This is a genomic window from Cognatundibacterium curvum, from assembly GCF_014284235.1.
Classification (GTDB): domain Bacteria; phylum Pseudomonadota; class Gammaproteobacteria; order Burkholderiales; family Burkholderiaceae_D; genus Undibacterium; species Undibacterium curvum.
Window position 1 is genome coordinate 57,672 of the sequence record NZ_JACOGD010000001.1, and the last position, 57,671, is coordinate 115,342.

Here is a 57,671-nt window from a genome sequence, read left to right on the forward strand (position 1 = left end):
ATCGGATGCTTTTACTTGTTGATAAGCCTCGTAGATATCACCGCAAACGCCAACGACATGGAAGCCTGGAATTTCTTCAATAAAGCGCACCAGTCGTTTCTGGATGAGTAGAGAATCTTCAACAATAAATAAATTCATAATTCCTTGATACCGGACAAAGCTTTGTTTGCATGTGTCCATTATCTCGAATTCAAAACTTGATTTACATCAGGCAATGCTGATTTGAAATGTCGGATTTAACCCTGGCTGACTAGGAATATTCCTACAAGTGCCAACGCTGTTGCTTGCCGCGTGCAGCAGTAATGGCGGACGGCACATAGCGGCGCTGACAGCTCTGTGTCAGGCCTGGAGCAACAAATTGAAGGGAGGGAAGTGCGGGGCGCCCAGGTCTGGCCTGAGCGCTAAACAGGGAGGGGACTTAGTTTTGCGGAACCAGTAAATGGTGGGTGATGGCGTATTGCACCATGTCAGAAAGATTGCTCATGTTCATTTTTTGCATGATGCGCATCTTATGCGTACTGACCGTTTTGACGCTCAGATGTAATAGCTCGCCAATTTCAGTAATCGATTTGCCTTTCACCAGATAGCTGAATACCTCGAATTCGCGGTCAGACAAGCTGGTGTGCGGCATGGTTTCATTGGCTGGCATCGCATTCATGGCCAATTGCTCGGCCACTTCTATGCTGATATACGGGCGGCCGGAAGCGACTTTTCTGAGAGCGGTGACCAATTGGGTGCCAGCGCTTTCTTTGGTCAGATAGCCGCGCGCGCCAGCACGGATAGCGCGCACCGCATACTGCTCTTCTTCATGCATGGTCAGTATCAATATCGGCAGCTTGGGGAATTCTTCCTTAATCTGGCGTATCAGATCGACACCACTGCGGCCCGGCATCGATAAATCCATCAACAGCACATCAAATTCGGTGGTCCTGACTTTTTCTAAGGTATCAAATCCATCCACAGCTTCGGCCACGACCTGGATGTCGTCTATGCCTTCCAGTATGCGTTTGAGTCCTTCGCGCATAATAGTGTGGTCGTCAGCGATGAGTATGCGTGTCATGGGTTGCTTCAATTGTTAGAAAATATTACAGGAAGCGCGCATTGTACTGCAGAAGACTGGTATTGAACGCGCAAAGTATAGTTAGCTGCTGCCTTTGCTGAATTGCAGTGATCGCAGTTGCGCCTTTGTCAGCGCAGGACTGGCAGTGATACGCAATGCGTCGCAGTCATGCCAGGCGCTGAATTCCGTGAATACTTGTAACAGGTCTGCACGCAAGCGCTCGCTCCAGGCAAAGCCAGGCTCGGCATGGAAGGCCTTGATCTCCATGACGCGGTCCGCACGGTGAGCCTTGGCATCGATGCGCGCGATGAATTTACCATTCCTGAGTACAGGCAGACAGAAATAACCATACTGCCTCTTAGGCTCAGGGGTATAGCATTCGAGCCTGTAATCAAAGTCAAAAAATTCCTTCAGGCGCTGTCTGTCCCAAACGACAGGATCAAACGGTGACAAAATCCGGCAGCCGCGTATCTGTGCTTCTGAATTTTGCAACTCGAGTGCCAGAGCTGCATGGTCAGGGTGGATGGTATAAGTGTCTGGCTGACCCTTGATATACGCTTGCAGTAACAAACCTTGTTCTGCCAGCTGCTCCGGCGTGTTAGAGGCTGCCAGTGGGCGCTGCCGGAAATAATCTCTTACCCAGGCTGATTTGCAAATACCCAGTGCCCGGATTGCGGTCAGCACCATTTCGCGCTCAGCCTGATGCGGTGTGCAAGGATTGCTCTCATCGCGCCAGTCCGGATGTACGCGTTCGGTCAGGTCGTAAATGCGCTGAAATTTATCGCGCCGCGCCACCATTAACTGCCCGCTGGTAAATAAAACTTCGAGCGAACGCTTTTCAGGCTTCCATTCCCACCAGCCCGATTTGCGTGCCTGATCTGACTGAAAATCGCGTGAGCCGGATGCGCCCTGAGCACGTATGCTGCTCATTACGTGAGAAACATTATCTGCCTGCTCCCTGAGCCATTTTTGATTGAACTTCCAGCCCAGATGCTGGGGTGACAGCATTTGATGGCGATACCAGGCGAACTGTTCGATAGGGAGAAAGCAGGCTTCGTGCGACCAGTATTCAAACAGCTGGCGCTCAGCTAATAATTCATCCAGCCATTGCGGCTGATAGTGACCTAAACGGCTCCATAGCACCAGATAAGGACTGCGTGCGACCACATGTATGGTGTCGATTTGCAGTGCACCCATCTGGCGTATGCACTGCAGAACGTTTTGTTTACTGGCTTCCCGCGCAGGCCGCTTCAACAAACCCTGGGCATGCAAGTGCAATTTGCGCGCCTGGGTCAGAGAAAGCTGTATGCCTGCGTTCATTGAAATTTCCCGCTGCTGAGCAGGCGGGCCGCTGTTAGCGTCCGCCTTACTGCCGTATCAGAAGTGTTTCAGGCCGATTGCTGCCTTCACTTCGTCGGTGGTTTTTGCTGCCACTTCACGTGCACGCATGGTGCCTTCTTTGAGCATTTGCAGAACCTGACCACGGTCCTTGGCAAATTCTTCGCGGCGTTCACGGATAGGTGCGAGCATGTCTTGCAATATGCCTTCCAGACGCGCTTTGACCACGCTGTCACCCAGACCGCCACGGACGTAGTGGTCTTTCATGGCTTGCAGGCCTTCTTTGTCTTCGTCAAATGCGTCCAGATAGGTGAATGCGACATTGCCTTCCAGATGGCCGGGATCACTCACCTTCAAATGCAAAGGATCAGTATAGACATTGCGTACGGCTGCTTTGATTTCTGCCGGTGTCGCGCCGAGGTTGATCACATTGCCCAGGGATTTACTCATTTTTGCTTTGCCGTCTATGCCGGGCAGGCGACCGATTTCCGGCACCAGGGCCTGGCATTCAACCAGGATGTCCTTGTTGACCAGGCGATTGAAGCGGCGCACGATTTCATTGGTTTGCTCTATCATCGGGATCTGATCTTCGCCTACCGGCACCAGGCTGGCTTTGAAGGCGGTGATGTCGGCAGCCTGGCTGACCGGATAGGTCAGGAAACCCGCTGGGATATCACGCTCAAAGTTGCGTAATACGATTTCCTGCTTGATGGTCGGATTGCGTTCGAGACGCGCGACGGAAACCAGGTTCAGATAATAGAAAGTCAGCTCAGTCAGTTCAGGAATCTGGGATTGGATAAAAATCGTCGATTTGGCTGGGTCTATGCCAACTGCCAGATAATCGAGCGCGACTTCCAGTACATTGTTATGTACCTTGACCGGATTATCCATATTGTCTGTCAGCGCCTGCGCATCGGCCAGCATAATGTATTGCTGATACTGATTCTGGTATTTGACGCGGTTACGCAGACTGCCCACAAAGTGGCCCAGATGCAGGGGGCCGGTCGGGCGGTCGCCGGTCAGGATTAAATGGTTTTTGTTTTCTGTTGTACTGGCTTGCATAAAGAATCCGTAGGTTGAAACATGCGTAAAAAAAGCCGCATTCAGTAGGGCGGCATTTCATTGTGGCGTTCTGATTTCGCTCTATGATGCAGCCTCAGCAGATTGTGTGTCAAGTTTGGCCTGAATGTGGCGTTCGTTGATACATTTCAACAGTCTGGCGCAAGGATACGCGTGCTCAAATGGTAAAATCCGGCACATTTCTCGCAATCTGGGCTGGATTAAATTTTTTGGTAAATCGGAAAGAACTTATTTTGAACGCGACATCTCCTCAAAAACTGATTATCGCCTCGCGCGAAAGCCGTCTCGCTATGTGGCAGGCGGAGCATGTACGTGACCGTCTGAAGGCGCTTTATCCTGAATGTGATGTACAAATTCTTGGTATGACCACGCGCGGCGATCAGATACTGGATAAGGCTTTATCGCAAGTGGGTGGTAAGGGTTTGTTCGTCAAGGAACTCGAAGTCGCGATGGCCGAAGGCCGTGCTGATCTGGCAGTACACTCGCTCAAGGATGTGCCTATGGATTTGCCAGAGGGCTTTGCGCTGGCAGCAGTCTTGGAGCGGGAAGATCCGAGAGATGCCTTCGTATCCTCAGTCTATGCCTCGCTGGATGAGCTGCCGGACGGTGCCGTGGTCGGTACCAGCAGCCTGCGGCGTCAGGCCTTGATTGCAGCACGTTTCCCGCATTTAGTGGTGCGACCTTTGCGCGGTAATCTTGATACACGTCTGAAAAAGCTGGATAACGGCGAATACGCGGCGATCATTTTGGCCGCAGCAGGTTTGAAGCGCCTGGGCCTGGCTGAACGCATACGTGCATTTCTGGAGCCGGAACAAAGTCTGCCTGCGGCCGGACAAGGTGCGATGGCGATAGAAATTCCAGCAGACAGACCAGAGCTGCAAGCCTGGCTGGCGCCTTTGAATCATGCATTGACTGCAGAAGCGGTACATGCCGAGCGCAAGGTGTCAAAGGCGTTTGGCGGCAGTTGCCAGATTCCGCTGGCTGCGTATGCTCAGCCATCTGATGGTCAGGTACGTTTCCGCGCCATGATAGCCAGCGTGGATGGGCAGCACATAGCACGCGCAGATCTGACTGCACCTGCGGGTCAGACTGACAAACTCAGTCAGGAAGTCATCGCCATATTGAAGCAGCAGAATGCCGAAGAAATACTCGCATTGTGCCGTAGCCAGGATGCCTGAATTGATGGCAACTGGCAGGCCGGTCGTCATTACCCGCCCCCTGAAACAAGGTGTGCTGTTTCAGCAGCGGCTTAGTCAGGCGGGCTTGTCGGGCGTGCTGTTTCCTTTATTGGATATTGCTGAGCTGCCGGATACTACTGCATTGCGTGCTTCACCAGCCTGCCTGGATGATTATGCGATGGTTGCGTTTGTGAGTCCGAATGCGATCGATCACTATTTCGAGCACCTTCAGTCATGGCCGCAGCAAGTCGATATTGCTGTGATGGGGGCGGGTGGTGTTGCGGCATTGCAGGCATATGCAGATAAACTGCGGGGTGTGCGCATTATCAGCCCAACTAATCCGCTGAAGACAGATTCTGAAACTTTGCTGGAAGAGCTGGATTTGCGGCGACTGGCTGGCAAGCGGGTATTGATCGTACGCGGACAAAGCGGACGAGAGTTCCTGGCTGATGCCTTGCGCTCTCATGGTGTGCAGGTGGATCAACTACCCGCTTATTTGCGTAGTGAGCCTGCTTTTGATGCGCAACGACAACAGCAATTACATGAACTGATCAGGCAGCAGGCAATCTGGGTGATTACCAGTTCAGAGGCTTTACGGACTTTGGATCGCTGGATCAGACAGTCAGGTGAGGATATAATCGTGGCAAATATGCAAGGTCAGCATTTACTGGTGCCGCACCGCCGAATTGCTGAAACGGCGCAACAGCTTGGATTTCATTCAATTACTTTAACTGGCTCAGGCGACGAACAGTTGCTTGTCGCGTTACAATCGCAGATATGAACGAATCGCACAATAATCCAGGCGTTCCGCCTGTAGCTCAGGAGTCTGCAACTACGTCAGCCGTTGCAGATGGTCCGGCTTCCCGTCAAGAAGCGCCTAACTCTGGCTGGACTCAGCCGGCCTACCTGTTTTCGGGTGTGCTGGCACTGTTGCTGGCCGCCAACTGGTGGAGCTCGCAAAATCAGATCAGCAATCTGAAGGAAGAGGTCGCCAAACGTTTGCTGAACGCGGATGCATCCAGTACCGAAACCCGTTTGCTGGCAAAAAATTCCCAGGACATCACCAAGGAAATCCAGACTAAGGTAATTTTGCTGGAAGGTAAACAAACCGAGGCACAAAGCCAGCAACTGGCTTTGGAGCAGCTGTACCAGGATTTGTCTAAAAACCGCGATGAATGGGCGCTGGCGGAGATCGAACAGGTGCTCGCGACTGCGAGTCAGCAATTGCAATTAGCTGGCAATGTACAGGGTGCATTGATCGCATTGCAGAATGCTGATAGCCGCCTGGCAAAATCGGATAAGCCGCAATTCATTACCATCCGCCGCGCCATTGCCAAAGACATCGATAAGCTGAAGTCGCTGCCGGCGCTGGATCTGGCTGGTATTGCACTGCGACTCGACAGTGCGATTGCGCAAATCGACCACATTCCTTTGTGGTCTGACGAAAAATCAATTACGACGGCGACCCCACCCAAAGCCCCTTTGCGTGTATTACCAAAATCCAAGGCTGCAGATAAAGCGGGCAAGGAAAATAAGGATGAGGAACTGACCTGGACTATGCGCGCGCAGGATTCCTGGCAAAGTTTTTCTTCGGAGATGTGGGGTGAGGTGAAGCAATTGATACGGGTGCGTAATGTGGAGACGCCTGAAGCCTTGCTGCTGGCACCGAATCAGTCTTATTTCGCACGCGAAAATCTCAAACTCAGATTGCTGAACGCCAGACTGGCCTTGTTGTCGCGCAATGAAAGCGTATTCCGCAACGATATGATCCTTGCGCAGGATGGACTGTCTAAGTACTTCGATACCCGAGCCAAACAGACACAAACGGTACAGGCCTTGCTGCGCCAGATTCAGGGCAGTAATCTGTCGATAGAAATGCCTACTTTAGTGGAAAGCCTGAATGCTGTCCGTAACTACAAGGTGAAGCCATAAATGACGATTTTTATCCGGCTTCTTATTTTATTTGCACTGGCAGTCGGCCTTGCCATCGGAGCCCGCTTCAATCCGGGTAATGTCGTGCTGTTCTATCCGCCTTATCGGATAGATTTGTCACTGAATTTGTTCCTGGTTGGTTTGTTGTTGCTGTTTGTAGTTGGCTACCTGGTACTGGCTGCGATCAAAACGACGCGTGATATGCCAGCCAGGGTTGCCGCTTACCGCCAGGGCAAGCGTGAACGTGATGCCAATAAAGCCTTACGTGAATCCCTGAGAACTTTGTTTGAGGGCCGTTTTGGGTATGCAGAAAAGGCGGCGGCACGGGCAGCAGAGTTGCCTGAAAATGCAGGTGTGGCTGCCTTAATCGCTGCCAGAGCTGCACATCATATGGGGCAATTTGCGCGACGTGATAAATGGCTGTCCAGTGCAGAAGCTGATGCCAGCCATAAAGTTGCGCGCCTGGTCAGTGCGACCGAGCTGTACGTGGATCAGCATGAGTCAGATAAGGCATTGGAAGCAGTCAAAGAGCTGCATGCCAATGGCAGCCGCCATATTCAGGTGCTGCGCTGGGCCTTAAAAGCGAATCAGCAAGCAAGACGCTGGGCGGATGTGCTCAAATTAGTCCGTACTCTGGATAAACATCACGCGCTGCACCCGGCCTTGTCAAATCGCCTTAAAGAGTTGGCGTATGAGGATTTGCTGCGTGATCACGCGCATGATGCAGAATCTATCCGCCGCGTTTGGTATGAAATTCCAGCTGCCGACCGTAAATCGGTGACGGTTGCCTATCATGCGGCGCTGGCATTTAATGGACGTGGTTTGTTTGATGATGCGCGTGATATCGTCGAAAAAGCCTTGCAGACAGAGTGGGATGAGCGCTTGTTACGCGCTTACCGGGATGCCGCTGCCGCTGAGGGTTCCGCTGCTTTATTGTCACAAATTGAACATTGTGAAAAATGGCTGCTCGAACATCCTACCGATCCTGAACTGGCATTGAGCCTTGGCAGCTTGTGCTTCCGTCAGAAATTATGGGGCAAGGCGCAAAGGCATATGGAGCAGGCATTGTCTGACGCGATTTCGGCAAGTACCGTCAGAGAGGCCAATCTTAAACTGGCTCAGTTGCATGAAGCGCTGGGGCAGGATGAGGAAGCGGCTTATCACTATCGCCAATGTGCCATTGCGACCACCTTGTAAATTATCTGGTTTGATACCCTGGTGTTTTCTATATGCACTGCACAATTGGTGGCGGAAAGCCGATATAATTCTCACGAAATAATTTTCAAACTTCCTGATTTTTAATAGAAAGAGTGACATGAGCTTGAATAACGTTCCTGCAGGTCGTGATCTGCCAAATGATTTCAACGTAATTATTGAAATCCCTATGAATTCCGATCCGATCAAGTATGAAGTTGACAAAGATACCGGTGCTATTTTTGTTGATCGCTTCATGGGAACAGCAATGCATTACCCATGCAACTACGGCTATGTTCCTCAAACCATCGCTGGTGATGGCGATCCGGTCGACGTACTGGTGATCACACCATTCCCGCTGATTCCAGGTGTAGTTATCCGTTGCCGTGCAATTGGCGTACTGAAGATGACTGATGAAGCCGGTAACGATGCGAAGGTGTTGGCTGTTCCAGTTGATAAAATCCTGCCTATTTACGCAAACCTGCAAAAGCCTTCTGATTTGAATGAATTGCAATTGCGCCAGATCCAGCATTTCTTTGAACATTACAAAGATCTGGAAAAAGGCAAATGGGTCAAGGTTGAAGGTTGGGGCGATGTGGAAGAAGCACGCAAGGAAATCCTTGACGGCGTGGCAAATTTCCAAAAGGCCTGATACGTTTTTCCAATAAAAAATGCGACCTGAGGGTCGCATTTTTTATTGCTGCCAACCAGTCAGCGAGAAATTCAATGGCGCAAATTGTAGTAAACGGCACATATCAAAGCGAGACCAATCGCTGCGGCACTGATCCAGCTTATTCCGCTTTTTTCACCTGAGGTTCCCTTTTCAGCAAATTGTTCAGTCTTGCTTCTTGCACCTTTGCGCTTGAGCTTTTTATCGCGCTCCAGAAATTTTTGCAGTGCTTGCGACATTTCCTCCGCACTTTGGTAGCGGGCTGCCGTATCTTTGCTCATCGCTTTCATGACGATGCGGGATAAAGAATCCGGAATATTGGGGCTGATTTCAGATGGGGATTTCGGGGTTTTTTGTATGATCTGCTGCAGCAGCTTGTTGATGTCATTCGACTGGAATGGCTTTTGGCAGGTCAGCATTTCATACATGACTGCACCCAGCGAATACACATCAGTCAGTGCAGTGACAGGCTTACCCATCGCTTGTTCTGGCGACATGTAGTTGGGTGTACCGAGGATATTGTTATTAAACAGGGTAACGTCGCCGGTTTTGCCTTCTTCCAGAATACGGTTAGGCGCACGCGCAATGCCGAAATCCAGCACTTTTGGCTGTTGATTTGATGCAATGAAGATATTTCCGGGCTTGATGTCGCGATGTATCACACCGTTAGCATGGGCATAAGCCAGCGCATCTGCGATTTTTTGCATGACGGAGGCTGTCTCGATAATGTCGAATTGCCGTCCAGATGCCAGTTCGTCGCGCAAATCCTTGCCTGGCAGGAATTCCATTGCGATGAAAGTAGTGCCGCCTTCACTCGATGCATCAAATATGGTCACAATATTTGGATGTGATAAGCGTCCTGCGGCCCTTGCTTCATTAATAAACTGATGCTCACGCTGCTTTTTGTCTGCAAGCGTTGTGCTGGTGTTTAGTATTTTTATTGCAACATCCCGGTCTATAACTGGATCATGTCCCAGATAAACCGTGCCATTGGTGCCTGTGCCGAGTTTTTCTGTTAAGTAGAAGCGACCCACGCGTTTATTGAGTGGCGCGGCTGCCTGGGAACTTTCCTGGGGTGTTAAATTATTTTGCATTTGCGCAGAATGCCTTGAAGCATCAAAAAATTCAAGTTATTCCTCTTCCTGAGAGGGAAAATGGCGATATGCCTGATGCTGTAGCAGCACTTGCCGGTATTCCTGCATCTCGATTTCTTCTCTGTTCAGAAAATCCTGTATCGCATCACGAAAGCCCGGGTGGTGAATGTAATGCGCGGAATACGTCGTTTCTGGCTGAAATCCGCGTGCCAGCTTGTGTTCACCCTGGGCACCGCCTTCAAACCACTGTATGCCTTCGCGTATACACAAGTCCAGCCCCTGATAGTAAGCAGTTTCAAAGTGAAGACAGGGATGGTCTTCCACACAACCCCAGTAGCGACCATACAATCTGTGTTCAGATCGCAGAAAAAGTGCTGCTGCAACCGGCTGTCCTTCCAGGGAAGCAATGACCATATGCAAAGCGGCGGGGATCTCCGCGCCTAAACGTAAAAAGAAGTCCAGATTCAGATAGGGGCTGGAGTGATGATTGCGATAGGTCAGGTCATAACAGCGCTTAAAGAATAACCAGTGCGCTTCCTGTAATTCGTTCCCCTTCAGATGTTGAAACTGAAAGCCGCGTTCCTGAACTTTCTTACGCTCACTGCGTATGTTTTTTCTGCGCTTTTTATCGAGTGTGAGCAAGAAATCGTCAAAACTCTGGTAATCCTGATTTTTCCAATGAAACTGTATTCCCTGTCGGCACGAAAAGCCTGCTTGCGCCAGCGCTGCTTGCTGGCCTTCAGGCAGAAAAAGGACATGGCAGGACGAATAGTTGCCTGATTCGCATAAATGCCGTAACGCGGCCAGCAGCATGTGCAATGCTGGTTCATCTGTGGCAAGCAGGCGCGGTCCGGGAATCGGGGAGAATGGCACTGCGCTCAAGAGCTTGGGGTAGTAGGGGAGCTGGTGTTGCTGGTAGGCGCGCGCCCAGGCCCAGTCGAATACGTATTCACCATAAGAATGGCTTTTGCTATACATCAGGCAGGCCGCGACCAGCTCCTGCCCATCCCAGATCGTAAGATGCTGTTCCTGCCAGCCAGTCTCAGGTGTGGCGCTGCCGGATTGATGTAAGGCGTCCAGAAAGGCATATTGCAGGAAGGGATCGTCACATTTGGCTGCGAGTAACAGCCGGTTCCACACTTCTTTGCCGATATCAGAAAGTGAAGTGATGACGCGCATGCGATAATGTCGGTCTGTAGAAACACATTTCATATTGGCTTTACATCTGAATTAAACAAAAATGACGACCACAAAAATTGCAATAGTACAGATGAATAGTACTGTCGGGGATTTGGCTGGCAATGCCGCGCAAATAATGGCGTATGCTGCCCAGGCTGCCAGCCAGGGCGCGAATATTATGGTTACGCCAGAATTGTCTCTGGCCGGATATCCGCCCGAGGACTTATTGCTCAGACCAGGATTCTATCAACAGACAGCCCTTGTTTTGGAGAAACTCAAGCAAGACCTCATAGCTTATCCGGATTTGCATGTGCTGGTCGGACATCCACATGAAGAGCAGGGTGCTTATTACAATGCGGTTTCGGTGCTGTCAGACGGGCAAATCAAAGCGCGTTATTTCAAACACAATTTGCCAAACAATATGGTGTTTGACGAGTTGCGCTATTTCCAGGCCGGACAGGAGGCCTGCGTATTCGAACTCAATGGCACGATGTTTGGCATCAATATCTGTGAAGATACCTGGTTTAGTGCAGCGCCGGCCAAGGCAAAAGCTGCCGGTGCACAGGTCTTGCTGGTACCAAATGGTTCGCCTTACCACATGGGCAAGCAGGATCTGCGTTTGCAAGTTATGCGTGAACATGTGTCTTCGCAAGGTATGGCGCTGATCTATGCCAATTTAGTCGGCGGGCAGGATGAGTTGATTTTTGATGGTAACTCGTTTGCCTTAGACTCACAGGGTCAGCAAGTATTGAGCATGGAGCATTGCAAAGAAGAACTGGCAGTGTTGACGCTGGAGGACGGCGTATTGCGCGCAAATGCAATTCCAGCACCAATCTCACTGGAAGCGCAGATTTACGCTGCGCTGGTGCTGGGTGTACGTGATTATGTGAATAAAAACGGCTTCCCCGGGGTGTTGCTGGGCTTGTCGGGCGGGGTTGATTCCGCGCTGACTTTGGCGATTGCCTGTGATGCACTCGGCGCGGATAAGGTGCGCGCGATCATGATGCCTTCCCCTTACACAGCAGATATTTCCCTGACAGATTCGCGCGATATGGTGCAGCGTTTGGGTGTGCGCTATGATGAACTGTCTATCAGTCCTTGTTTTGATGCCTTCCGCGCTACTTTGCAACACGAGTTTCAGGGATTAAAAGAAGATACGACTGAAGAAAATATTCAGGCACGCATACGTGGCACGCTACTGATGGCCATGTCGAATAAGTACGGTTCGATTGTGTTGACGACAGGTAATAAGAGTGAAATGGCGGTTGGCTATTGCACCTTGTATGGTGATATGGCAGGGGGATTTGCAGTAATCAAGGATATCGCCAAGACGCTGGTGTATCGTCTTTGTGCTTACCGCAATCAGATTTCTGAGGTGATACCTGAGCGCATCATCACACGTCCACCTTCTGCAGAATTGCGCCCTGATCAAAAGGATCAGGATTCTTTACCACCCTATGAGATTTTGGATGGCATCATGCGTATGTACATGGAAGAGAATTGCTCGCGTGCTGACATTGTTGCTGCCGGTTATGCCTATGATGACGTGGAACGCATTACGCGCCTGATTAAACTGAACGAATATAAGCGCCGTCAGGCGCCAATTGGCATCCGCATCACTCACCGCGCATTTGGGCGCGATTGGCGGCATCCGATCACGTCGAAGTTCCGTGATTGAGTGCCTTTCATTTCGATTAACAAATTTTGTGTATCAACAGGAGTCATCATGAAACAAATTACCGCAATTATTAAGCCCTTTAAACTGGATGAAGTACGTGAGTCTTTGGCAGATGTGGGTGTTACCGGCCTGACGGTAACTGAAGTGAAGGGCTTTGGTCGTCAAAAAGGCCATACTGAGCTCTACCGTGGAGCCGAGTATGTCGTTGATTTTTTACCGAAAATCAAAGTGGAAGTGGTGGTAGATGACAAAATTGCTGAACATGTGGTGGACGCCATCATCAAAGCCGCCCATACTGGAAAAATTGGTGACGGGAAAATTTTTGTGCAAAATGTAGAACAGGTAATCCGGATACGTACTGGTGAGACAGGTCCGGATGCAGTGTAATCCTAAATAAGTGAAGGCATTTATGAGGGGCATTTTAGGCTTATTGTTTGCATTTCTATTGCTGACGTCTGCTACCGTGGTCTATGCCGATTCCGGTGTGACCGACAGCAAGATCCTCATCGGGCAATCGGCTGCATTTTCTGGTCCCGCTGCTCAGCTGGGAATACAAATGCATGCGGGTGCCAAGGCGTATTTCGACCATGTTAATGCCATTGGTGGTGTGTTTGGACGTAAGATCGAATTGATCAAGCGTGATGATCAATATGAGGCGGAATTGGCGGCTGCCAACACCAAGGCATTGATAGAGAAGGACGAAGTCTTTGCCTTGTTTGGTTATGTCGGTACGCCGACCAGTAATGCGGCACTCCCGATTTTTACTCAGGCCAAGGTTCCTTTTTTTGCGCCATTTTCCGGTGCGCAGTCTTTGCGTGAACCGTTCAATAAACTGATTTTTCACGTCAGAGCCAGTTATTTCGACGAAACCGAGCATCTTGTTGTTCAACTCATGAATACCGGGATTAAGCAAATTGCGGTGTTTTATCAGAATGATGCTTACGGAAAAAATGGTTTGAATGGGATGGAGCGTGCGCTGAAAAAATTCAATGCCACTGTGGTGGATACCGCAACGGTAGAACGTAATAGTCTGGACGTGACCAGGGCAGCGGATCGCCTGCTGGCGAAGCGTCCGGATGCAATCGTACAGGTCAGTGCTTATGCTTCCTGTGCTGCACTGATACGTGAAATGCGCAAGCGCGGCTATACCGGACAATTTTACAATTTGTCTTTCGTTGGCAGTCAGGCTTTGGCTGATACGCTGGGCAATGATGGGCCTGGCGTGATGATTTCGCAAGTGGTGCCTTTCCCATGGTCTCCCAGCCACGCACCTATCGTCGCGGAATACACGAAAATTATGGCTAAGGCAGGCGTGACTGAGTTGAATTTCTCCAGTCTGGAGGGTTTTATAGCGGCCAAAGTGTTCGTGGAAGGCTTACGTCGCGCTGGTCAGCATCTTACGCGGGAGAAACTGATCACGGCGTTAGAAACCATTAATTTGAAGTCTTATGATGCCGGCGGTTTCAATCTGCAGTTTTCAGCCACAAATCATAATGGCTCAAAATATGTGAATATGACCGTGATCGGCAAAGACCGTAAATTCAAGGATTGAGGTGCGCCTGCTTTCTGTCTGGTGCTGTCAGTACCGAAAAAAAACTCCGGCATGCCGGAGTTTTTTTATGTCGCTGAACAGGATTTCAGCAGCACTATTAAGGCGCCAGAGCCACCATCTGCAGCCGTGGCCTGGCTAAATGCCAGTACTTCCTCTTTCTGTATCAGCCAGTTGCGCACTTTTTGCTTCAGAACAGGCTCTTTGTTGACTGAGCCCAGCCCTTTGCCATGTATGATGCGCACGCAGCGTATGCCATTTTTGACGGATTTACGCAGGAATTCCCCCAGGCTGTCACGCGCCTGATCGCGCCTGAGTCCATGCAAATCCAGCTGCGCCTGAATGACCCAATGTCCCTTGCGCAGTTTGCTGGTGACATCTGCACCTATGCCCGGACGCGCATAGCTCAGATTTTCATCCGTTTCCAGCAAGGAAGCCGGATCGAACTCATCCGACAGCGATTCTTGCAACGCTGCCTGTTCATCAGCCAGATGCTGGAAAGGGATAGGGGCTGGTTTAGCAGGGGAGTGCAGGTGTTTGCTGTCCGTTTTGAGTGGCGCCACATCACCGATACTGTTGCGGAAAATATTCGCCTCAGCTTTGGCCTTTTTTTCCTGGGCCAGGCGTTCCGCTTCCGCACGTGCACGTGCTTCCTGCTCTTTTTTTAATTGCTGCCCCAGCGTACTCAGGTCAGCAAAGCTTTTCAGTGAAGACATAGAACTTCAGGCCGGTTCTGATTACTCTTCCAGATAACGCTGTGCATCCAGTGCCGCCATGCAACCGGTACCAGCGCTGGTAATTGCCTGACGGTAGACGTGATCCTGCACGTCACCGGCAGCAAATACACCGGCCACGCTGGTTGCGGTAGCCATACCTTCAGTCCCGGTGCGTGTCTTGATATAGCCGTTATGCATTTCTAACTGACCTTCGAAGATGCTGGTATTTGGCTTATGTCCGATCGCAATAAATACACCGTGCAGCGGGACTGAAGAAATGACGCCGTCAGCTGATTTGATGTTGATGCCGGTTACGCCGCTGTCATCACCTGTCACTTCATCCAGCGTATGGTTCCATTTGATTTCTACTTTGCCCTCAGCGACTTTAGCCATCAGACGGTCGATCAGAATCGCTTCAGCACGGAACTTGTCACGCCTATGGATGACGGTGACTTTGCTGGCGATATTAGACAGGTACAGCGCTTCTTCCACCGCTGTATTGCCGCCGCCGACTACGGCGACTTCTTTGCCACGATAGAAGAAACCATCGCAAGTCGCACAAGCGGAGACACCTTTGCCCATGAAGGCTTGTTCTGATGGCAGCCCCAGATACTGCGCCGACGCGCCGGTGGCGATAATCAGTGAGTCGCAAGTGTATTCCGCCTGGTCCCCGATCAAACGTATCGGTTTTTCATCCAGCTTGGTGGTGTGGATGTAATCAAAAATGATTTCTGTATTAAAGCGTTCTGCATGTTGCAGGAAGCGCTGCATCAGCTCAGGTCCCTGCACGCCCATCGGGTCGGCTGGCCAGTTTTCCACATCGGTGGTGGTCATCAGCTGACCGCCTTGTTCCACACCAGTGATCAACACTGGATTCAGATTGGCGCGTGCAGCGTAAATAGCTGCAGAATAGCCGGCTGGACCTGAGCCCAGAATTAATACTTTTGCGTGTTTAGTGGTAGTCATAGCAGACCTGCATAGAAAAATTGTTTTGATAAGCGCGGCGCAAGTGCTTGTGCCGCGCCGCTGTTTTCCTGCTTACAGATGGCGTTGATGCCGTGATTTGCAAGAGATTTTCTTGTTTTAAGGAAAGCTCAGCAAATGCATGGGGCGAATTATAGTTCATCCTTCCTAAAGTCGCTGTCGACACGGGTTTGGAGACTCAGGCTGATCATGCTATCTTGTCAGTCTTTGCTGTCTGGATGATGAATTTCCTGATTTATGACTACGAGTAACGAAGCCTACACGCGCAACAGTAAAGCGACACCGCCGCCTCCGCTGCCTGGTCGCATGGTTGTGCTGGTGATGGAAGCGCGCTGGATTATTTTCGCTGCCTTAAGCATATGCCTGATTTTGATACTGTTCAGCTACTCTAAGCTGGACCCAGGCTGGTCGCAGGCACGTGAGGTCGTTCATATACACAATCTGGGCGGGAAATTCGGTGCCTGGCTGGCGGATGTGCTGTTTTATGTATTTGGTTTCTCAGCCTGGTGGTGGTGCGTGGCCTCGTTCCGCCAGGTGTTTGCATCCTATCAGCGCCTGTCAGGGCGTCTCGCGGTACGTCCGGATAATAAAGAGGAGCAGGAAAACCTGACCCATATCGTCGGCCGTATGACGGGCTTTGGCTTGCTGCTGGCTGGTTCTATGGGTCTGGAATTTTTACGCATGTACAGCCTGAATGTACAACTGCCGCTGGCACCGGGTGGTGTGCTGGGCAATATCATCGGCAGTCTGGCATTTATGTCGCTGGGTTTTACCGGCGCGACCATGTTGCTGCTGTTATTCGTCGCGATAGGTATCAGTCTGTATTTTCAAGTGTCATGGCTGACGATAGCGGAAAAAGCCGGTGCGGCAATCGAGTGGATTTTTGTCTTCGCACTGGATAAATACGCTGCTGCCGAAGATCGCCGGGTCGGGCAAACTGCTGCCGTCAAACGTGAAGAGGCGGTGGTGCAGGAACGTGCCAAGATCGTTGAGGCGGCACCGGTGCGCATAGAGCCTCAGGTCGTGGCGGTACAGCGCTCTGAGCGGGTAGAGAAAGAAAAACAGGTTTCGCTGTTTAACGAGCTGCCAGATACCAATTTACCGCCCTTGTCCTTGCTGGACGATGCACCTCCAGTGCTGGAAACCGTCAGCGTACAAACCCTGGAATTCACCAGCCGCCTGATTGAGAAGAAGCTTTCTGACTTTGGCGTCGAAGCCAAAGTGGTCGCGGCCTATCCTGGCCCGGTAATTACCCGCTATGAAATTGAACCTGCGACTGGAGTCAAAGGCAGTCAGATTGTGAATCTGGCGCGTGATCTGGCGCGCTCGCTGTCACTGACTTCTATCCGTGTGGTCGAGACTATTCCGGGTAAAAATTTCATGGGTCTGGAGCTGCCCAACCCTAAACGTCAGATCGTACGTTTGACGGAAATCCTGAGTTCCAAGGTTTATAACGACAGTGCATCCAGCCTCACGGTTGCCTTGGGCAAGGACATTGCTGGTCATCCTGTCTGCGCTGATCTGGCAAAAATGCCGCATTTGCTGGTCGCAGGTACGACCGGCTCCGGTAAGTCGGTGGGGATTAATGCGACCATTTTGTCTCTGCTGTACAAGTCCGACCCTAACGATGTACGCATGATATTGATCGATCCTAAGATGCTGGAGATGTCGGTGTACGAAGGTATTCCGCATTTGCTGGCGCCGGTGGTGACCGATATGCGCCAGGCTGGACATGCGCTGAACTGGGCAGTCGCAGAGATGGAACGCCGCTACAAGCTGATGTCCAAGCTGGGCGTGCGTAACCTGGCCGGTTATAACGCCAAGATTGCCGAGGCCATCCGCAAAGAAGAGCTGATTCCTAATCCTTTCAGCCTGACGCCGGACGCGCCTGAGCCTTTGGATAAATTGCCGACCATCGTGATTATTATCGATGAGCTGGCCGATCTGATGATGGTGGTCGGTAAAAAGGTAGAAGAGCTGATCGCACGTATCGCGCAGAAAGCCCGTGCCGCTGGCATCCACTTAATCCTTGCCACGCAGCGTCCATCGGTCGATGTGATTACCGGTCTGATTAAGGCGAATATTCCTACCCGTATCGCGTTTCAGGTCAGCAGTAAAATCGACTCGCGCACCATTCTGGATCAGATGGGCGCGGAAACCCTGCTCGGTATGGGTGATATGCTGTATATGCCGCCGGGTACCGGTTTGCCGGTACGCGTACATGGCGCTTTCGTATCGGATGAAGAAGTCCATCGTGTGGTCGAACATTTGAAAGCACAGGGCGAACCGAATTACATTGAAGGCATCCTGGAAGGCGGTGTGCTGGAAGAGGGCGCAGAAGGTGCTGCTGCTGGCGAGGGTGCGGGCGGTGGCGAGGCGGATGCCTTGTATGATCAGGCGGTCGCTATCGTACTCAAAAACCGGCGCGCTTCGATTTCTCTGGTACAGCGCCACTTGCGGATTGGTTACAATCGCGCGGCACGCTTACTGGAACAAATGGAGCAAAGCGGCATCGTATCGACTATGCAGTCTAACGGTAACCGCGAGATTTTGGTCCCGGCCGGTAATGCCGCCGAATCCTGATTTTGATCCCATGTCTGATTGAAAGATTGAAAGTATCTGATGTTGAAAACCGAATTTTTATCGCGCCGGCGTTTGCTCGGTGTTGTGGCAGCGATGTGCTGTGCCTTGCCTGTCTGGGCACATGCGTCTGCCGTTGAGCAATTTAAGACCTTTGTCGCTAACAATAAAACTGCCAGAGGCGAGTTTGTACAGCAGCAGGTCAAAATGGTGGATGGCAATGCCAAAGTCGTTAAAACCTTCCAGGGCAATTTTGTCTTTTCCCGTCCTGGAAAATTTATCTGGAATTACACCAAGCCTTACGAGCAGCATTTGCAGGCCGATGGCGAGAAATTGTATATCTACGATAAGGATCTGAATCAGGTCACCATCAAGGCCTTAGGCAATGCCCTCGGTGCCAGCCCGGCTGCGATCCTGTTTGGCAGCGCAGCTGCGGCTGATCTGGACAAGAACTTCACGCTAAAAGAAGCGCCAGCGCAGAATGGTATGGAATGGCTGGAAGCCATCGCCAAAGCGAAAGACAGCCAGTTCGACCGCATAGGCATTGCGATGAAAGACGGCGTACCGCAGGTACTGGAATTGCGTGACAGTTTCGGTCAGGTCTCGCTGGTGACTTTCAAAAGTTTTGAAAAAAATCCGGCGCTCAAGCCGGATCAGTTTAAATTTACCATCCCGGCCGGGGCGGACGTATTCCGTCAGTGAGTCGTTTGTGAACATGCATAAATCCCGCCCAGTGCCGCTGGCAGAGCGCATGCGTCCGGCCACGCTGGCTGATGTGATTGGACAGCAGCATATTCTGGGTGAAGGCAAACCCCTGCGTCTGGCCTTTGCCTCCGGCGAACCGCATTCCATGATTTTATGGGGCCCGCCTGGCGTCGGCAAAACTACGCTGGCGCGCCTGATGGCGGATGCCTTTCATTGTGAATTTATCGCTTTATCGGCTGTACTGTCCGGTATTAAAGACATACGCGAAGCGGTGGAGCGTGCGCAGATATTGCAGGCGACTTCGCAGCGCCGCACGATATTATTTGTCGATGAAGTGCACCGGTTTAACAAGTCCCAGCAAGATGCTTTTCTGCCGCATGTAGAGAGTGGCTTATTCACCTTTATTGGCGCGACCACAGAAAATCCTTCCTTCGAAGTTAATAGCGCCTTACTGTCGCGCGCTGCGGTTTATGTGCTGAAGTCCTTGCAGGATGCGGATCTGGAGCAGATGGCCGTGCGCGCTTGCGAACGTGAGCTCGATGGTTTGCAACTGAGTGCGGAGGCTTTGGTCAGCCTGGTCGCCAGCGCGGATGGTGATGGCCGTAAGCTCCTGAATAATCTCGACATCGTCGCCCATGCGGCGGCGGCCAAGCAGGTGACTCAGGTCGATCAGGGCTTGTTATCGGAATGTCTGGGCGATGCACTCAGACGCTTTGATAAAGGTGGGGACGCCTTTTACGATCAGATTTCAGCATTGCATAAATCGGTCAGGGGATCTAATCCGGATGGCGCGTTGTACTGGCTGGTCAGGATGCTGGATGGCGGCGCCGATCCGCGTTATCTGGCGCGCCGCATCGTGCGCATGGCAGCCGAAGACATCGGTCTGGCCGACCCGCGTGCCTTGCGTATTACGCTGGATGCAGCAGAAACCTATGAGCGTTTAGGCTCGCCCGAGGGTGAGCTGGCGCTGGCTGAGGCGGTCGTATATCTGGCGTGCGCGGCTAAGTCGAATGCGGTCTACAAGGCGTATAACGCGGTGCGCGCTTTGGTGGCTAAAGATAAGAGCCGGGTTGTGCCTGAGCATCTGCGCAATGCGCCGACTAAACTCATGAAAGAACTCGGCTACGGCAAACTCTACCGCTATGCGCATGACGAACCAGATGCCTATGCGGCTGGCGAAACTTATTTGCCAGAAGGTTTGGAAGGCGAGTCCTGGTATCACCCGGTGCCGCGTGGACTGGAAATCAAGATAGCTGAGAAGCTGCGCTATTTGCAGCAACTCGATCAGGACGCTCTGAGCCGCAGCAAAAAATAAACTGCTCATCGCCACTTGCGCTGAACAAGCACCGGCGCAGGCGGTATGCAGCATGCAGCCGCCTTTAGTGCCCGGTTTCTAGGGATTTCCGCTTTCCCTTGCTACAATACCGGATTCGACCATTTTCTCCTCCTGGCAAGACACCATGATAGATATTCAACTTCTGCGTAAAGACATCGATACGGTGGCGGCACGGCTCGCTACCCGTAAATTCCAGCTCGACGTAGCGACTTTTAATGCGCTGGAAGCAGAGCGCAAACAAATTCAGTCACGCACTGAAGAATTGCAAGGCAAGCGCAATACCCTGTCCAAACAAATCGGTATGCTCAAGAGCAAAGGCGAAGATGCCTCTGCAGTAATGGCCGAGGTCGCTGCGATTCCTGAAGAAGTGAAAAAATCTGAAATTCGTCTGGCAGAAGTGCAGGCGCAGATGACGGCATTCCTGCAGGCGATTCCAAATCTGCCGCATGAATCCGTGGTGGTCGGTCAGGATGAAAGTGCCAACGTGGAAGTGCGTCGGGTTGGTACGCCACCAGCGTTTGACTTTGAAGTCAAAGACCATGTCGATATTGGTTCTGCACTGGGTCTGGATTTTGATACAGCAGTTAAACTGACAGGCTCACGCTTCTCGGTCATGAAAGGTGGTATCGCACGTCTGCATCGCGCACTGGCGCAATTCATGCTCGATACGCAAACTGTAGAGCACGGCTATACCGAGGTGTACACACCTTACATGGTGAACGCTGATTCCATGCGCGGTACCGGCCAGTTGCCTAAGTTTGAAGAAGACCTGTTTGCCGTGAAAAAAGGCGGCCAGGAAGGTGAGGGCGAAACCCTTTACCTGATCCCGACCTCTGAAGTGACTTTGACCAATACCGTGCGCGATGAAATTCTGGCTGCGGATGCCTTGCCAGTGAAGCTGACAGCACACACACCATGCTTCCGCTCAGAAGCAGGCAGCTATGGCCGTGACACACGCGGCATGATACGTCAGCATCAGTTTGATAAAGTCGAAATGGTGCAAATCGTTCATCCGGAAAAATCGATGGAAGCCCTCGATGAAATGGTCGGCCATGCAGAAGCTGTGTTGAAAAAACTCGGTCTGCCTTACCGTGTAGTCAGCCTGTGTACCGGTGATATGGGCTTTGGTGCGACCAAGACTTTTGATCTGGAAGTATGGCTGCCAGCTCAGAATACTTACCGTGAAATTTCCTCGGTGTCGAATATGGAAGCCTTCCAGGCACGCCGTATGCAGGCCCGCTTCCGCAATGCGCAAGGCAAGCCTGAAATGGTGCATACGCTGAATGGCTCTGGTCTGGCGGTAGGGCGTACACTGGTCGCCGTACTGGAAAACTTCCAGCAGGCGGATGGCTCGGTCATCATTCCTGAGGCACTGCGTCCTTACATGGGTGGCATAGAAAAATTGTCGCCAGCCGAAGCCTGAATTTTGCCAGTCGCGGTTTGAATGTGAAAACGCCTGATCGTAATCAGGCGTTTTTTTTTTATTACTGCTCAGGCTAACTGCGGTTTCTGCACAAACTCATTCAGAGCGTCGGTCTACAAACAGGCTGTTGCCGTGGATTTTCTTGGCTTGTTTTTTCGCATCCGAAGCCGCGAGTGAAATCTGATGGTGCGAATAAAATTGTCGGTCCTGCGCCTTGACCACACCCAGTGACAGGCTGACCAGCGGATAAAATACTTTTTTCCCCTGGCGGTCTTCGCTCAGATAGCCGCCGCGTTCGCGGTCTTCATTGCTGTAAAAATCCTGAATTTCCAGCGCAAAGCTGTCGAGGATGGCGCGGCAACGTGTTTCCCAGTCCGTGCTGCGAAACAGGATAATAAAGTCATCGCCACCGATATGACCGATGAAATCCTGCTTCAGATCACAGTGTTTTTTCAGTACCTCACTGGTCATTTGTATGATGTCGTCACCACGCCGGTAACCATACACATCGTTGAAGGGTTTGAAGTGATCAAGGTCGCAATAGCAGGCGCAGAATTTCTCCTGTTTTTCCAGTAATTGCTCAATATGCTCATTGATTGGGACGTTGCCCGGCAGCTGGGTCAGCGGATTGGCATAGCGTGCTGCATTAATCTGCATTTGCGTGATCTCGCGCATCAGATCCGGACCGGTGCAGATGCCTATGTACTTGCCATTTTCGGTCAGCATGATGCCATTGATCAGATGGTCAGGATTGGCCTGCACGATGATATGGCTGACTTCCTGCATGCTGGTGTGTTTGTCGACAATGATAGGATGCGCATCCATAAACACGCGGCACGATTTTTTACCATACAGCTCGCGCTGATATGGCCGCGCAAAGCTGTCTATCATGTGATAGCGGTTGATAATACCAACCGGCACACCGTCATCGACAACAGGCAGCATTTGCAGTTTTGGATTTTCCAAAAATATCGCATCGACCTGATTATTCAGCATCGATGATGGAATAGTCGGCGAGGTGCGTAAAATTTTTCCAACCGCTGATGAGGTTTCCATCTGTTGATGCTGACGCTTCCCGGAATGATAAGTATGTGCCGACAGGGTTTTAGCGACTTCAGCAGAAATAGAGCGGGTAGGTGAAGGATGCGGGCGCGCGATATGATAACCCTGGCCACAGGCGACGCCGATTTCTCTGACCGCCAGCAATTCAGCCTGAGTCTCTATGCCCTCAGCGATCACGCGCGTGCCTGACTTTTCCGCAATCGATTGAATAGAGCGTACAAATTGCGCCTTCACCGCATCATTATCTATGCCCTGAATGAAGTGCATGTCTATCTTCACATACTCAGGCTTCAGCTCTGACCATAATCTGAGACTGGAAAAACCTTCACCCAGATCATCAATCGCGATTTCAAAACCCATATTCCGGTAATGCAGCACCGCGTCTAATAACAGCGCGTAATCGTGGGTAGGCTGGTACTCGGTGAGTTCGATGATTACACGGTCAGGATTGATGCCGATCTGATGAATAAAATCCAGCGTCTCGCCATAGCGCGCATCTCTTTGCATCAGGCATTCCGGGCTCACATTCAGAAAGATTTTGCCCGGCAGTTTTTGCGCAGCGAATTGCTCGAGTACTACCTGTCGGCACAGGTGTTCAACTTGTACCGTCAGGTTATTTTCAGCTGCGGCTTTAAACAAATTGATAGGTGAATGCAATGCTGAATCAGACGGGCCGCGTATCAGGCCTTCATAGCCGAGTATGCTGCCATCGGACATTTCTATGATGGGTTGAAAACGCGCAGTCAGCAACCGCTTGCTGATGATGTTTTGTAGCTGAAAGCGTAACGCAGACAAATCCGCCTGGTCAAACTGGCTTGCGTGCAAAGCTGGAGAGGCATGCCCAGCGGCGGCGGACATGTTGCCCTCAAATATGACGCTTTCCATGGAAACAATTCCTAAAAAATCCTGGCCTGCCAGTGCGACATGTAAGTACAGCAGGCTTTATGTGTAAATTGCCCGCAAATATAGTCAGGAAATATGACCTCTTCATGTCATTATTGATTTTTGGAAATATTAACTGACCTTAAAGAGTGGCTTGAGTTGGCTTGCTCGGTTGTTTGGTGATCGGCTATTTGGCAACCCATTTCATTATTGCCAATTCCAGCGCCCAGCTTTAAAATCAGGTGTCAGTTTTTTAATCTGAGTGCGCTATACGACATTATCATTCGACAAATAAGTCTCGTCGTTGAAACAAATCGCAAGCTATATTCGATGAATTTACATTTGAGACAGTCAGGAGAATAGTCAGTGTCAAGTAATCGTAGGTCAGCTGCGCCAGACAGGGAGCACATTACCGTCGTTGGTGAGGCAAAGATTGACTTCGTGCCGACGGTGGTTGAAGTCAACGTCTCAATTTCCAGAACTGAGGAAACGGCTTCACTGGCCAAAGCCAACGTCGATCAGAGAGCAGCTCGGGTCATCACATTGGCAAAAGAGTTTGGTGTCGCTGCAACAGAAATCAGAGCATCAGACCTGTCAGTTTCTCCTCGTCGCGAGTATAGAAACGATGAATATCAGCACATCGGTTACTCTGCCGATTTACAAGTCGATATCAGGCTCCGTGAAATTAAAAGCTTCCCGAAACTTCTCGGAATGCTTATTGATGTTCCTGTTGACCGAATCCTTAGCATTACGCCTAAACTGGAAGATGAATCGGCAGCAAACCAGGCCGCACTTGCCACAGCCATTGAAGATGCAAAAGGCAAGGCGGCAACCATTGCTCAGCAATTCGGGGTTCAGCTGGGAAACGTATACTCTATAGTGGCACTTCCTAAAGAAGAACATTTTTACATAGGCGGGGCAGCCTCACGCGCCAGCCAGGAAGATGCCTGTTTTGAACCTGGAACCATCGCGGTTGAAGGTCGAATCGAGGTGACATTTTATCTGGCTGAGCCTGACCCACGTTGAGGCCAGCCGCAGCTATTGTAAATGTTTAGCTGGCCTGGAAGCCCTTTTGTGATTGGTTTGAAGTTGGTCCAAAACAGTTGTTATAGCTCATTCAATTCGAGTTGAAGTCGACGGAATACCATCGTAAAAGTGATATGGATGGTCTCTGGCGAGGGTGGGTGGGCACATAGCGTTACGATTGCGCCGTTGTTGCTCCATTCATGGTCTTTTTTTGCGAATAAGCCTGGACGAAGGGCTGCAATCAAACATGTAGCAGGCCGGAGCAGAAATCAAGATGATACGTTCCTCACACGCGGATCTATCCTCGCTTCAAGTGGGCCTACTTTCGGAAGGCTCCTATTACGTGCTTTAGGCGTTGCGACATGTTTACACGACTTATCAAACAGTGGTAGCTCATTGAGTCGCTGCTGGACATTTCAGCCGCTGAAATTTGTTCAGCCACATCGTTTCATCACTATCTCGAATTCATTGATCATAATGAATTCGAATTGGCCCTTGATGTTCTTGAAGACGTAGGTGTCGAGAACGGAGTCTCTGTTGAGTATTGGCGAAATCTTAAAATGGCGGCTGAAATAATGGGGCTGCAAGAGCGATACGCTCAATTGACCGCGTATATTCGCCTCGCCTTTGCGAGTGTTATCAACGCGAAGAAATCTGAGAAGTCATCATCTGTTTAGTCATGAATATAAATCCTTCTTTGCGCCAAACACCTGACCTGTCAGTAAGGGATTGAATGATACGACCTCTGAACACACACGCTAAACGCCCCATGCTCAAATCACATCATTCACCAATGTTAATTAAACGGTCTTTCTGGCTGGCCCTGTGTGTAGGGGGGCTTGCGCAATTTGCTTTGAAGCTTATCCTCCCATTCGTCGTTCTGTTTGGGATTCGCTTGTTCTCGCTGACAACGGAAAACAACTCTCTTTGGCTCGAGCATCCAAACAATAGTAGCCATCCAGTCTGGTATGTGCTGCAAGGCGCAGTTTTTCTTGGGGCATGCCTGGCGGGTTGGCTTGCAGCTTGGCTCTCCCCCGGGAAGTCGCGATTGCTGCCAATGGTCCTTATCCTGCTGAGTTTGATTGCTACTGGATTTGAGCAGTTTCCAATGCCTATGTCATCAATGGTGATGTTCATCTGGGCTGGTACACCATGTGCCGGACTTTTTCTCGGTTGGCTGCTGCCCCAGTTGCCTGGGCGCAGCAGCAATATGTAAATTGGTCAGGTGATCCTGTTCTTGATACGCATAAACGGCCGTTCGACTGCATACCAGCTGATGCTTCCTGCGATCACTGAAAGTATGAAGACGGTGATTATTGCCAGCGCCAGGTTTATATGTGGGTGGTACCACAGCACGATTTTATTGACAGGCCATGCGTACAGATAGGTGCCATAAGAGACATCGGGCAGGGTGTTGAAGCTATGCATCGCTTTTGCGTGCAGTGCAAAATACAAGATGGCATAGCTGCCAAAAAGGCTGAGGGCTGGTTCTGCCATTGTGTGCGAGAAAAACAAGCCGCTGCAAAGGGCAAGTGAAGCCCAGGCCAGCTTACTGTTCCAGCGCAGTTTGTCGTGGTATAGGCAGAAACATCCACCTGCCGAAAATGCCATCACCAGGCGCATATATATTTCAAACTTATGCGGCGCTCCATTCAGCTTGATCGCGACATACGCCAAAGTGCATGCAGTCCACAATAACAGCCAGCTCCAGCGCTTATTGAGTAAGCCCAGCATCCCGCAAAACAGCACAAGCAAATAGCATTTGAATTCATAGGGGATGCTCCACATCGAGCCATTAAGTGCCGGATACTGCGTATTGGGAAACACTTCTGGATGCCCGCCCAGACTTAGTTTCAACATGCCAGAGAAAAACTGCTGCACATTAAATTGTTGGAAGTAATCCGGCGTACTGAATAAAGGCCCGATGAGCAAAGCGCAGATCAGGCACGAGGCAATGAAGCCCGGATAAATTCTGAGCAGACGGCTGCTCAGGAAACTGACAAATGCCGGTCGCTTGAGCCAGCTTTTGACGATCAAAAAGCCACTCAGGATAAAAAAACAATCGACTGCCAGTTCGCCAAATGAAATCGTCCCAAAAATTTGCGTCAGAATTTCATGGCTGCGATTGCCATCCTGCAGTTCCGGAACATGAGACACAATGACCAGGCTGGCAAAGAGAAATCTAAGAAAATTGAAATTGTTTTGGAACTCAGGCTTATTCATAGAGAAGAGGTTGTCGCTCTGATTGTATAGGTTTGTCAGTTGCCAGGACGCGGGGTTGCCCCCTATGTCCGCAGTGGTCTGCGAAAAGCTTCGTTTGCATTTTTTATGTTTCGATTTAAAAAACGAAACAACCAAACAACGAAACAACTTGAGCATGATGTGCTCAAGACCCGGTTATTTTGGTCGGGCTGACAAAAAAGTTTTCCATCATATCTGCATCCGCATATGGATGCCAGTGCTGAGCAAATATTGGTAGATTTAAATGTCTGGTTTGTTTTGCTAATCGCTGGCTGGCTTCTGATCCCGCTTTCAGACTGTCGGGTGCCGCCAAAGCAGCGCGGTGCTTGTTTTGGGCGTGGAAAGCGATCCTGCACTTCGTCTGGCAGCCTGCCAGATCGTCCTCCTGATCAGTAGATTGACACGGCTTTCTCGCAGTCCCATCCCTGTCAGTTCAGCCTCGCATCTGGTATCATTCGGCATGAACAAGATTTCTTTCCATCCATTTGTAATTGGTGTCGCTGGCGGCAGCGGCAGTGGTAAGTCTACGGTATCCCAGCAAGTGCTCGCGTCGTTTGGCGCCGATATGGTCTCGGTGGTGATGCAGGACGATTACTACTGCGACCAATCCCATCTCAGCCCTGAAGAACGCCGCAGGCAGAACTACGATCACCCACAAGCTTTCGACTGGCCTCTGCTGGTGCAGCACGTCCAGGCCTTGCGCAATGGCGAAACCATCGCAATGCCTGAATACGACTTCACGATCGATAACCGCTCCAACCGCACCATCCCCGTGAAGCCCGCGCCTGTCATCGTGATCGAAGGCCTGTTTGCTTTGTATGATGCCGATTTACGCAATCTGATGTCGCTCAAGATTTTTGTCGATACCGCGTCTGATGTGCGTTTCATCCGCCGTATGCAAAGGGATATCACCGAGCGCGGCCGCAACGTAGAGAGCGTCGTCAGCCAGTACATGGAAACGGTACGCCCTATGCATCAGCAATTCATAGAACCAACCAAGCGCCACGCCAACGTCATCATTCCGCATGGTGCTAACGGCCCTGCAGTCGACGTGATTACCACCAAGGTAGCCAGCGTACTCGACCAGTTAAAGCAAAACTGATTGTCCGGCGTAAGCGTCAAATGATGCTTACGCCATACTCAGCACATTCCCGGCAATATACTTAAGCGCCACGCCTGCGTGTATTTACGCAGCGCAGTGGCGCTTTTTCTTGTGCGGATCAAGCCCGGAGCAATTGGTCACTCTTTGCTCTTGTGTGTAGAAAAATGGTACGGGTAAGAAAATAAAAAAGCCTATAAGGCTTATGCGCTTAAAGGCTCTGTGTCTTGGTGGAGGGGGGGGGCATGAGCCGTTTATATACAATGCTTTTAAAGCACGCTACCATGACTAATTGCATTATTTGTATTCTCCAGTATTCCCACGAGAATCAGTCAAAAAGCGGTTTCGAATTGAGGGGAATTATCCTTGCTTCAAATTAGTTTTCAATGTCACTCTCAATGAGTGTAGAAATCTTGTTTTTATGAAGGTTGAGCGTTTATTTGCTGCTTTCAACCCTGCAGCTGAACCCGGATGTAAAGCTGGATTGTCTCTTGCAATTCCCCCTGCCTTATCAGCGAATCAAATTACAACATGTTTTCCACCGAAGGAGTGATCTGTGAAATATATTTCATCCCCTTTGTTTTGCAGTAGTTTCACATTTACATTGGTATTGCTTTGGACATTCTGTATTCATCTGGGGCTTGTCTCTGCAGAAGGCGGACTATCGAATTTACATCTCAGTGAAATATTTAAATACTTTATCGTTGCTTTGCTTTTATCTGTGCTGATTTCAATCTATGGCGTTTCAAAAGGCGCATCTGAAAAAAGAGTGTTATGGATATATCGTGTTTGGGGTGGCTTGTTACTAGCCGTGGGCACTTTTATCTTCTTTTGTTTCTCGGTTTCTGGTTTGATCTTAGTGGGCCTTGCCCTTACTTTTGGATCTGGTCGTGCTGAAGAATAGGTGGTGTATTGACGATGCTTGCAATAGCGTCTGATCAAGCCGACATTAACCCGATTAGCGCCCTGCAATCTGTCTGGGGATATTTAAATCATAATCCACTCCACATTGTTTCATTTATGACTATTTTATTGGCATAATTGCTAAATATCTCGACAATTCTGATTTTTATATTTTTTTCCCGAATTTTGATTGCGGATCTATTTTTTTAACAAATAAGTTTTAGTTATTTGGAATGCTATTTGTATGAATATTAAGAAAGTATTGATTTTAAGTACGTTTTTATTTGTGAATTTTTCCATGGCGGGCGAATTGACTGGATATCAAAATACCAATCAATTCGTACATAAGAGTACCTTTAAAAAATCCACAAAAAGTTTTTTTGGAAGTTCACGTGGTACTTATACTTGGGAAAATGGACTGGTCTACGATCAGGTCATAATGGCCTTGTTGGGGCCGCCTGATGATATTAAAAAAATAGAAGGAACGGAGTTTTATCTTGCATCAGCGTGCCAGGTGCATAACTGTGGAGTAAAAGCGGCGGTAATCTTGAGTGATATTCAGAATCCTGTCGCATTTGCTATTATTCATACAGAAAAGTGCCCTGTTAAGCCTGTTCTTAGTGAATGCAACCGTTATGAAGAAGTGACAATTTTTACTAAACAAGTTGAAGCAGATTTTAAAATTAAAAGCTACCTCACAGAATGGGCTGAAAGTAAAGTTGGAAAGCTAAAATCTGTTAATGTAAAGGTAATTAAATAAAATAAATATTCAAGCACTTTTGTCGTTTATTTAATATTAAATATTAGTGGGGATGATGAAACGATACATGATGCATGACGGCACATTATTCGTGGGTGGAGGTGGAGTCCAGTATGCCGATGTACGCCGGCCGCAAATATTGGAAAGCTGAACAGAGCGCAACACGTTAAGAGACTGAGGCTAAGAATGATAAAACTTTCCAAATAGCATCATCTCTGGCAGCCAAGGCAAAGCAAGAAGCACGCACCTTTGTGCACGCTATCAATGGCATACTGAGTCGCATACCGATTACAGGAAAAAACAAAAAAGCCCTTGAATTTCAAGGGCTTTTTTACATTAACTTGGCGGAGAGGGGGGGATTCGAACCCCCGATACCTGTTACAGTACGCCTGATTTCGAGTCAGGTACATTCAACCACTCTGCCACCTCTCCGGCTTTGGTTGTTCGTCATAAACGAAGCGTGCGAGTATAGCAAAGAATCCTGATTTTTTCCAGTTCGTGTTGCGTATGCGTAAAGTATTTCTGTTCTGGCGTTCAGGGCAGGGGATATTCAGCGCGTTTCGTTCAGGTAGCGCTCCAGCAGTGTTGCTGCGGGCAGCTGCTGGATTTGTAGCTGGCTGCGATGGGTGGAGTGAAAGGCAATCGCCAGTTGTTGCATGCTCTGGCCGGATGCGCAGGTGTGCAGATGGAATTGCCAGCCGTTTAGCGGTATGCCTTCCGGGGCGCTGATCAGGCATGGGTGGTTCTGCCTCAGACTCAGACTGAATTGCAGCGGGTCTAAGCGGTAACCCATGCCCAGTGCTTTGAGTAAGGCTTCTTTGAGTGACCAGTAAGCGATGAAGCGTGAATCCGGGTCCGGGTGGGACAGGATGTCCTGGCGTTCTGCTGGGGTGCATACGGTAGCGCACAGGTGTTCCAGCTCAGGAAATGCCTGGACCACTTCGATATCCACGCCCAGCTTGCAGTCTGGCGCTAAGGCCTGGCGGCTGAGTGCGACCAGGATCTGATGTTCATTATGCGACAGGCTCAGATGGTAGTTGGTCTGGTTAAGCTGCAGGCTGGGTTTGCCGAGTTGATCCCTGACTATCCGGATCTGATGGATCTGCGAACAAGGGAGCTGAAACAATTGGGCTGCCAACAGTTTGCTCAGTGCGCGGCCTCCCAGAAAGCGCTGTTGATCGCCCAGATGCTGATACTGGTGCAGGCGCGAGGTTTCTTCCTGATCCAACAGATGCAGAAGCTGATTGCGATGCTGCGCCACTTCGGCGGTGGCGATCTGGCTCAGGTAAATACTGACTTGCAGAGGTTTTTTGTTCCATACCATCGCGCCTGGAAGTTGACTGAGCCAGAGTGACAGGCGCTGATTAAACATGTCCGGCTGCGCTGCTTGTTAACCCCGCGACTGGCTGTGCAGCGAGCTGATTCAAAACTTCGTACAAGACCTGGCGGTTGATTGGTTTTGTCAGGTAACCGTCCAGCCCGACTGCCATTGCTTCCTGCTGCTCGCTGGCCAGTGCAGAGGCGGTCAGCGCATAGATCGGTGTGCGTTGCCGCTCAGGTGACTGTTGTTCCAGTTGCCGTATCATTTTGCTGGCATCCAGTCCGCCCATGACTGGCATTTGCATGTCCATCAGGATCAGGTCAAAGCGGTCTTCTTTCCAGCGCTCGACGGCTTCCTGACCGTTATTGGCTAACACGGTCTGATGGCCTTGTTTAGCGATCAGGCTCAGGATCAGGGTCTGATTCACAGTATTGTCTTCGGCGATCAGGATTTTAAGCTGGCGTAATTCGTGCTGAGCCGGTGCGCTCGCGACTGCCTTTTTATCTGCGGAAGATTGACGCGGAAATACGGCAGGGATGGTCAGGCAAAATTCACTGCCCATGCCGGGCACGCTGTTGAGCGTAATGCTGCCGCCCATCAGTTGCGCCAGCCGGTTGCAGATGCTCAGGCCCAGACCGGTACCACCGAAGCGTCGCGTGGTCGAGGCATCTTGCTGCGAAAATGCGTCAAAGATACGACCTTGCTCGGACACGGGAATGCCTATGCCTGAATCTTTCACCATGAAGTGCAGATGCGCCGTATCTTCTGCGTGGGCTGGTGGAGTCAGTTTTGCGCGTAACACGACTTCGCCATGATCGGTAAACTTGAGCGCATTGCTGAGCAGATTGTTCAGTATCTGGTTCAGACGGGTAGGGTCGCCGAGTATGATTTGCGGGATGTCTGACGCAATTTCTGCGCGTAGCGGCAAATGTTTTTTCTGGGCGTTCAGTTCGTGATTGGGAAGTATGTCCTGCAGTAATTCCGGTAAGCGTATCTCTATCGCTTCCATCTCTATCTTATTCGCTTCGATTTTACTGAAATCGAGTATGTCATTGATGATGACCAGCAGATTATTCGCAGAGCGATGTGCCATTACCAGATAATTGATTTGTTCTTCGTTGAGCTGGGTATCTAAGGTCAGCTCCAGCATGCCTATGACACCGTTCATTGGTGTGCGGATTTCATGACTCATATTGGCCAGAAAACTGCTTTTCGCCTGGTTGGCGTTTTCTGCTGCGGTTTTTGCCAATTCCAGTGCGGACCTGGATTTTTCGCCTTCTTCCACCAGTTTGCTGATGGTGGCGATGACGGTGGCAATATTGTCGTCTTGCTCCATACGCTTGCGCGAATCCGGCACCAGGCTGATCAGGATCTGGCGTAAGGAGTTTAAGGTGCTTTCCCGCTCGCTGAGTTCAGCTCTGAGCTGGCTGGCGGTATTTTGCAGTGTCAGCAGTGTCTGCCTGAGTTCTATCGGTGCGTTTTGGATCAGGTGCTCATATTCGACGTCGCGACCTTCTGAGGTGCCGAGTTCCAGCATTTGGCTGGCTTGCAAGGTGCCCAGCCAGCGTTGTAGCGGAAACCAGATCAGTACCAGTCCGCCGATAAAACTGGCGAGTGTCATCAGTATCGCGACTTTGATCATCTGCCACATTTTCTGGGCGATTTCGAAGTTGTCAAAACTCAGACGCAATACGCCATAATCCTGGCCGCCAACGCGGATAATCCGGTTATCGTCGAACAGATGGCTGGCTACGCGGGCTGTGATCCAGTCGGGGATGTAGCCGCGCAGTTCGCTGGTTTTTTCGCGGCTGCTAATCAGACCGTTTTGCAGCGGGATGAATTTAGCGGATGAATAATTAGGACTATTCACCATACGGTCCAGCGTGCGTTTGATCGTGTCGTAATCGCCGATCACTGCACTGTCAGTGATGGTGTGGGCAGATACCTCCAGCATAGAAGCTGCGGATTCCTGCACATCTGATATCTCTTGGGTGAAGCGGGTCTCGTAGTAAACCGAAATAGCACCCAACATAAACACCAGCCAGGTCACGCTGTATAAAGCGTAGACCCGCAACACCAGTGATTGAGGCAGCAAATAGCGCAGAAAGGACACAAAGAACTCCGTTCAGTTAGCGCAGGCTGGCTGGCGCATTTTGATAAAAGCGCTTATAGCTCGCGTATTCGCTGTTATCGGCCGGAATGAAATAGTTATCGGTACTTAAGCCCACTTTTTGTGATACCTGGTGCAGGATTTCTCTGCCTTGCGGGTCGTTTTTCATATTGAAAAAAGCATTGGCGACAGCTTTGACTGTGCTGTCACTGACTTTGCCCGAGGCCATCAGTGCCAGATCATGATAGGGCTCGGACGACCACAAGATGCGGAATTTCTTTTTTTCACGCGTGGAGTAACTGTCGATCAGCTGGGAATTGCCACCTACCGCCTGCACCTTACCGGCAAACAGCTGGGCCAGTGCGCCATTTTGATTGCCGCCGAAAACGACATTCACGTCTATCCCCTTACTGATTAGCTGTGCCATAGGGACTTTGTAGCCTACCAGCGCTTCTGGTCCCGGGAAGGCGACACTTTTGTCTTTCAGTTGCTGTAACTCAGTGATGCCAGAGTCCGCCGGAACCACGATTTGTCCGGTCACTGAGGGTATATTCCTGCGACCAAAGACCTTCCATCCCAGCTTCTCCCGTTCGGGGGAAAATAAATGGTTGGTGAATGCAAATTCGACTTCCTGTGCCAGCACAAAGCTGGTGGTGTCAGCGCTGGTCCTGCCGATTTTGAGGCTGAGCTTAACGCCGCTTTTTTCGGAAATGTAATTAATGATGGGATTCCAGTAAGCGGCAGTCAGATTGATATCGTATTGATTGACTGGCGAGAAACGGTAAACCGTCTCTTCTGCACTGGCGACACTGGTCAAGAAAGCGTTGGATATCAGTACAGCAGCAGCCAGCTTAGGTATGGACAGGACGAGGCGCATCGTTAGTCTCCGGATAGCAGGAAAGTTGTTTTCATTATAGCGACATGATCGAAGGAAATATTAAAATGTTTCCGAAAGAGAACTCAACTTTGATCCAGTTAAACTAAATTGACGACATTTATGCCTCAATAAGATATTTTTTGTCGAAATTCCAGATCGTGAACAATTGTTAGTCATATCTTAGCGCCTAAATCTAGTCGCTAAATGCATACATTGCGCTGTAGCGCGACAGGATAGAGGCAGACCGGATACAATCCAGCTCTGCTGATTTGTATTGCTTTTACTATGACAACAAAAACAAACATGCTGAGTGTCGCGCAGGCGCTGGACCATATGCTGAGCCGTGTCCGTACCTTGAGCGCAACAGAAACAGTCGCAACGACGGATGCGCTGGGCCGCATACTGGCCAGCCCTCTGTATTCACAACTGCATGTGCCGCCGCAGGATAATACCCAGATGGATGGCTATGCCGTGCGTGCCGCCGACTGCGCGTCTGGCCATGCGCGTTTGCGTATCTCGCAACGCATCCCGGCTGGCATCGTAGGGCAGCCTTTGGAACCCGGCACCGCAGCCAGAATATTTACCGGCGCGCTGATACCGCAAGGAGCGGATGCCGTGGTGATGCAGGAGCAATGCGAGTCTGATGGCGATGCTGTTGTGATTCGCCATCAGCCAGCAGCCGGGGAGTGGGTACGACGTCAGGGTGAGGATATCCGCGCCGGGGCGACCATTTTAGAGGCTGGAACCGTGCTGCGTGCGCAGGAAATGGGACTGGCCGCCTCGGTAGGGTTGGCAAGCTTACCTGTGTTACGCCGTCCTAAAGTCGCGATTTTCTTTACCGGTGATGAACTCGCCATGCCCGGCGATACGCTGCGACCTGGTGCGATTTATAACTCTAACCGCTATACCCTGACTGGCTTACTGCAAGGTTTAGGCTGTGATATCACCGATCTGGGCATCGTCCCGGATAATCTGGCAGCAACCCGCGCCGCACTGCGCCAGGCGGCAGAAGGGCATGATCTGATCATCACCTCTGGCGGTGTGTCGGTGGGTGAGGAAGATCACGTCAAACCTGCGGTGGAAGCTGAAGGGCAGCTGGCGATGTGGCAGATTGCGATGAAGCCGGGTAAGCCCCTCGCCTTTGGTGAAGTCGGCAGCGCATTTTTCATCGGTCTGCCTGGCAATCCGGTGTCCAGTTTCGTGACTTTTCTGCTGTTTGTACGGCCGTTCCTGTTGCGTTTGCAGGGCGTAAGTCGAGTAGCACCTCAGACTTACAGTATGCGTGCCGATTTTGACTGGTCTAAGCCGGATCGTCGCAATGAATTCCTGCGTGCACGAATCAATGCAGACGGTGGGCTGGACCTGTTTCCGAATCAAAGCTCTGGCGTATTAAGCTCTGCAGTATGGGGAGATGGTTTAATTGATTTGCCCCCTTCGCAAACGGTAGTGCGCGGTCAGATGGTAAGTTTTATTCCTTTCAGTAGTCTGGGTGTCGTATGAAAATTCAGTGCCGTTTTTTTGCCAGTGTCAGAGAAGCTTTAGGTGCCTCCTTTGAGGAAATCGAGTTGCCGCCAGAAGTCACCACAGTCGCTGCCGTGCGTGCTTACCTGCGTCAGCGTGGTGGCGTGTGGGACGAGGTTTTGTCGGATAAAAACTTACTGCGCACTGCTTACAATCAGCAAATGTGCGCAGCGGATACCGTACTGACCGAACAATGTGAAGTGGCTTTTTTTCCGCCCGTGACCGGAGGCTGAGATGGTGGTCAGAATACAGACCGCAGATTTTGATGTGGGCGCAGAGCTCGCTGCGTTGCGCAGTGAGCAGCCCGCTATCGGTGCTGTCGTCAGTTTTGTCGGCCTGGTCAGAGACATCAATGAAGGTGCTGAGGTTAGTGGGCTGGAGCTCGAGCATTATCCCGGCATGACAGAGCAATCCTTGCAGGACATCCTGAGCCTGGCCGCGCAGCGCTGGCCTGTAATGCGCAGCCTGATCATCCATCGCGTCGGGCCCTTGTTACCGCTCGATCAGATCGTATTGGTGGCGGTCGCGACGCGCCATCGGGGTGATGCATTTGCCGCCTGCGAATTCATCATGGATTATCTGAAGACCCGCGCACCTTTCTGGAAAAAAGAGCAAACCCCGGACGGTGCACGCTGGGTGGATGCACGAGAAAGCGATGAGCTGGCCAGTCAACGCTGGCAGGATGCCGCTGCGGCTGCCACGCTGTCGCAACAGGGGGCACTATGAATGCGCTAGGGATACTGGCGGTCGGTATCGGTGCGGCGTTTGGCGCCTGGTTGCGCTGGCTGCTGGCACTCTGGGGCAATCAGGTCTGGGCGCAAGTCCCGCTGGGAACGCTGATTGCGAATCTGGGTGGTGGTTATCTGATCGGACTGGCGGTTGCATTCTTTAGCAGCTATCCCGATTTGTCACCCGCCTGGCGGCTGTTTGTGATTACCGGCTTTTTGGGTGGTTTGACGACTTTTTCGACCTTTTCTGCAGAGTCCATGCAATTACTGCAAAAGGGCGAAATTGTCTGGGCGCTGGCACATGCCAGTTTGCATTTACTGGGTTCGGTATTGTGTTGTTTCGCAGGTTTTCTGAGCTACCGCGCGCTCTCAGCTTGACTTGTCGCATGCAGGGCACCAGTCTGCATGGTATGATTGCATAACAATTTGATAGCTTTTGCCTGCTGTATGCATGTGTCAAGCCTGTCTCTTGCTTGATTCGTCTACATAATTTCATCCATTTTCTGACTCTTTGTTGCGCCAACAAATGATCACTTCAATTTCAGCCGCAGTACCGGAAAGCCAGCGTTTTTTCATGCAACTGGCCGGTTTTTCCGGTGCCGAGCAAGAGCTGCTGCAATCCACTTTCCGCCTCACCAGCCGCCGTACTTTTTTATATGAAGTCGCTGCCGTGGCCGATGTCAGACCCGATATCTACCTGATCAATGCCGATCATCCCGAACTGACACGTCTGCTCCATGAATGCGCACCCAATGTACATGCGCCAGCCATGCTGATCGGCAGCCCCGCAGTCTTACTCTCAGACTGGCCCTGTTTGCCTAAGCCTATACAGTGGATGCGCTTGTTCGAACAGCTCGATGAGCAAATGATGCTGGCGCTGGCTGAACGCAGCCGTCGTCAGCAGGATGCAGCCTGGGATGGTGCCAGCTTGCGGCGCGAAACGGACCGTGTGCTGTCTTTGTCTGAGGCCGTGCTGAGTCCACCGCCGATGGAGTCTGTGCTGGTGGTCGATGACAGTGCCACCGTGCGCGCAGTGATGCGTAAAAAGCTGGAACCCTTCCGCTTTGATGTGGATTTTGCTGAAAATGGCGAAGATGCCGTGTTGATGGCGATGAAAAAATCGTACACCTGTATTTTTCTCGACATCATGATGCCGGGCATAGATGGCTACGCAGTATGCAAGCAAATCAAAGGGCATCCGCGTACCAGTCAGACTGCAGTGGTGATGCTCAGCAGTAAGTCTTCTGCCTTTGATAAATTCCGTGGCAGTTGGGCTGGCTGTGATGCCTATCTGACCAAGAGTGTGGACGAGGATGAATTGCTGTCCACCATTGCGCGTTTCTTGCCCAGCGCCAGACAAGTGCTGCATGCCAGAACGGCCTGAATACAGGTGGGGCACCGCGCAGGCTGAGCTTGCGCGGCAAGTCCGGCAGCAGTTTTTCAGCAAATTCCAAAATGTAGAAAAAAAGTTCTAGACAAAATTTTCTAGAACATTTATTCTGCTTCCATTCTGACTCTATCCTGATGAATGGAACTGCATGTCTACCCCAATTTCCCGCACTGTCCCCAAACCTACCGCTGCCGAATTGAATCTGCTCAAGGTGTTGTGGCAACACGGCCCGCTAAGTGCCAAGCAAGTTCACGAAATCGCGCAGGCCGATAAGCCCGATCTGAATTACGCCACCGTATTGCGGCAATTGCAGATCATGCATGGTAAGGGTATTTTGACGCGCGATGAAAGCCTGCGTTCCCACGTCTATGCGCCCGCTCAGGAAGCCGATTCCCTGCAAACCAATTTGCTCAAAGACCTGATACAGAAAGTCTTTGCCGGTTCCGGCAAGGCACTGGTGCTGGCTGCTTTACGTGGCGGCCATGTCTCGGCTCAGGAACGTGCCGAAATCGAAAAAATCCTGAAAGAGGAAAAATAATCATGAGCGCCGCAATCAGTCAGTTTTCTTTTGAGCGGCTGACCCAGATACTGGGCTGGCCTTTGCTGGATTTCGTGTGGCAAGGTGTGTTGATCGCAGGTGTGGCAGCACTGTTGTTAAGCTTATGTCGTCACGCCAGGCCGCAGACCCGCTACCTGATTGCCTCAGGCGCAATGCTGTTATGCGCGCTGTTGCCTTTGGCTGGCATGTTGCTGCAAGCCTCGCGTCCACCAAGCCTGACACTGAGCGCAGCTTTGCAATTGCTTGCCGAAACGTCTGCCACGACCGAAGTGCAATGGCAGGACAGCAATCTGCTGCTCAGCATGCTGGCGCCAGTATTGCCTTTCCTGGTGACGCTATGGCTAAGTGGCGTCACGCTGATGCTGAGCCGTTATCTCCTGGGGCTGCTGTGGATCGCACGTCTTGGTAGTCAGGCCGGACAGGCAACTTACCTCAGCGCGATGGGCGACTGGCAGCATAGCGCACGCACTTTGCAAGCACGTTTTGGCATACGGCGTGAAGTCCGCTTGCTGTGGAAAACCGAGATACTGAGTCCGATGACGACAGGCTGCTGGCGCCCTGTGATACTGATGCCGGTATCGCTGCTGAGTGGCATGTCGCCGAGCATGATAGAAGCTTTGCTGGCGCATGAATTAGCGCATATCCGGCGCTGGGATTATCTGGTCAAGCTGCTGCAGAATCTGGTGCAGGCGCTGCTCTTCTATCATCCTGTGGTGTGGTGGCTGGGCCGTCAGATGGATAGCGAGCGTGAGCTGATCGCAGACCAGTTAGCGGTTGCTGCTACTGGTCAGTCACGTGAACTGGCGCTCGCATTGCAAAGCCTGGATCAGATGCAGATGCAACAGCAAGCGCTGGCGCTGGCCGCGCATGGCGGTGATTTACTGAGCCGTATACGCCAAATCCTGCGTCCCGGCCCGCAAGCCTGGCAATGGAAAATGGCATTGCCGGTCGTGTTGGCAGTCGTCAGTCTGATGCTGATTTTTCAGACCAAAGTCGATGCTGTTCCCGCCGCTGACCAGTTAGTGCTGAACCAGCAAGCGCACGAAGCCGCCTTGCCAGCTAAGCTGATGATCAACACCCATTCGCGGCATGTGATGGTGCTGGACGAGGCGAGTGGCGCCGTTTTGCTGCAAAAAAATGCGGATGTGGCGGTGCCGATTGCGTCGATTTCTAAGTTACTGACTGCGATGGTCACGCTCGATGCGCAGCTGGATATGCAGCAGGAATTGCAGTTGAGCCGACAGGACATGGTGGGTTCGCAGCAGGGCCTGACACTGCTTAAACCCGGTCTGTCAGTCACGCGTCAACAATTGTTGGAACTGATGCTGGTACCGTCCAGTAATACGGCGGCCAAAGCCCTGGGACGTACCTATCCGGGCGGTGAAGCTGCACTGATCGCAGCGATGCAGCGCAAACTCCAGGCTTTAGGTCTGCATCAGACCAGCATAGAGGAGCCGGTCGGGATCTCCGCCAATAACCGCTCCAGTGCTGCCGATCTGGCCCGTCTGGCGCGCATTGCAGCTGCTTATCCTGAACTGCAAAAGCTGAGCGGCAGCCCGGAAATGAAGTTGTCGCTGGCCGGTAAAACTGAGCGTCTGCCCAGCAGTAATCCTTTGGTGGGGCAGGCCAGCTGGGATATCTCGCTGACCAAAACCGGTTATTCCAAAGCAGCAGGGCGCTGCCTGTTACTGCGTACCAAAATCGCAGGCAAACACTGGATAGTCGTTTTACTCAATGCCGATCAATTCGCGATGCGTACTGAGGATGCAGAGCTGATACGTGATGCCATCAGTGGTGCTGTCAGTGCCTCAAGCAGTGCCTCAAGCAGCGCATCAATCCTCGATGGCAGCGCCGTCATGGCGCGCTGAGTCATGCTGAACTCTAGCCACATCAACTAAGCCAACTCAACTAAGCCAACTTTATTTATTAGCCTTCATAGCGCTGTTCCTGTAAGGACAGCGCGGGGGCTGTTGCGCACTTTTTTCTGAAAAATCATGCCATATCCGACTATTTATCTGCTTCCCAATGCTACGCATTATGGCGCTTACCGCACACTGTTTATGCTGCCTGCGCTTGGGCTGACACTGTGCTTCGCTGGGCCAGGTCAGACTGCCTATGCGCAGCAAACCGTACAACAAGTCGAGCTCAAAGCCAGCGCCGCAGCGCGCTCTGGCCGCGATGACACGGCGGCCAAAGTGCTGATTCCGCACGAAGAAATTGTCCGTTACGGTGATCATCAATTGCTGGATGTGCTCAGGCGTCAGCCCGGCATCACCATCGCTGAAGGCAAGGGCAAACAGCCGGAGTTGCGCCTGCGCGGACTCGGCAATGGCTATACCCAGATCCTGGTGAATGGTCAGGAAATGCCTGCCGGATTTCAGCTTGACAGCATTGCGCCTGAGCTGGTCGAGAGCATAGAAATTGTCCGGGTCGCCGGGGCTGATCTGACTGCAAGCAGTATGGCGGGCAGCATCCATATCAAACTCAGACAAAAAAAAGCGACCGCAGAATCCGAATGGCGTGCTTCTTCCTCACTGCAGGATGGCAGGCTGGGGTCGCAATTCTCCGTACAAAGTGGCGGCGCCTTAGCGTCCGCACCGGACTGGCGCTATTTGCTGGCTTTACAGCTCGATAGCAGTAGCGTGGAGCAAAATCAGTACAGCCAGCAGCTGGTGCAGAACCAGACGCAGAACGGCAATCAGGCATTTTGGCAGAACAGCACAGACAGCCGTCTGCAACTGCAGCAGCACAACCGGCGTGACAGCATCACACTGACGCCCTCGCTGCAATGGCAGCCAGATCAGCAGCGACAGTGGCGTTGGCAATTATTCTTGAATTACGCCAGACCGGAAAATACGAAGCAGGAAAGTGAGCAGGCTGGCGCGGGTATGCCTCTGACTTCAGAGTTTCCGCTGAATCACAGCATCTGGGCCGCGCATATTCTGACTGCACGTCAGGAATTACAATGGGAACAGCGCCTGAACGACAGCGCTAAACTCAGCATGCAATGGGGCTGGAATCATTTCGCACGTGATTCGCGCTTTCGCTTTTGGGGTAGCAATCCTGCGGCTGGACTCAGCGAGCAGCGCGTGGTGTTTGCCGATGCCAAAGAAAACAGCTGGCGCTGGGCTGGCAAATATCTGGCACCGTATTCGGAGCAGCATGTGCTCAGTCTGGGCTGGGATAGCAGCCTGGCACAACGCGAAGAAAGCCGCGATGAATGGGATACGCCTTCGCTCGGCCAGCCTCAGCAATCGGCACATCGCTATGACGCCAGCATGCGTAAGCTGGCGGGCTATATCCAGGATGAATGGACCCTGCATGCACAACTGTCTGCCTATCTGGGCTTACGTTGGGAGCAGTTCGTCGCACACAGCGAAGAAGCCGGGCAGTTTGATATCCGTCAGCAAAATGCAGTCTGGAGTCCGGTGCTGCAAACCTTGTGGAAAGCCGATGCGCAAACCCAGTGGCGCCTGGCAGTTAATCGCACGCTCAAACAGCCAGCGCTGGCGAAGCTGATACCACGCCGCTTCCGCGTCGATAATAACAATAATCCGTTTAATCCTGACCAGTTGGGTAATCCCGGCTTGCGCCCAGAACGCGCATGGGGGCTGGATCTGGGCTATGAGCGCGCATTGGGTGAGGATAGTCAAATCAGTGTGAGCTTCTATCGCAAATGGGTACAGGATTTAATGCTGGAACATCTGAGTCTGCAGCAGGGTATATGGGAAAGCCAGACGCAGAATCATGGTAAGGCGGTGATCGACGGGCTGGAGCTGGAAGGCAGGTTTGCCTTGAAAGAATTTTGGGAAAACAGTCCGGCAATCAGGCTCAGAAGCAGTCTGGCGTATAACTGGTCACGCTTATCGGCAGTCACAGGGCCGGATAACCGGCTGCCGGAGCAGGCGCGTCTGAGTGCCAAGCTGGGCTTGGATTACACGATCAGCCCGGCATGGAAAATGGGTGTTGATGCTGCCTATCAATCCAGCGAGCGTTATCGCGACACAGCCGGCATGCTGTCGCTGAGCGGGCCACGGCGCCATCTCGATGCGTATTTGAGTTTCAGCGCGCAGGCGCATAGCCAGTGGCGGCTTAGCGTGAATAATTTGCTGCAGCAGGATCAGCGCAGTGCAGATTATTTTCAGCTGACTGAGCGCCGCTGGAGTGAGCAAACGACGCAAGCCAGCAGTCGTCAGTGGCGTCTGAGCTGGGAGGGTAAATGGTAGTGGAACTTAGCCCGTCTGTCGATGCTACACATGGAGTTTGCCGTTTATAATGGGGCGCATTTTTCACGCCACTCTTCAGGTCTGACTATGAACGACAACAACACCCTGTACCCACCGATAGAACCGAATCGCAGCGGCATGTTAGCCGTCGATGATCTGCATACTTTGTATTGGGAAGAATGCGGCAATCCGAACGGCCAGCCGGTCTTGTATTTGCACGGTGGCCCGGGTGCGGGTTCATCGCCGCTGCAAAGGCGTTTCTTCGATCCTGCGCATTACCGCATCGTGTTGTTTGATCAGCGCGGCGCAGGCAAATCGACACCACTCGGTGAATACCGCCAAAACACCACGCAATTGCTGATTGAAGACATAGAAAAACTGCGTGTCATGCTGGGCATAGAACAGTGGCTGATTTTCGGCGGTTCCTGGGGCTCAACGCTGGCGCTGGCTTATGGCGAAGCCCATCCTGAGCGCTGCCTGGGCTTTGTGTTGCGCGGAATTTTCCTGTGCACCAAAGCCGAGGTGGAGTGGTTTGTGAATGGCATGAAATTCTTTTACCCTGAAATTCATGCGGCATTTGCTAACGCGATTCCTGAAGCGGAACGTGGCGACTTATTGCAAGCCTATGTCAGCCGTCTGTTCTGCGATGATCCTGCCGTCTACACCGAGGCTGCGCGTAACTGGAGTCGTTATGAGGGTTCCTGCCTGTTCCTGAAACCGCAGCCGGAAGCGATAGCCAGCTTTGAATCGGACGCCGTCAGTCTGGGTATAGGCAGGCTGGAAGCCCACTACATGCGTAATGGCGCGTTCATGGAAGATGATGCCTTAATCCGCAACATCGCTGCGATCCGTCATTTACCGGCAGTGATAGTGCAAGGCCGTTACGATGTGATTTGCCCGCCAGTGTCCGCCTACCGCCTGCATCAGGCCTGGCCGGAAGCGGCTTTCCATGTGATCGGTGATGCCGGACATTCTTCCATGGAGCCGGGAATTACAGCAGCACTGGTGCGGGCTTTAAACCAGTTTGCGGCTGGTCTGGCGTTTGACTGATTAGCGGCTTCAACCGGGCTGCACCTCTGCTGTCACCGCATCCTGTTCCGCTACAGCTGTAAAAGCAATGTGAGGCAAAGCCCCCAGCGCATAATGAAAGCGGAACTCGCCCACGCCTGGCGCCGGGCGCAGCCGCTGCGGCAAATTCAGGCTGCTTTCATGATCCCTGAGCCAGTGTGGACCAAACACCTGGATGCGGGTCAGCAGATAATACGCCTGATCCTTAGTGCTGACTTCAGCCAGGCTCAGGCTGTTTCCCGCTACGCGCATCGCTTCGGGATTGGTTGAGAGCAGGGTGGCGTGATCCAGGCTGAATACCCGGCCAAGCTCACGCAATTCGCGTGAATGTCCGAGTCCCAGATCGATATGCACTGCTTGCGGCACGGTCAGTGCAGCAGGTGCCTGCTGACACAGGTGACGCATGATGGCGAATTGCGGTTCTTTACTCAGTGCGACATTCATGGTTTCACTGATGATCAGATCCGGTTGCCGCTCAGACGGTATGGTGTAACGGGTCGCATCCACGCACAGGTGTAAGCCCACATGATCCGATAATCCCAGACCTGTCAGCAATTGCATCGCATATTCCAGCGAGCTGGCTGAGACATCCAGCAAATCCACCTGCACCTGGTCTGCGCTATGGGTCAGCAGGATAGGCAGCACCAGCAAGGCATATGGCCCGCAGCCCGCATACAGTATGCGTTTCGGCCCGCTGACCGGGCTTGGGCAGGCTTGCAGTGCTGCCAGACTGGCGCGCATGAAGGCGATGCTGCGCAAGGGTTCACGCGCGCAAAACGCTGCCTGTATCGGTGAAATTGCAATGCCATGCGCTAACTCCTGACGTCCCTCATGCATTGCATTCACACCGCCCGGCAATAAGTCAAGTTCAGACAATTCGTCCAGTATTTGTCGGAAGCGATCAATTTCCAGAATTCGGTCTGCGCTGTCTCCGTTTTCCTGTAACAGGCACTGACTCAAAGACCGTAATTCTGCTAACTGGGACGCGCTGGGCATTCGTCTTCCTTTCAATTCAGGTGGCTGCTGTTTTGTAAATTGTATCCTTAAAGAAATATTGTCTGTTAAGTATTTTATTCCCCTCTGAAAATTTGCGTTACACCATGTCTTACCACTCTGTATGGCGCCCTAAGCTATCCGGCTTTGACCTACAACAAGACTTCTGTTTTGTTTCGGTTCCAGACTGCTTGAAATCAGGACTGCTGCCCCAAATTGGGTGTTAATCAAATATTCAGGAGCACATCATGCGTCTCGACAAACTCACGACCAAATTGCAGGAAGCCCTGGCTGACGCACAAAGTCAGGCAGTGGGCAATGATCATCCGTATATCGAACCCTTACATTTGCTGCTGGCCTTAATACAGCAGGATGACGGCAGCAGCCGCTCGCTGTTGCAGCGCGCCGGTGTCAATGTGAATGCCTTGCAGAACGCGCTCAAAGCCGCCGCCGAGCGTCTGCCTAAGGTTTCCGGTAATGATGGCCAGGTGCAGGTCAGCCGCGAGCTGACTGGTTTGCTGAATATGGCCGATAAAGAAGCACAGAAACGCGGTGACCAATTCCTCGCCAGTGAAATGATCTTGCTGGCTTTAAGCGAAGATAAATCAGACGCCGGTAAGCTGGCACGCGAGCATGGACTGAACCGCAAATCGCTGGAAGCTGCGATTTCTGCGGTGCGTGGCGGTGGCAATGTTGATTCTCAGGACGCAGAAGGGCAGCGTGAAGCTTTGAAAAAATACACGCTGGATCTGACTGAGCGTGCCCGTCTGGGTAAGCTTGACCCGGTGATTGGTCGCGACGATGAAATCCGCCGTGCGATTCAGGTGTTACAGCGCCGCAGCAAGAACAATCCTGTGCTGATCGGTGAGCCTGGCGTGGGTAAAACCGCGATTGTGGAAGGCCTGGCGCAGCGTATTGTGAATGGCGAAGTACCGGACAGCCTGAAATCCAAGCGCGTGTTATCGCTCGATATGGCGGCCTTGCTGGCGGGTGCTAAATACCGTGGTGAGTTTGAAGAGAGGCTGAAAGCCGTACTCAAAGAAATCGCACTCGATGAAGGTCAGACCATCGTCTTTATCGACGAATTACACACCATGGTCGGTGCCGGTAAAGCGGAAGGTGCGATGGATGCCGGTAATATGCTCAAGCCTGCACTGGCACGCGGTGAATTGCATTGCGTTGGTGCTACCACGCTCGATGAATATCGTCAGTACATAGAAAAAGACGCGGCACTGGAGCGTCGTTTTCAGAAAATCATGGTGGATGAGCCTACGGTCGAAGCGACGATTGCGATTTTGCGCGGCTTGCAGGAAAAATACGAAGTCCATCACGGCGTGGACATTACCGATCCGGCCATCGTGGCTGCGGCAGAATTATCCAATCGCTACATCACTGACCGCTTTCTGCCGGATAAGGCGATTGATCTGATCGATGAAGCTGCTGCCAAGATCAAGATAGAAATCGACTCTAAACCCGAGGTGATGGATAAGCTGGACCGCCGCCTGATACAGCTTAAGATAGAACGTGAAGCCGTTAAACGTGAAAAAGACGAGGCCTCGCATAAGCGCTTGGGTCTGATTGAAGAAGAGATAGAAAAACTGTCTCGCGAATATGCGGATCTGGAAGAAATCTGGAAGGCAGAAAAAGCCAGCGTGCAGGGCAGCACCCATATCAAGGAAGAGATAGAGAAATTGCGCCTGCAAATGGAAGATGCCAAGCGTAAGGGCGACTGGCAAACCATGTCTGAGCTGCAGTATGGCCGTTTGCCTGAGCTCGAAGCACAATTGAAGCAGGCTGATGCAGCTTCTGCCAGCCAGCAGCCGGGATCAAAAAACAAGTTGCTGCGTACTCAGGTCGGTGCAGAAGAAATCGCCGAGATCGTCTCGCGTGCGACCGGCATCCCGGTGTCGCGCATGATGCAGGGTGAGCGCGAAAAACTGCTGCATATGGAAGATGCCTTGCATCAGCGTGTGGTTGGGCAGCATGAGGCTATCGTCGCGGTATCCGATGCGATTCGCCGTTCGCGTGCCGGGCTGGGTGATCCTGGCCGCCCGTATGGTTCTTTCCTGTTCCTCGGGCCTACCGGCGTCGGTAAAACTGAATTATGCAAGGCGCTGGCCAGCTTCCTGTTTGATACTGAGGATTCGCTGATCCGCATCGACATGAGCGAATTCATGGAAAAACACAGCGTGGCACGCCTGATCGGTGCGCCACCTGGTTATGTAGGCTATGAAGAAGGTGGTTACCTGACCGAAGCCGTACGCCGTAAGCCTTACAGCGTGATTTTGCTCGATGAAGTAGAGAAGGCGCATCACGATGTATTCAATGTCTTGTTGCAGGTGTTGGATGACGGACGCATGACGGATGGTCAGGGCAGAACCGTGGACTTTAAAAACACGGTGATCATCATGACCTCGAATCTGGGTTCACATCAGATTCAGGCCATGGAAGGCAGCGATCCTGAGTTGATTAAGCTCGCAGTGATGGGCGAAGTCAAAACCCATTTCCGTCCTGAATTCATCAACCGTATCGATGAAATCGTGGTGTTCCATGCGCTGGATGCGAAAAACATTGGTGCGATTGCCAAGATACAGCTCAAAACCCTGGAGCAGCGCCTGCTGCAGATGGATATGGGCTTGCAGGTCAGCGATGCCGCCTTACTCAAAATCGCAGAGGCCGGTTTCGATCCTGTGTATGGTGCAAGACCACTGAAACGCGCGATCCAGCAGCAGATAGAAAACTTGCTGTCTAAAGAGATATTGCAAGGAAAATTCGGCCCTAAAGATATTATTTTGGTCGATGTTGAAAATGGCGAGCTGGTATTTGAGAAAGTGTGATTTAATACGTTTAAGCAAGTTGGGGTGGTGCGTCAGCATCACCCTTTTTTTTAGGACTTACGCAAACCGCCCCAGCTGCGTTATGGCTCCTTGTCGTACTAAGCGTACTGCCTGCGTCGCCATGCCTTGCTGGGACATTTTTGCGTAAGCCCTATTTTAGGGCTATCTTCCTGATAACTATGTTCCGTATACTGTTACTGCTCATCGCTGGCGTCGTTGCTTATTATGCATATCGCATGCCGGAGTATGCTTACACCTATTCCAAGAATAAAAAAGAAGTCATTTCCATTTTTGGCACGCAAGGCAAGGCCAGTAGCAGTACAGACACGCTGGAACTGCGTGATGGCCGTGTTGTGCTGCTCAATCAGAAAATCATGTATCAGGCTGAAGGTATCCGTGCCGTGGAGCTGGAACAGCAGGCAGGTGTTTATACGCTCAAGGTAAATGGCAAGGCCGTGGTATTTCAAACAAATCCATGATGGCCGCGCTCATCAGGCAGCCTGTTCCGGTTTGCGTTTAAAAAAAGCGGTCGGTGAACTGCCCAGGGTTTTTCTGAACATCGCAGAAAACGCCGACTGGCTGGTATAGCCCAGCTCAGCCGCTACCTGTGACAGCGGCATGCCAGACGCGATCAGCGGCGTGGCGCGCGCCAGTCGCATTTGCTGGCGCCACAGACGAAAACTCATTCCCAGTTCTTTATCGAATAAGCGGCTCAGGGTGCGTGCTGACGCGCCGCTGTGCTGCGCCAGTTGTTCCAGGCTATCCTGATTGGCAGGCTGGTTCAGCATCAGCTCACACAGGGTTTTCAAGCGCTTATCCTGCGGCATGGGCAGATGGATAGGCAGCGGGGTGGCGGCGCGCAATTCATCAAATATGACCTTGAACAAATTGGATTCGCGTTCACACCCGGCATCAAACTGTGCAATGGCGGCGATCAGCTCGCGCAACAAGCCTGAGACTTCAAGGATTACACAACTGTCACCCGGAAAAGGATGGCAATCCCTGTGTATCTGCAGTACGCGCAAACGCGAGTCGGCCAGCGTGCGCACTTCATGCATCATATCCGGTGGTATCCAGACTGCGCGCATCGGTGGCACAAACCAGATTTGGCCATCGGCCAGTACCTGCAGCATGCCTTGCGGGGTATAGGTCAGCTGGCCCCAGCCATGCTGATGCGCTTCCAGATTCCTCGCGTTTTGCATATCTCTGGAAATCAAACGGATAGGACGTGCGAGGGTAGGGTGGCGTTCCGGCGGATGCGGCTGGTACTCGGTCAGTTGCGGGATGCGCATGATGAAATTCAATTTGGCGGGTTTGCGACAAAGAATGGCATTCTATCTTAAATCCGCCGCAGCGAATTTCCGTAGACTGAGTCCAGTTTCTACTTAAGGGAGTTTTTTATGGCTAACGCAGGATATGCCCCCGCCGCAACCCAGCCAGCTGCAGGCAAAACCGATGTACTGATCATTAGTCTGGTCGGCGTCGCGCATGGGATTTCGCATTTTTTTCACATGATACTGGCACCTTTATTCCCCTGGATTAAAGAGGCGTTTCAGCTATCGTATGCCGAACTGGGTTTGCTGATGACGGTGTTTTTTGTCATCTCGGGTATCGGTCAGGCCTTATCGGGTTTTGTGGTGGACCGTATCGGCGCCCGCGCGGTGCTGTTCTTTGGTATCAGCTGTCTGGCACTGGCTGCCTTGCTGTTATCGGTGGCCCCCAGCTATGGCTTCTTAATGCTGGGTGCGATGGTGGCCGGTGTGGGCAATAGCGTATTCCATCCGGCCGATTACACTTTGCTCAATCAAAAAGTCACGCCCGCCCGTCTCGGTTATGCGTTTTCTGTACACGGCATTACCGGTAATCTGGGCTGGGCAGCGGCACCGGTTTTTCTGGTCTCGATTGCGCAGTTCAGTGACTGGCGCACGGCATTATTATGTGCATCCGCCTTACCATTAGCCGTGCTGGCGCTGCTGGTCTGGCATAGAGATTTACTGCGTACTCATCAAGTCGTAAAGAATCCTGCAGCAGACAGTGGCAAACTCAATGCAAACAGCGCGCAGACAGAAGGTACACTGGACTTTTTGAAGATACCTGCGGTCTGGATGTGCTTTGCTTTTTTCTTTCTGATCGCTATGGGGCTCGGTGGCATACAAAACTTTTCTGCCACCAGTCTGCGTGATTTATATGGCATGTCGCTGGCTACGGCCACCAGTGCATACACCCTGTATATGCTGGCTTCGGCTGGCGGTATGTTGTGGGGTGGGATGCTGGCGGCAAAAGCCAAAAATCATGACCGCACTATCGCAATGGCGTTTGGCGCAGCTGGTATGTTTGCACTGTGCCTCGCTACCGGTTTGCCGGGTAGCGGGCTGGCGGTGGTCTTGATGGCGGCGATAGGTTTTGGCTCCGGCGTGGCTGGCCCATCTCGCGATTTGATGATACGCGCTGCCGCACCCAAGAACGCGACAGGCCGCGTGTATGGCATTGTGTATTCAGGATTAGACTCTGGCCTCGCTTGCTCGCCGCTGTTGTTTGGTGCGATCATGGACCGCCATCAGCCAGCCTTGGTATTTGTGTTGGTCTGTGTGTTCCAGGTGCTCGCTATCCTGACAGCGGTCAATGTCGGTGCCCGAACCCGTGCCCGCAATGCGAGTGTGAGTGCCTGAATTTGAACCGCAGCAGATGGCTTTTCTATATGCCTACTTGGAGGATATCGATGTCTGAAACTTCTGCTTCTTTGCTGACCTGCGATCTGTGTGATGCACACGAGCCCTTGCTGGCAAAGGGCAGTTTGCGTGTATTACCGCCTGTCTTTCTATCCTTTGGTGCCAAATCCCAGTTCGCTGGTCCGGCTGCCACACTGCGTTTGTTTGAAGATAATGGCATGGTGCGCAGCACCTTGGAAACAGCCGGGCAGGGACGGGTCTTGGTGATCGACGGCGGTGGCAGTTTGCGCTGCGCACTGGTTGGCGGCAATCTGGCGGTGCTGGCAGAAAAAAATGGCTGGGCTGGCATCATCGTGCATGGCTGTGTTCGGGATACCGCAGAAATCAATGCCTGCCAGATCGGCGTACGTGCGCTGGCTGCAATGCCGGTGCGCAGTGTCAAAAAAGGCGGGGGCGAAGCGGAAGTCACGATCACGATAGCCGGTGTACGCATCGTGCCGGGACAGTGGATTTACGCTGACGCCGATGGTGTGTTAGTGGCAGATCAGGCCTTGCATGCCTAACTTACCTGACTAAAGCCGCTTGAAGCGAAACCGGCATAGTAAGAAAGCCAGTTGATCTTTGTTGATCTGCTGGCTTTTTCATTTGTTATGGAGCTGAAGTCCAGCAATAACCCTACTGCCTTCCCTAGTTCAATCAAACGTTTGATTTGTGTGTTAGTATCCCACTTTCTTTACTGTGCCAGCTGTATCAAGGCACTGTTCCAGCCATGAAATCTCAAGACGCTCAGTCTCAGCCAGAACAACAGAACATTCACCCTGCAAGCAAGGCGCAAAAGTTGGAGCGCGGGCTCAGGACAGATGGTGCAGAAGCGCGCCTGCGTTTGTTAGACGCCGGTTTGCTGCTGTTTGCGAATCACGGATTTGCTAAAGCCTCCACGCGTGAAATTGCGCGTACAGCGGAGGTAAATATTTCCGCGATCAGTTATTACTTTGGCGACAAAATGGGTTTGTACCGTGCGGTTTTCCGTGACCCGCGCTACAACCCGGAAATTAAACCGGAAGTGTTTGAGGGCGATGATTTACGCGCCTCCATGACTGCGCTGGTACACGGCTTCACCGATGCGCTCAGGCAGGGCGAGAAAGCCGCTTTATTTATGAAGCTGTATTGCCGCGAAATGCTGGAGCCTACCGGTCTGTGGCAGGATGAAATTGAGACTGTGATCAAGCCCGCACATGCGGGATTGGCGCAATGCATCAGCCGTTATCTGGGCTTGCAAGAGCCGGATGCGGATGTGCAAAGGCTTGCATTTTCGGTATCCGGGTTGGCCTTGTCGCTGTTCGTCAATCTTGATGTGATTGAAGCGATACAGCCAGACCTGATTAATAGCCAGCCCGCGATCGATCAGTATGTGCAGCGGATTATCGATTTTGCGCTGGCGATGTGTGAAGCCGAGCTGCGTCGCCGCCAGACTGCCTGATAGCTTGTAAAGCGCCTCGCAAAGAATTGTAAGTATTGATTTGGATCTGAGATGGAGAAATCTTGAACATGAATACGAAATGCAGTCTGATTCCTATACTGCTGTTGAGCACCGCTTGCAGCAGTACAGTGCGCGCGCCGGCTGAACAACTGGCGGCCACGTCTGTGCAGACGCAGCAGGCCTTGCTACAGGCTCTGCCACCAACTACGCAGGCCGCCAGCTTGCAGCAATGGTGGCAGGCTCAGGGTGATCCCGCCTTGTTGCAACTGATTTCAGCGGCGCAAGCAGTCAGTCCCGGCATTGCCCAGGCTTGGGCCAATATCGAAACAGCACGTGCAGCGCGCGTGAGCAGTGGCGCAGCCTTGTTGCCCACGCTGGATGCGACAGCCAGTGCCAGCCGTGCACGCAGTCAGCCCGGCATGCCGGTCAGCAATTCGGGACAAGCCGGTGTGCAGACTTCCTGGGAAATAGATGTGTTTGGCGCTGGCCGCGCAAGTCGCGATGCCAGTCAGGCCAGCCTCGATGCGAGTCGCGCTTTGTGGCATGACGCCAGAATCTCGGTCGCTGCGGAAACGGCCACACAATACGTGAATGCACGCCAATGCCAACTGACACTGGCGTTGACCCGTAAAGACAGTGAGTCCAGGCAGGAAACCGCAAGGGTAACGGCGCTCAGCGTGAAAGCCGGTGTGGCTTCGCAAAACCAATTGGTGCTGTCTCAGGCGGCTGCTGCCGAGGGCAATAACCGTAGCTTGCAACAGCAGGCGGCCTGCGAAGTGGAGCGTAAGGCGCTGGTGGCGCTGACTGGCTTACCAGAAACCGAAGTCGCGACGCTTTTACAGCAAGCAGCCGCCCAGTCAGTCTGGCAGCCGGTCGGCATCAGCAGCCTGCCGGCCAGCGTGTTGAATCAGCGGCCCGATGTGTATGCAGCGGAACAGGAGATGACTGCGGCTTACGCGGAAATTTCAGCGGCTCAGGCCCAGCGTTATCCACGTCTGACGCTGACTGGTTTTGTCGGCCGCGCCAGACTCGACAGCGGTGCCACAGAACTGACTGGCCCAAGCTGGTCGTTGGGTCCTGTCAATCTGACTCTGCCTTTGTTCAACGGTGGCCGTCTGGCGGCAAACGTCGATGCGGCTGAGGCACGCTATCTGGCCAGTGCCAGCAACTACCAGGCTAAAGTGCGGCAGGCAGTACGCGAGGTGGAGGAAGCACTGGTGAATCTGCGCAGTGCTGAAGCCAGACAACAGGATGCCGCACTGGCAGCACGTTCCTATGCAGCGCATGCAGCGCAGACAGCGAGCCGTTATCAGCAAGGCATGGCCAGTCTGTTTGATCTGGAAGACGCACGCCGCAGCGCGTTTGCGGCCGAGCTCAATGAAAGCACGCTGCAATCCGAACGTCGCCGTGCCTGGATCGCGCTGTACCGCGCCGCCGGTTGTGGCTGGAGCACGCAGGCAGCATTACCTGCCGCAGCGGTTATGTCCGCTGGCTCCGCTACCTCCGCTACCTCCGCACAGAATTCACAATAATCCCCGCTTGCTTAAGAAAGCAGATGACTATGTTTACTCAAATTTCACAGCATTTTTCTTCACGTACTGCGCTTCGTCCCTCGTTTTGGGCGACTTCTTCGGTATTGGTCTTACTGGCCGCATTAGGTAGTTACAGCCTGTCTATGGCTGCTGACAGCAGTGCGTCGGCGCAGGCCAGTAGCAACGCCGCAAGCAACAGCAAACTCAAGCCTGCGCTGACCGTGACTACCACCCAGCCTACCATTGCAGACATACCGCTGCGGCTGGCGGCCAATGGCAATGTGCAGGCCTGGCAGGAAGCCATCATCGGTTCGGAAGCAAATGGCTTACGCATACAGGAATTGCACGTCAATATTGGTGATGTGGTTCAGCGCGGCCAGTTACTGGCCAGCTTTGTCAGTGAGACGGTGCAGACCGATCTGGCAGCTGCTCAGGCCAGCGTGGCAGAAGCGGCAGCCAATCTGGCTGAGGCACAGGCCAATGCCGAACGTGCACGCAATCTGCAAAACACAGGTGCACTCAGTGCCCAGCAAATCGGTCAGTATCTGAGTGCCGAAGCGACCGCCAAAGCCAGACTGGATGCAACTAAAGCAGCACTGGCGGCACAACAGCTCAGGATGAAACATACCCGTGTGTTGGCTCCCGATGCCGGTGTGATCAGCGCCCGTCCTGCGACATTTGGCGCGGTGGTGCAGAGCGGCGCGGAACTGTTCCGCATGATACGGCAGGGACGGCTGGAATGGCGCGCCGAACTGACGGCAGCAGAAATGGCGCGTATCAGCAATGGCAGCGAAGCCATCGTGACCGCACCCGGCGGTGCGCAATGGAAAGGCAAGGTGCGTATGGTAGCGCCAGTCCTGGATGCGCAAACCCGCAATGGTCTGGTGTATGTCGACTTGCTGCCGCCTAAGGAAACTAAGGACGCTAAGGACACTAAAGAGTCCAAGGCAGTCGCTGCCTTCAAACCCGGCATGTATGCCAAAGGCGAATTCCTGCTCGGTCATTCTGCCGGGCTGACGATACCGCAGCAGGCCATCGTGGTCAGGGATGGCTTTAGTTATGTCTTCCGTCTGAATAGCGATGGCAAAGTCACGCAAGTGAAGCTGCAGACCGGACGCCGGGTCAGCCAGCCACAAGGCGAAATGGTGGAAGTGCTGTCTGGCTTGCAGGCAGGCCAGACCGTGGTAGTCAGCGGCGCCGGTTTCCTCAATGATGGCGATCTGGTCAAAGTGGTGAGTCCGGCAACGGCTAAGCCAGCTGCTGCTAACGCTGCAACACAAAAATAAGGGGCGATTGTGAACTTTTCAGCGCTATCAATTAAAAACCCGATACCGGCGATCATGCTGTTTATCTTGCTGACGCTGGCTGGCCTGCTATCGTTCAAAGCGACGATAGTGCAGGATTTTCCGGATATAGAATTACCGATTGTGACTGTCAGCGCGACCTTACAGGGCGCGGCACCGGCTCAGCTGGAAACCGAAGTAGCACGTAAAATCGAAGACGCAGTCTCTTCAGTGCAAGGTGTCAAGAACGTCTACACCAAGGTGCTGGACGGCGATGTGTCGGTGACGGTGGAATTCATCCTCGAAAAACAAATCTCGGATGCTGTCAATGAAGTGCGCGATGCAGTCGCCACAGTCAGGGCGGATCTGCCCAGCGAAATGCGCGACCCGGTGGTGACCAAAGCCTCAACAGCGGGGCGGGTGGTGAGCACCTATACCGTGGAAGCCAAGGCAGATGCGGCTGACAGCAAGGATGGCCCGGAAAGCCGCATGGATATTCAGGATTTGAGCTGGTTCGTGGATAACACCGTGGCGAAGCGGCTGCGCAATATCCCCGGCGTGGGTGGCGTCAAACGGGTAGGCGGCGTTAACCGTGAAGTGAGGGTCGAGCTGAATGCCGATCAGATGGCTGCTTTGAATGTGTCCGCCGTCGATGTCTCGCGCCGTATCAAACTGGTACAGCAGGAAGCCCCCGGTGGTCGTGGTGATGTCAGCGGTGCCGAGCAATCGATACGCACCATCGCCACTGTCAAAACTGCCGCAGAACTGGCGCAATTGGATGTGCCGCTGCCAGATGGCCGCCACATACGGCTGGACCAGGTAGCGAAGGTCAGCGATACCATCGCCGAGCCGCGCTCAGTCGCGACGCTGGATGGCAAAGTGGTGGTGGGCTTTGAAGTATTCCGCACCAAGGGTGCCAGTGAAGTCGATGTGGCGCTGGCCAGCAAACAGGCGATAGAAGAAATGAAGGCGAGCTATCCCAAGCTGCATTTCTTTGAAGCGATAGATAATGCGCAGCCGGTAGAAGAAAACTTTGATGGCTCCATGCATTTGCTGTACGAAGGCGCATTGCTGGCGGTGCTGGTGGTCTGGTGGTTCCTGCGTGACTGGCGCGCCACCCTGGTCGCAGCGGCCGCTTTGCCTTTGTCGGTAATCCCGACTTTTCTGGGGCTGAAGTATTTCGGTTACACCCTCAATACCGTGACCTTGCTGTCACTGGCGCTGGTGGTTGGCGTCTTGGTTGATGACGCGATTGTGGAAATCGAAAATATCGCGCGCCATCTGCAAATGGGTAAAACCCCGATGCAAGCCGCGATGGAAGCAGCCGATGAAATCGGGATGGCGGTGATTGCCACGACCTTTGCATTGGTGGCTGTGTTTTTGCCGACTGCTTTCATGGGCGGAGTGCCGGGGCTATTCTTTAAACAGTTTGGCTGGACAGCGGTGATTGCGATTCTGGCTTCGCTGGTGGTGGCGCGTTTGCTCACTCCGATGATGGCCGCTTATCTGCTAAAGCCTGCCTCTGATGCGCATGTACAGGCACATGCGCATGGTGAATCGGCGGATGGCTGGATCATGCAGCGCTATATGCGCACCATGCAATGGTGTCTGCGCCATCGTCTGTTGACTATGCTGGCAGCGGGCGCATTCTTTGTTGGCTCTATCATGCTGGTCGGTTTGCTGCCTACCGGTTTCGTGCCCGCCTCTGATCGCGCCCAGACCCAGGTCAACATCGAACTGCCACCCGGCAGCACGCTGGCCGAGACCCGGGCATTAGCAGAGCAGGCACGCGTGCTGATCAAGGAAGATCGCAATGTGCTGAGTATCTTCAGCTCTGTCGGTGGCGGCTCCAGCGGTGATGCGTTTGCACCAGGTGCTGCGGCTGAAGCACGCCGTGCGGTGTTGACGATTACTACCACTCACCGCGACAACAGAAAGGCCAGCATGGCCGATATCGATGGCGCGATACGCGAGAAACTGGCGTCACTGCCAGGTGCCAAATTCACTGTTGGCCCACCGGATTCCGGCGTCAAAATGCAGTTAGTGCTGAAGAGTGAAGACCCGGTTGCGCTGGTGGAAGCAGCCAGAAGCGTAGAGCGTGAATTGCGCACCCTGAAAGGCGTCGGTAACGTCAGTTCCAGCGCTTCGCTGGTACGCCCGGAAATCATCGTCAGACCCGACATGGCACGTGCCGCCGAGCTGGGTGTGACTGCTGCCAGCATCGGTGAGACGGTGCGCGTGGCGACGGCAGGGGATTACGACACTATGCTGCCTAAGCTGAATCTGGCGCAGCGTCAGGTGCCTATCCGTATCAAACTGCCTGACCACTTCCGCGCCAGCCTGGCCGATATCGAGCGCCTGACGGTGCCGGGTAAAAATGGTCCGGTGATGTTGGCGACCGTCGCTAAAGTCACGATGGAATCCGGCCCGGCCCAGATCGACCGCCTGAACCGCAGCCGCAATGTCACGCTGGATGTGGAATTGGGCAATCGCCAACTGGGTGAAGTCAATGAAGAAGCACGCGCACTGCCTAGCATGAAAAATCTGCCTGCCGCAGTCAGCATCGCAGAACTGGGCGACGCGCAGGAAATGCAGGCGCTGTTCGCCAGCTTCGGTATCGCGATGCTGATCGGTATCCTGTGTATCTATGGCGTGCTGGTCTTGCTGTTCAAAGACTTCCTGCAGCCGGTAACGATTCTGGCCGCACTGCCGCTGAGTATAGGCGGTGCCTTCGTTGCCTTGCTGGTGACCGGTCAGGCCTTATCCATGCCGTCCATGATAGGCCTGATTATGTTGATGGGGATCGTGACCAAGAACTCGATTCTGCTGGTTGATTATGCGGTGCTGGCACGCGCAGAAGGCATGAGCCGTTTTGATGCGCTGGTCGATGCCTGCCATAAACGCAGCCGTCCTATCATCATGACCACCATCGCCATGGGCGCGGGTATGATGCCGCTGGCTCTGGGCTGGGGCGCCGACCCCAGCTTCCGCTCACCAATGGCGATTGCCGTGATCGGCGGCCTGATCACCTCGACCTTACTGAGCCTGCTGGTGGTCCCCGCCGTGTTCACCTACATCGACGACTTCGAACACCTGCTGGGCCGCCTGCGCGGCAAGAAAGCAGCGCAGGCTGTGAGTTAAGGTCAGGTATTTTCTGCTATCCCGCCAGTTTTGCCGGCACCGCCTTTATGGGGTGCTGGTGGTGGGTAGCGTCAAGCAGCTCTCTGTTCGCATGAGAAGAACAGGTGGCGTTTAGAAAAAATCAGATTTTTCGTCAGTGTGTATGTTGCGTGATCGCTTAGGCAGCATCTCCGCTGCTTCGAGCAGACCTGTTTCTGTTACCCAATTGTCGTTCGTAACTAGCCAAAGCGAATGATGCAACACACTGAAGAATGCCGGGTTTCATTC

At 52.4% G+C, this 57,671-nt stretch carries 50 protein-coding genes and 1 tRNA gene (2 of these 51 cut by a window edge); 34 read left to right on the forward strand and 17 right to left on the reverse strand.

Features of this window, described 5'->3' with window-relative positions; translation table 11 throughout:
- The 4 genes from H8K43_RS00275 to trpS form a co-directional block, all read right to left on the reverse strand.
- Positions 1–138, reverse strand: partial view of a response regulator gene (locus tag H8K43_RS00275; protein WP_162018324.1) — the 5' portion only. The gene continues 219 nt to the left of window position 1, outside the view; only the first 138 of its 357 coding nucleotides appear in the window; the start codon lies at positions 136–138; its stop codon lies off the left edge, out of view.
- Between the two features lie 280 nt (positions 139–418).
- On the reverse strand, positions 419–1,060 hold the full coding sequence (locus H8K43_RS00280; protein WP_186902007.1) for a response regulator: 642 nt from the start codon (positions 1,058–1,060) through the stop codon (positions 419–421).
- 81 nt (positions 1,061–1,141) lie between these two features.
- On the reverse strand, positions 1,142–2,380 hold the full coding sequence (locus tag H8K43_RS00285) for a winged helix-turn-helix domain-containing protein (protein WP_186902008.1): 1,239 nt from the start codon (positions 2,378–2,380) through the stop codon (positions 1,142–1,144).
- A gap of 57 nt (positions 2,381–2,437) precedes the next feature.
- Positions 2,438–3,460 carry a tryptophan--tRNA ligase gene (gene trpS, locus H8K43_RS00290; protein WP_186902009.1) on the reverse strand — a complete coding sequence of 341 codons (1,023 nt, stop codon included), beginning with the start codon at positions 3,458–3,460 and terminating at the stop codon, positions 2,438–2,440.
- 251 nt (positions 3,461–3,711) lie between these two features.
- Here trpS and hemC point away from each other — a divergent pair, with 251 nt between their 5' ends.
- The 5 genes from hemC to ppa all read left to right on the forward strand — a co-directional run bounded on the left by hemC (position 3,712) and on the right by ppa (position 8,434).
- Positions 3,712–4,656, forward strand: coding sequence for a hydroxymethylbilane synthase (hemC, locus tag H8K43_RS00295; RefSeq protein ID WP_268970028.1), 945 nt, complete (start codon positions 3,712–3,714; stop codon positions 4,654–4,656).
- The gene (locus H8K43_RS00300; protein ID WP_230403597.1) at positions 4,649–5,437 is read left to right on the forward strand and encodes a uroporphyrinogen-III synthase; all 789 of its coding nucleotides are present in this window, start codon (positions 4,649–4,651) and stop codon (positions 5,435–5,437) included. Before hemC ends, H8K43_RS00300 begins: the two co-directional genes overlap by 8 nt.
- Entirely contained in the window at positions 5,434–6,588 is a 1,155-nt protein-coding gene (locus H8K43_RS00305) for a uroporphyrinogen-III C-methyltransferase (RefSeq protein WP_186902011.1), read from the forward strand. The genes H8K43_RS00300 and H8K43_RS00305 overlap by 4 nt, the downstream gene beginning before the upstream one ends.
- Entirely contained in the window at positions 6,589–7,785 is a 1,197-nt protein-coding gene (locus H8K43_RS00310; RefSeq protein ID WP_186902012.1) for a heme biosynthesis HemY N-terminal domain-containing protein, read from the forward strand.
- Positions 7,786–7,903: 118 nt separating this feature from the next.
- The gene (gene ppa / locus H8K43_RS00315; protein WP_162018332.1) at positions 7,904–8,434 is read left to right on the forward strand and encodes an inorganic diphosphatase; all 531 of its coding nucleotides are present in this window, start codon (positions 7,904–7,906) and stop codon (positions 8,432–8,434) included.
- 71 nt (positions 8,435–8,505) lie between these two features.
- Here ppa and H8K43_RS00320 read toward each other — a convergent pair whose 3' ends face one another.
- Together H8K43_RS00320 and H8K43_RS00325 are read right to left on the reverse strand one after the other, a co-directional pair.
- Complete coding sequence (locus H8K43_RS00320; RefSeq protein WP_186902013.1) at positions 8,506–9,546, reverse strand: serine/threonine protein kinase; 1,041 nt, start codon at positions 9,544–9,546, stop codon at positions 8,506–8,508.
- A 36-nt stretch (positions 9,547–9,582) separates the two neighbouring features.
- Positions 9,583–10,725 (reverse strand): GNAT family N-acetyltransferase, encoded by a 1,143-nt coding sequence (locus H8K43_RS00325; RefSeq protein WP_230403598.1) that lies wholly within the window; start codon positions 10,723–10,725, stop codon positions 9,583–9,585.
- Between the two features lie 61 nt (positions 10,726–10,786).
- Here H8K43_RS00325 and H8K43_RS00330 point away from each other — a divergent pair, with 61 nt between their 5' ends.
- The 3 genes from H8K43_RS00330 to H8K43_RS00340 are packed head-to-tail and all read left to right on the forward strand — an operon-like array spanning position 10,787 to position 13,955.
- Positions 10,787–12,403, forward strand: a complete 1,617-nt coding sequence (locus tag H8K43_RS00330; protein ID WP_186902015.1) for an NAD+ synthase — start codon at positions 10,787–10,789, stop codon at positions 12,401–12,403.
- Between the two features lie 48 nt (positions 12,404–12,451).
- The gene (locus H8K43_RS00335) at positions 12,452–12,790 is read left to right on the forward strand and encodes a P-II family nitrogen regulator (protein WP_186902016.1); all 339 of its coding nucleotides are present in this window, start codon (positions 12,452–12,454) and stop codon (positions 12,788–12,790) included.
- Between the two features lie 22 nt (positions 12,791–12,812).
- Positions 12,813–13,955, forward strand: a complete 1,143-nt coding sequence (locus tag H8K43_RS00340; RefSeq protein WP_186902017.1) for an ABC transporter substrate-binding protein — start codon at positions 12,813–12,815, stop codon at positions 13,953–13,955.
- Between the two features lie 65 nt (positions 13,956–14,020).
- Here the strand turns inward: H8K43_RS00340 and H8K43_RS00345 are convergent, their stop codons facing one another.
- On the reverse strand, positions 14,021–14,668 hold the full coding sequence (locus tag H8K43_RS00345; protein ID WP_186902018.1) for a Smr/MutS family protein: 648 nt from the start codon (positions 14,666–14,668) through the stop codon (positions 14,021–14,023).
- 21 nt (positions 14,669–14,689) lie between these two features.
- Positions 14,690–15,634: a thioredoxin-disulfide reductase gene (gene trxB / locus H8K43_RS00350; protein WP_186902019.1), complete on the reverse strand. Its 945-nt coding sequence runs from the start codon at positions 15,632–15,634 to the stop codon at positions 14,690–14,692.
- Between the two features lie 255 nt (positions 15,635–15,889).
- On the opposite strand from trxB, the gene H8K43_RS19145 reads away from it, so the two are divergent.
- The 4 genes from H8K43_RS19145 (at position 15,890) to serS (ending at position 21,696) form a co-directional block, all read left to right on the forward strand.
- Positions 15,890–18,235: a DNA translocase FtsK gene (locus tag H8K43_RS19145; protein ID WP_186902020.1), complete on the forward strand. Its 2,346-nt coding sequence runs from the start codon at positions 15,890–15,892 to the stop codon at positions 18,233–18,235.
- A gap of 39 nt (positions 18,236–18,274) precedes the next feature.
- Positions 18,275–18,934 (forward strand): outer membrane lipoprotein chaperone LolA, encoded by a 660-nt coding sequence (lolA, locus tag H8K43_RS00360; RefSeq protein ID WP_186902021.1) that lies wholly within the window; start codon positions 18,275–18,277, stop codon positions 18,932–18,934.
- A gap of 13 nt (positions 18,935–18,947) precedes the next feature.
- A complete protein-coding gene (locus tag H8K43_RS00365) occupies positions 18,948–20,252 on the forward strand; it encodes a replication-associated recombination protein A (RefSeq protein ID WP_186902022.1) in 1,305 nt (434 codons plus the stop codon).
- A gap of 145 nt (positions 20,253–20,397) precedes the next feature.
- Positions 20,398–21,696 carry a serine--tRNA ligase gene (serS, locus tag H8K43_RS00370; RefSeq protein ID WP_186902023.1) on the forward strand — a complete coding sequence of 433 codons (1,299 nt, stop codon included), beginning with the start codon at positions 20,398–20,400 and terminating at the stop codon, positions 21,694–21,696.
- Between the two features lie 96 nt (positions 21,697–21,792).
- Here serS and H8K43_RS00375 read toward each other — a convergent pair whose 3' ends face one another.
- On the reverse strand, positions 21,793–23,616 hold the full coding sequence (locus H8K43_RS00375) for a GGDEF domain-containing protein (protein WP_186902024.1): 1,824 nt from the start codon (positions 23,614–23,616) through the stop codon (positions 21,793–21,795).
- 390 nt (positions 23,617–24,006) lie between these two features.
- Here H8K43_RS00375 and H8K43_RS00380 point away from each other — a divergent pair, with 390 nt between their 5' ends.
- Positions 24,007–24,666, forward strand: coding sequence for an SIMPL domain-containing protein (locus H8K43_RS00380; protein WP_186902025.1), 660 nt, complete (start codon positions 24,007–24,009; stop codon positions 24,664–24,666).
- Positions 24,667–25,435: 769 nt separating this feature from the next.
- Entirely contained in the window at positions 25,436–25,882 is a 447-nt protein-coding gene (locus tag H8K43_RS00385) for a hypothetical protein (protein ID WP_186902026.1), read from the forward strand.
- A gap of 5 nt (positions 25,883–25,887) precedes the next feature.
- Here H8K43_RS00385 and H8K43_RS00390 read toward each other — a convergent pair whose 3' ends face one another.
- Complete coding sequence (locus tag H8K43_RS00390; RefSeq protein ID WP_329604458.1) at positions 25,888–27,045, reverse strand: acyltransferase family protein; 1,158 nt, start codon at positions 27,043–27,045, stop codon at positions 25,888–25,890.
- 322 nt (positions 27,046–27,367) lie between these two features.
- Here H8K43_RS00390 and udk point away from each other — a divergent pair, with 322 nt between their 5' ends.
- From udk to H8K43_RS00405, 3 genes are all read left to right on the forward strand, one after another.
- The gene (udk, locus tag H8K43_RS00395; protein ID WP_162018345.1) at positions 27,368–28,009 is read left to right on the forward strand and encodes a uridine kinase; all 642 of its coding nucleotides are present in this window, start codon (positions 27,368–27,370) and stop codon (positions 28,007–28,009) included.
- Positions 28,010–28,562: 553 nt separating this feature from the next.
- Complete coding sequence (locus H8K43_RS00400; protein ID WP_186902028.1) at positions 28,563–28,910, forward strand: hypothetical protein; 348 nt, start codon at positions 28,563–28,565, stop codon at positions 28,908–28,910.
- A 243-nt stretch (positions 28,911–29,153) separates the two neighbouring features.
- A complete protein-coding gene (locus tag H8K43_RS00405) occupies positions 29,154–29,669 on the forward strand; it encodes a hypothetical protein (RefSeq protein ID WP_186902029.1) in 516 nt (171 codons plus the stop codon).
- A gap of 342 nt (positions 29,670–30,011) precedes the next feature.
- Here H8K43_RS00405 and H8K43_RS00410 read toward each other — a convergent pair.
- From H8K43_RS00410 to H8K43_RS00425, 4 genes are all read right to left on the reverse strand, one after another.
- A tRNA-Ser gene (locus H8K43_RS00410) sits at positions 30,012–30,101 on the reverse strand.
- A gap of 118 nt (positions 30,102–30,219) precedes the next feature.
- Complete coding sequence (locus H8K43_RS00415; RefSeq protein WP_186902030.1) at positions 30,220–31,041, reverse strand: 4'-phosphopantetheinyl transferase family protein; 822 nt, start codon at positions 31,039–31,041, stop codon at positions 30,220–30,222.
- Positions 31,034–33,103, reverse strand: a complete 2,070-nt coding sequence (locus H8K43_RS00420; protein WP_186902031.1) for a hybrid sensor histidine kinase/response regulator — start codon at positions 33,101–33,103, stop codon at positions 31,034–31,036. Before H8K43_RS00420 ends, H8K43_RS00415 begins: the two co-directional genes overlap by 8 nt.
- A gap of 16 nt (positions 33,104–33,119) precedes the next feature.
- Entirely contained in the window at positions 33,120–33,977 is an 858-nt protein-coding gene (locus H8K43_RS00425) for a phosphate/phosphite/phosphonate ABC transporter substrate-binding protein (RefSeq protein ID WP_186902032.1), read from the reverse strand.
- 303 nt (positions 33,978–34,280) lie between these two features.
- Here H8K43_RS00425 and H8K43_RS00430 point away from each other — a divergent pair, with 303 nt between their 5' ends.
- The 9 genes from H8K43_RS00430 (at position 34,281) to pip (ending at position 43,451) form a co-directional block, all read left to right on the forward strand.
- Positions 34,281–35,477 carry a molybdopterin molybdotransferase MoeA gene (locus tag H8K43_RS00430; protein ID WP_186902500.1) on the forward strand — a complete coding sequence of 399 codons (1,197 nt, stop codon included), beginning with the start codon at positions 34,281–34,283 and terminating at the stop codon, positions 35,475–35,477.
- Positions 35,474–35,731, forward strand: coding sequence for a molybdopterin converting factor subunit 1 (gene moaD, locus H8K43_RS00435; protein ID WP_186902033.1), 258 nt, complete (start codon positions 35,474–35,476; stop codon positions 35,729–35,731). The genes H8K43_RS00430 and moaD overlap by 4 nt, the downstream gene beginning before the upstream one ends.
- 1 nt (position 35,732) lies before the next feature.
- Positions 35,733–36,224, forward strand: a complete 492-nt coding sequence (gene moaE / locus H8K43_RS00440; protein ID WP_186902034.1) for a molybdopterin synthase catalytic subunit MoaE — start codon at positions 35,733–35,735, stop codon at positions 36,222–36,224.
- The gene (crcB, locus tag H8K43_RS00445; RefSeq protein WP_186902035.1) at positions 36,221–36,604 is read left to right on the forward strand and encodes a fluoride efflux transporter CrcB; all 384 of its coding nucleotides are present in this window, start codon (positions 36,221–36,223) and stop codon (positions 36,602–36,604) included. Before moaE ends, crcB begins: the two co-directional genes overlap by 4 nt.
- A gap of 148 nt (positions 36,605–36,752) precedes the next feature.
- Positions 36,753–37,610: a response regulator gene (locus H8K43_RS00450; protein ID WP_186902036.1), complete on the forward strand. Its 858-nt coding sequence runs from the start codon at positions 36,753–36,755 to the stop codon at positions 37,608–37,610.
- A gap of 154 nt (positions 37,611–37,764) precedes the next feature.
- The gene (locus H8K43_RS00455) at positions 37,765–38,154 is read left to right on the forward strand and encodes a BlaI/MecI/CopY family transcriptional regulator (protein ID WP_186902037.1); all 390 of its coding nucleotides are present in this window, start codon (positions 37,765–37,767) and stop codon (positions 38,152–38,154) included.
- A gap of 2 nt (positions 38,155–38,156) precedes the next feature.
- Entirely contained in the window at positions 38,157–40,043 is a 1,887-nt protein-coding gene (locus H8K43_RS00460; protein WP_186902038.1) for a M56 family metallopeptidase, read from the forward strand.
- A 126-nt stretch (positions 40,044–40,169) separates the two neighbouring features.
- On the forward strand, positions 40,170–42,401 hold the full coding sequence (locus H8K43_RS00465) for a TonB-dependent receptor plug domain-containing protein (protein WP_186902039.1): 2,232 nt from the start codon (positions 40,170–40,172) through the stop codon (positions 42,399–42,401).
- A gap of 87 nt (positions 42,402–42,488) precedes the next feature.
- Positions 42,489–43,451 (forward strand): prolyl aminopeptidase, encoded by a 963-nt coding sequence (gene pip / locus H8K43_RS00470; RefSeq protein ID WP_186902040.1) that lies wholly within the window; start codon positions 42,489–42,491, stop codon positions 43,449–43,451.
- Positions 43,452–43,460: 9 nt separating this feature from the next.
- Here pip and H8K43_RS00475 read toward each other — a convergent pair whose 3' ends face one another.
- Positions 43,461–44,465 (reverse strand): SAM-dependent methyltransferase, encoded by a 1,005-nt coding sequence (locus tag H8K43_RS00475; RefSeq protein WP_186902041.1) that lies wholly within the window; start codon positions 44,463–44,465, stop codon positions 43,461–43,463.
- A 245-nt stretch (positions 44,466–44,710) separates the two neighbouring features.
- Between H8K43_RS00475 and clpB the strand changes: the two genes are divergently transcribed.
- Both clpB and H8K43_RS00485 read left to right on the forward strand, forming a co-directional pair.
- Positions 44,711–47,299 (forward strand): ATP-dependent chaperone ClpB, encoded by a 2,589-nt coding sequence (clpB, locus tag H8K43_RS00480; protein ID WP_186902042.1) that lies wholly within the window; start codon positions 44,711–44,713, stop codon positions 47,297–47,299.
- A gap of 179 nt (positions 47,300–47,478) precedes the next feature.
- A complete protein-coding gene (locus H8K43_RS00485) occupies positions 47,479–47,778 on the forward strand; it encodes a hypothetical protein (protein WP_186902043.1) in 300 nt (99 codons plus the stop codon).
- A gap of 12 nt (positions 47,779–47,790) precedes the next feature.
- Here H8K43_RS00485 and H8K43_RS00490 read toward each other — a convergent pair whose 3' ends face one another.
- The gene (locus H8K43_RS00490) at positions 47,791–48,591 is read right to left on the reverse strand and encodes an AraC family transcriptional regulator (protein WP_186902044.1); all 801 of its coding nucleotides are present in this window, start codon (positions 48,589–48,591) and stop codon (positions 47,791–47,793) included.
- Between the two features lie 108 nt (positions 48,592–48,699).
- On the opposite strand from H8K43_RS00490, the gene H8K43_RS00495 reads away from it, so the two are divergent.
- The 6 genes from H8K43_RS00495 to H8K43_RS00520 all read left to right on the forward strand — a co-directional run bounded on the left by H8K43_RS00495 (position 48,700) and on the right by H8K43_RS00520 (position 57,404).
- Positions 48,700–49,968 carry an MFS transporter gene (locus tag H8K43_RS00495; protein ID WP_186902045.1) on the forward strand — a complete coding sequence of 423 codons (1,269 nt, stop codon included), beginning with the start codon at positions 48,700–48,702 and terminating at the stop codon, positions 49,966–49,968.
- Positions 49,969–50,018: 50 nt separating this feature from the next.
- Positions 50,019–50,531 (forward strand): ribonuclease E activity regulator RraA, encoded by a 513-nt coding sequence (gene rraA / locus H8K43_RS00500; RefSeq protein ID WP_186902046.1) that lies wholly within the window; start codon positions 50,019–50,021, stop codon positions 50,529–50,531.
- Between the two features lie 206 nt (positions 50,532–50,737).
- Positions 50,738–51,448 carry a CerR family C-terminal domain-containing protein gene (locus tag H8K43_RS00505; RefSeq protein WP_186902047.1) on the forward strand — a complete coding sequence of 237 codons (711 nt, stop codon included), beginning with the start codon at positions 50,738–50,740 and terminating at the stop codon, positions 51,446–51,448.
- A gap of 68 nt (positions 51,449–51,516) precedes the next feature.
- Positions 51,517–52,980: an efflux transporter outer membrane subunit gene (locus tag H8K43_RS00510; RefSeq protein ID WP_230403601.1), complete on the forward strand. Its 1,464-nt coding sequence runs from the start codon at positions 51,517–51,519 to the stop codon at positions 52,978–52,980.
- A gap of 29 nt (positions 52,981–53,009) precedes the next feature.
- A complete protein-coding gene (locus H8K43_RS00515) occupies positions 53,010–54,266 on the forward strand; it encodes an efflux RND transporter periplasmic adaptor subunit (protein ID WP_230403602.1) in 1,257 nt (418 codons plus the stop codon).
- Positions 54,267–54,275: 9 nt separating this feature from the next.
- A complete protein-coding gene (locus H8K43_RS00520; protein ID WP_186902048.1) occupies positions 54,276–57,404 on the forward strand; it encodes an efflux RND transporter permease subunit in 3,129 nt (1,042 codons plus the stop codon).
- A 157-nt stretch (positions 57,405–57,561) separates the two neighbouring features.
- Here H8K43_RS00520 and H8K43_RS00525 read toward each other — a convergent pair whose 3' ends face one another.
- Positions 57,562–57,671: the end of a hypothetical protein gene (locus tag H8K43_RS00525; protein WP_186902049.1), read on the reverse strand. The gene runs 271 nt beyond the window's last position; 110 of the gene's 381 nt are visible here — the last part of the coding sequence; the start codon falls outside the window, past its right edge; its stop codon occupies positions 57,562–57,564.

Bases quoted from the DNA above. Each gene is read 5' to 3' on its own strand.
- udk (WP_162018345.1), top strand. From the start codon at position 27,368: ATGAACAAGATTTCTTTCCATCCATTTGTAATTGGTGTCGCTGGCGGC.
- H8K43_RS00375 (WP_186902024.1), bottom strand. From the start codon at position 23,616: ATGTCCGCCGCCGCTGGGCATGCCTCTCCAGCTTTGCACGCAAGCCAG.
- rraA (WP_186902046.1), top strand. From the start codon at position 50,019: ATGTCTGAAACTTCTGCTTCTTTGCTGACCTGCGATCTGTGTGATGCA.
- H8K43_RS00430 (WP_186902500.1), top strand. From the start codon at position 34,281: ATGCTGAGTGTCGCGCAGGCGCTGGACCATATGCTGAGCCGTGTCCGT.
- H8K43_RS00340 (WP_186902017.1), top strand. From the start codon at position 12,813: ATGAGGGGCATTTTAGGCTTATTGTTTGCATTTCTATTGCTGACGTCT.
- H8K43_RS00460 (WP_186902038.1), top strand. From the start codon at position 38,157: ATGAGCGCCGCAATCAGTCAGTTTTCTTTTGAGCGGCTGACCCAGATA.
- H8K43_RS00455 (WP_186902037.1), top strand. From the start codon at position 37,765: ATGTCTACCCCAATTTCCCGCACTGTCCCCAAACCTACCGCTGCCGAA.
- H8K43_RS00325 (WP_230403598.1), bottom strand. From the start codon at position 10,725: ATGCGCGTCATCACTTCACTTTCTGATATCGGCAAAGAAGTGTGGAAC.
- H8K43_RS00285 (WP_186902008.1), bottom strand. From the start codon at position 2,380: ATGAACGCAGGCATACAGCTTTCTCTGACCCAGGCGCGCAAATTGCAC.
- H8K43_RS00490 (WP_186902044.1), bottom strand. From the start codon at position 48,591: ATGCGCATCCCGCAACTGACCGAGTACCAGCCGCATCCGCCGGAACGC.
- crcB (WP_186902035.1), top strand. From the start codon at position 36,221: ATGAATGCGCTAGGGATACTGGCGGTCGGTATCGGTGCGGCGTTTGGC.
- H8K43_RS00515 (WP_230403602.1), top strand. From the start codon at position 53,010: ATGTTTACTCAAATTTCACAGCATTTTTCTTCACGTACTGCGCTTCGT.
- H8K43_RS00485 (WP_186902043.1), top strand. From the start codon at position 47,479: ATGTTCCGTATACTGTTACTGCTCATCGCTGGCGTCGTTGCTTATTAT.
- ppa (WP_162018332.1), top strand. From the start codon at position 7,904: ATGAGCTTGAATAACGTTCCTGCAGGTCGTGATCTGCCAAATGATTTC.
- H8K43_RS00405 (WP_186902029.1), top strand. From the start codon at position 29,154: ATGAATATTAAGAAAGTATTGATTTTAAGTACGTTTTTATTTGTGAAT.
- moaD (WP_186902033.1), top strand. From the start codon at position 35,474: ATGAAAATTCAGTGCCGTTTTTTTGCCAGTGTCAGAGAAGCTTTAGGT.
- clpB (WP_186902042.1), top strand. From the start codon at position 44,711: ATGCGTCTCGACAAACTCACGACCAAATTGCAGGAAGCCCTGGCTGAC.
- H8K43_RS00475 (WP_186902041.1), bottom strand. From the start codon at position 44,465: ATGCCCAGCGCGTCCCAGTTAGCAGAATTACGGTCTTTGAGTCAGTGC.
- H8K43_RS00330 (WP_186902015.1), top strand. From the start codon at position 10,787: ATGACGACCACAAAAATTGCAATAGTACAGATGAATAGTACTGTCGGG.
- H8K43_RS00450 (WP_186902036.1), top strand. From the start codon at position 36,753: ATGATCACTTCAATTTCAGCCGCAGTACCGGAAAGCCAGCGTTTTTTC.
- H8K43_RS00300 (WP_230403597.1), top strand. From the start codon at position 4,649: ATGCCTGAATTGATGGCAACTGGCAGGCCGGTCGTCATTACCCGCCCC.
- H8K43_RS00415 (WP_186902030.1), bottom strand. From the start codon at position 31,041: ATGTTTAATCAGCGCCTGTCACTCTGGCTCAGTCAACTTCCAGGCGCG.
- H8K43_RS00385 (WP_186902026.1), top strand. From the start codon at position 25,436: ATGCTCAAATCACATCATTCACCAATGTTAATTAAACGGTCTTTCTGG.
- trxB (WP_186902019.1), bottom strand. From the start codon at position 15,634: ATGACTACCACTAAACACGCAAAAGTATTAATTCTGGGCTCAGGTCCA.
- lolA (WP_186902021.1), top strand. From the start codon at position 18,275: ATGTTGAAAACCGAATTTTTATCGCGCCGGCGTTTGCTCGGTGTTGTG.
- H8K43_RS00365 (WP_186902022.1), top strand. From the start codon at position 18,948: ATGCATAAATCCCGCCCAGTGCCGCTGGCAGAGCGCATGCGTCCGGCC.
- pip (WP_186902040.1), top strand. From the start codon at position 42,489: ATGAACGACAACAACACCCTGTACCCACCGATAGAACCGAATCGCAGC.
- H8K43_RS00510 (WP_230403601.1), top strand. From the start codon at position 51,517: ATGAATACGAAATGCAGTCTGATTCCTATACTGCTGTTGAGCACCGCT.
- H8K43_RS19145 (WP_186902020.1), top strand. From the start codon at position 15,890: ATGACTACGAGTAACGAAGCCTACACGCGCAACAGTAAAGCGACACCG.
- trpS (WP_186902009.1), bottom strand. From the start codon at position 3,460: ATGCAAGCCAGTACAACAGAAAACAAAAACCATTTAATCCTGACCGGC.
- H8K43_RS00345 (WP_186902018.1), bottom strand. From the start codon at position 14,668: ATGTCTTCACTGAAAAGCTTTGCTGACCTGAGTACGCTGGGGCAGCAA.
- H8K43_RS00310 (WP_186902012.1), top strand. From the start codon at position 6,589: ATGACGATTTTTATCCGGCTTCTTATTTTATTTGCACTGGCAGTCGGC.
- H8K43_RS00390 (WP_329604458.1), bottom strand. From the start codon at position 27,045: ATGCTCAAGTTGTTTCGTTGTTTGGTTGTTTCGTTTTTTAAATCGAAA.
- H8K43_RS00280 (WP_186902007.1), bottom strand. From the start codon at position 1,060: ATGACACGCATACTCATCGCTGACGACCACACTATTATGCGCGAAGGA.
- H8K43_RS00505 (WP_186902047.1), top strand. From the start codon at position 50,738: ATGAAATCTCAAGACGCTCAGTCTCAGCCAGAACAACAGAACATTCAC.
- H8K43_RS00495 (WP_186902045.1), top strand. From the start codon at position 48,700: ATGGCTAACGCAGGATATGCCCCCGCCGCAACCCAGCCAGCTGCAGGC.
- H8K43_RS00320 (WP_186902013.1), bottom strand. From the start codon at position 9,546: ATGCAAAATAATTTAACACCCCAGGAAAGTTCCCAGGCAGCCGCGCCA.
- moaE (WP_186902034.1), top strand. From the start codon at position 35,733: ATGGTGGTCAGAATACAGACCGCAGATTTTGATGTGGGCGCAGAGCTC.
- serS (WP_186902023.1), top strand. From the start codon at position 20,398: ATGATAGATATTCAACTTCTGCGTAAAGACATCGATACGGTGGCGGCA.
- H8K43_RS00335 (WP_186902016.1), top strand. From the start codon at position 12,452: ATGAAACAAATTACCGCAATTATTAAGCCCTTTAAACTGGATGAAGTA.
- H8K43_RS00465 (WP_186902039.1), top strand. From the start codon at position 40,170: ATGCCATATCCGACTATTTATCTGCTTCCCAATGCTACGCATTATGGC.
- H8K43_RS00425 (WP_186902032.1), bottom strand. From the start codon at position 33,977: ATGCGCCTCGTCCTGTCCATACCTAAGCTGGCTGCTGCTGTACTGATA.
- H8K43_RS00305 (WP_186902011.1), top strand. From the start codon at position 5,434: ATGAACGAATCGCACAATAATCCAGGCGTTCCGCCTGTAGCTCAGGAG.